The organism is Lysinibacillus sp. FJAT-14745 (genome assembly GCF_001275675.1).
In the GTDB taxonomy this organism is placed as follows: Bacteria; Bacillota; Bacilli; order Bacillales_A; family Planococcaceae; genus Lysinibacillus.
On record NZ_LITM01000011.1, the window covers coordinates 1 to 41,701 of the forward strand.

General features: G+C 35.8%; 35 protein-coding genes, 1 other RNA gene and 2 pseudogenes. 15 read left to right on the forward strand and 23 right to left on the reverse strand.

All coding sequences use genetic code 11. The features are described 5' to 3' along the window. Nucleotides 1-656 precede the first annotated feature (656 nt). Complete coding sequence (locus AMS59_RS18450; RefSeq protein ID WP_053485208.1) at nt 657-1,082, forward strand: hypothetical protein; 426 nt, start codon at nt 657-659, stop codon at nt 1,080-1,082. Nucleotides 1,083-1,128: 46 nt separating this feature from the next. On the opposite strand, the gene AMS59_RS18455 is transcribed toward AMS59_RS18450, so the two are convergent. After that, a complete protein-coding gene (locus AMS59_RS18455; protein WP_053485209.1) occupies nt 1,129-2,808 on the reverse strand; it encodes a hypothetical protein in 1,680 nt (559 codons plus the stop codon). A 154-nt stretch (nt 2,809-2,962) separates the two neighbouring features. Here AMS59_RS18455 and AMS59_RS18460 point away from each other — a divergent pair, with 154 nt between their 5' ends. The 3 genes from AMS59_RS18460 to AMS59_RS18470 all read left to right on the forward strand — a co-directional run bounded on the left by AMS59_RS18460 (nt 2,963) and on the right by AMS59_RS18470 (nt 5,934). Beyond that, nucleotides 2,963-3,622 carry a lysoplasmalogenase gene (locus AMS59_RS18460; protein ID WP_234007846.1) on the forward strand — a complete coding sequence of 220 codons (660 nt, stop codon included), beginning with the start codon at nt 2,963-2,965 and terminating at the stop codon, nt 3,620-3,622. A gap of 29 nt (nt 3,623-3,651) precedes the next feature. Then, the gene (gene pepT / locus AMS59_RS18465; RefSeq protein WP_053485211.1) at nt 3,652-4,881 is read left to right on the forward strand and encodes a peptidase T; all 1,230 of its coding nucleotides are present in this window, start codon (nt 3,652-3,654) and stop codon (nt 4,879-4,881) included. A 90-nt stretch (nt 4,882-4,971) separates the two neighbouring features. After that, a complete protein-coding gene (locus AMS59_RS18470; protein WP_053485296.1) occupies nt 4,972-5,934 on the forward strand; it encodes a multidrug resistance efflux transporter family protein in 963 nt (320 codons plus the stop codon). Nucleotides 5,935-5,997: 63 nt separating this feature from the next. Here AMS59_RS18470 and AMS59_RS18475 read toward each other — a convergent pair whose 3' ends face one another. The 3 genes and pseudogenes from AMS59_RS18475 to AMS59_RS26430 form a co-directional block, all read right to left on the reverse strand. Then, nucleotides 5,998-6,486: a GNAT family N-acetyltransferase gene (locus AMS59_RS18475; protein ID WP_053485212.1), complete on the reverse strand. Its 489-nt coding sequence runs from the start codon at nt 6,484-6,486 to the stop codon at nt 5,998-6,000. A 493-nt stretch (nt 6,487-6,979) separates the two neighbouring features. Beyond that, entirely contained in the window at nt 6,980-7,177 is a 198-nt protein-coding gene (locus AMS59_RS18480) for a DUF4395 family protein (protein WP_156304714.1), read from the reverse strand. A 186-nt stretch (nt 7,178-7,363) separates the two neighbouring features. Continuing rightward, a pseudogene (locus AMS59_RS26430) lies at nt 7,364-7,603 on the reverse strand (DUF4395 family protein); the annotation flags it as partial. 116 nt (nt 7,604-7,719) lie between these two features. Between AMS59_RS26430 and AMS59_RS18485 the strand changes: the two are divergent. Next, nucleotides 7,720-8,427 carry a Fe-S oxidoreductase gene (locus AMS59_RS18485; protein ID WP_053485213.1) on the forward strand — a complete coding sequence of 236 codons (708 nt, stop codon included), beginning with the start codon at nt 7,720-7,722 and terminating at the stop codon, nt 8,425-8,427. A gap of 65 nt (nt 8,428-8,492) precedes the next feature. Here AMS59_RS18485 and AMS59_RS18490 read toward each other — a convergent pair whose 3' ends face one another. Continuing rightward, entirely contained in the window at nt 8,493-9,173 is a 681-nt protein-coding gene (locus AMS59_RS18490) for a hypothetical protein (RefSeq protein ID WP_053485214.1), read from the reverse strand. 12 nt (nt 9,174-9,185) lie between these two features. Then, nucleotides 9,186-10,298 carry a mandelate racemase/muconate lactonizing enzyme family protein gene (locus AMS59_RS18495; RefSeq protein ID WP_053485215.1) on the reverse strand — a complete coding sequence of 371 codons (1,113 nt, stop codon included), beginning with the start codon at nt 10,296-10,298 and terminating at the stop codon, nt 9,186-9,188. An 80-nt stretch (nt 10,299-10,378) separates the two neighbouring features. On the opposite strand from AMS59_RS18495, the gene AMS59_RS18500 reads away from it, so the two are divergent. Further along, complete coding sequence (locus AMS59_RS18500) at nt 10,379-11,620, forward strand: hypothetical protein (RefSeq protein ID WP_053485216.1); 1,242 nt, start codon at nt 10,379-10,381, stop codon at nt 11,618-11,620. Nucleotides 11,621-11,996: 376 nt separating this feature from the next. Here AMS59_RS18500 and AMS59_RS18505 read toward each other — a convergent pair whose 3' ends face one another. From AMS59_RS18505 to AMS59_RS18550, 11 genes and pseudogenes are all read right to left on the reverse strand, one after another. Further along, nucleotides 11,997-13,493 carry an amino acid permease gene (locus tag AMS59_RS18505; RefSeq protein WP_053485217.1) on the reverse strand — a complete coding sequence of 499 codons (1,497 nt, stop codon included), beginning with the start codon at nt 13,491-13,493 and terminating at the stop codon, nt 11,997-11,999. 175 nt (nt 13,494-13,668) lie between these two features. Further along, a pseudogene (locus AMS59_RS24470) lies at nt 13,669-14,111 on the reverse strand (Na+/H+ antiporter NhaC); the annotation flags it as partial. Nucleotides 14,112-14,307: 196 nt separating this feature from the next. Beyond that, on the reverse strand, nt 14,308-15,423 hold the full coding sequence (locus AMS59_RS18515) for an amidohydrolase (protein ID WP_053485219.1): 1,116 nt from the start codon (nt 15,421-15,423) through the stop codon (nt 14,308-14,310). Nucleotides 15,424-15,772: 349 nt separating this feature from the next. Then, a complete protein-coding gene (locus AMS59_RS25955) occupies nt 15,773-15,916 on the reverse strand; it encodes a hypothetical protein (protein WP_199777791.1) in 144 nt (47 codons plus the stop codon). A 193-nt stretch (nt 15,917-16,109) separates the two neighbouring features. Then, nucleotides 16,110-18,962, reverse strand: coding sequence for an InlB B-repeat-containing protein (locus tag AMS59_RS18520; protein ID WP_053485220.1), 2,853 nt, complete (start codon nt 18,960-18,962; stop codon nt 16,110-16,112). A 309-nt stretch (nt 18,963-19,271) separates the two neighbouring features. Further along, on the reverse strand, nt 19,272-22,046 hold the full coding sequence (locus tag AMS59_RS18525; RefSeq protein ID WP_053485221.1) for an InlB B-repeat-containing protein: 2,775 nt from the start codon (nt 22,044-22,046) through the stop codon (nt 19,272-19,274). 347 nt (nt 22,047-22,393) lie between these two features. Beyond that, entirely contained in the window at nt 22,394-24,433 is a 2,040-nt protein-coding gene (locus AMS59_RS18530) for a TRAP transporter permease (protein WP_053485222.1), read from the reverse strand. Continuing rightward, nucleotides 24,430-24,945 carry a DUF1850 domain-containing protein gene (locus tag AMS59_RS18535; RefSeq protein WP_234007847.1) on the reverse strand — a complete coding sequence of 172 codons (516 nt, stop codon included), beginning with the start codon at nt 24,943-24,945 and terminating at the stop codon, nt 24,430-24,432. The genes AMS59_RS18530 and AMS59_RS18535 overlap by 4 nt, the downstream gene beginning before the upstream one ends. A 146-nt stretch (nt 24,946-25,091) precedes the next feature. Next, on the reverse strand, nt 25,092-26,084 hold the full coding sequence (locus tag AMS59_RS18540; RefSeq protein ID WP_053485224.1) for a TAXI family TRAP transporter solute-binding subunit: 993 nt from the start codon (nt 26,082-26,084) through the stop codon (nt 25,092-25,094). Between the two features lie 482 nt (nt 26,085-26,566). After that, nucleotides 26,567-27,118 (reverse strand): superoxide dismutase family protein, encoded by a 552-nt coding sequence (locus tag AMS59_RS18545; RefSeq protein ID WP_053485225.1) that lies wholly within the window; start codon nt 27,116-27,118, stop codon nt 26,567-26,569. Nucleotides 27,119-27,304: 186 nt separating this feature from the next. Beyond that, nucleotides 27,305-28,087: a LysM peptidoglycan-binding and 3D domain-containing protein gene (locus tag AMS59_RS18550; RefSeq protein ID WP_053485226.1), complete on the reverse strand. Its 783-nt coding sequence runs from the start codon at nt 28,085-28,087 to the stop codon at nt 27,305-27,307. Between the two features lie 280 nt (nt 28,088-28,367). Here AMS59_RS18550 and AMS59_RS18555 point away from each other — a divergent pair, with 280 nt between their 5' ends. Together AMS59_RS18555 and AMS59_RS18560 are read left to right on the forward strand one after the other, a co-directional pair. Beyond that, nucleotides 28,368-28,550, forward strand: a complete 183-nt coding sequence (locus AMS59_RS18555; RefSeq protein WP_053485227.1) for a hypothetical protein — start codon at nt 28,368-28,370, stop codon at nt 28,548-28,550. A gap of 54 nt (nt 28,551-28,604) precedes the next feature. Continuing rightward, the gene (locus AMS59_RS18560) at nt 28,605-29,720 is read left to right on the forward strand and encodes a response regulator (protein ID WP_234007851.1); all 1,116 of its coding nucleotides are present in this window, start codon (nt 28,605-28,607) and stop codon (nt 29,718-29,720) included. A 236-nt stretch (nt 29,721-29,956) separates the two neighbouring features. Here AMS59_RS18560 and AMS59_RS18565 read toward each other — a convergent pair whose 3' ends face one another. After that, nucleotides 29,957-30,289 carry a hypothetical protein gene (locus AMS59_RS18565; protein WP_234007848.1) on the reverse strand — a complete coding sequence of 111 codons (333 nt, stop codon included), beginning with the start codon at nt 30,287-30,289 and terminating at the stop codon, nt 29,957-29,959. Then, nucleotides 30,270-30,347 (reverse strand): diguanylate cyclase domain-containing protein, encoded by a 78-nt coding sequence (locus AMS59_RS26435; protein ID WP_234007852.1) that lies wholly within the window; start codon nt 30,345-30,347, stop codon nt 30,270-30,272. Before AMS59_RS26435 ends, AMS59_RS18565 begins: the two co-directional genes overlap by 20 nt. Nucleotides 30,348-30,517: 170 nt before the next feature. Here AMS59_RS26435 and AMS59_RS18570 point away from each other — a divergent pair, with 170 nt between their 5' ends. Beyond that, nucleotides 30,518-33,547, forward strand: coding sequence for an ATP-binding protein (locus AMS59_RS18570; protein ID WP_053485230.1), 3,030 nt, complete (start codon nt 30,518-30,520; stop codon nt 33,545-33,547). Nucleotides 33,548-33,733: 186 nt separating this feature from the next. Here AMS59_RS18570 and AMS59_RS18575 read toward each other — a convergent pair whose 3' ends face one another. Continuing rightward, nucleotides 33,734-34,174, reverse strand: coding sequence for a hypothetical protein (locus AMS59_RS18575; protein ID WP_053485231.1), 441 nt, complete (start codon nt 34,172-34,174; stop codon nt 33,734-33,736). Between the two features lie 171 nt (nt 34,175-34,345). Here AMS59_RS18575 and AMS59_RS18580 point away from each other — a divergent pair, with 171 nt between their 5' ends. Together AMS59_RS18580 and AMS59_RS18585 are read left to right on the forward strand one after the other, a co-directional pair. Further along, complete coding sequence (locus AMS59_RS18580) at nt 34,346-34,984, forward strand: YfbR-like 5'-deoxynucleotidase (RefSeq protein ID WP_082337577.1); 639 nt, start codon at nt 34,346-34,348, stop codon at nt 34,982-34,984. Nucleotides 34,985-35,088: 104 nt separating this feature from the next. Next, nucleotides 35,089-35,601, forward strand: coding sequence for a zf-HC2 domain-containing protein (locus AMS59_RS18585; protein WP_053485232.1), 513 nt, complete (start codon nt 35,089-35,091; stop codon nt 35,599-35,601). A 123-nt stretch (nt 35,602-35,724) separates the two neighbouring features. On the opposite strand, the gene AMS59_RS18590 is transcribed toward AMS59_RS18585, so the two are convergent. Beyond that, on the reverse strand, nt 35,725-36,063 hold the full coding sequence (locus tag AMS59_RS18590) for a zinc ribbon domain-containing protein YjdM (RefSeq protein WP_053485233.1): 339 nt from the start codon (nt 36,061-36,063) through the stop codon (nt 35,725-35,727). A 247-nt stretch (nt 36,064-36,310) separates the two neighbouring features. Here AMS59_RS18590 and ssrS point away from each other — a divergent pair. Both ssrS and AMS59_RS18595 read left to right on the forward strand, forming a co-directional pair. Next, nucleotides 36,311-36,503: non-coding RNA, 6S RNA (ssrS, locus tag AMS59_RS24475), on the forward strand. Nucleotides 36,504-37,050: 547 nt separating this feature from the next. Further along, nucleotides 37,051-37,272 carry a TM2 domain-containing protein gene (locus AMS59_RS18595; protein ID WP_053485234.1) on the forward strand — a complete coding sequence of 74 codons (222 nt, stop codon included), beginning with the start codon at nt 37,051-37,053 and terminating at the stop codon, nt 37,270-37,272. A 151-nt stretch (nt 37,273-37,423) separates the two neighbouring features. Here the strand turns inward: AMS59_RS18595 and AMS59_RS18600 are convergent, their stop codons facing one another. Together AMS59_RS18600 and AMS59_RS18605 are read right to left on the reverse strand one after the other, a co-directional pair. Beyond that, nucleotides 37,424-38,605: a NupC/NupG family nucleoside CNT transporter gene (locus AMS59_RS18600; RefSeq protein WP_053485235.1), complete on the reverse strand. Its 1,182-nt coding sequence runs from the start codon at nt 38,603-38,605 to the stop codon at nt 37,424-37,426. Nucleotides 38,606-39,005: 400 nt separating this feature from the next. Then, on the reverse strand, nt 39,006-39,578 hold the full coding sequence (locus AMS59_RS18605; protein ID WP_053485236.1) for a tetratricopeptide repeat protein: 573 nt from the start codon (nt 39,576-39,578) through the stop codon (nt 39,006-39,008). A gap of 327 nt (nt 39,579-39,905) precedes the next feature. Between AMS59_RS18605 and AMS59_RS18610 the strand changes: the two genes are divergently transcribed. After that, complete coding sequence (locus AMS59_RS18610) at nt 39,906-41,036, forward strand: CamS family sex pheromone protein (protein ID WP_053485237.1); 1,131 nt, start codon at nt 39,906-39,908, stop codon at nt 41,034-41,036. Between the two features lie 81 nt (nt 41,037-41,117). Next, a complete protein-coding gene (locus AMS59_RS18615) occupies nt 41,118-41,573 on the forward strand; it encodes a hypothetical protein (RefSeq protein WP_053485238.1) in 456 nt (151 codons plus the stop codon). The last annotated feature ends 128 nt before the right edge of the window (nt 41,574-41,701 follow it).

Here is a 41,701-nt window from a genome sequence, read left to right on the forward strand (position 1 = left end):
GAAATTTGATTAGCTCAAATTGTTTTGCTGGCATCATGTTTGATGTCCAAAATTTTGTTTCGTTCACCAACTCAAGGCTAGCTACTAAAAACTTTATTGATTACGTTTTGCTTGTTCAGTTTTCAAGGTTCATTTCGTCGCCACTTTCTCAGCAGCAACTCTTATATAATATCATGTCGAAAACCCAATGTCAACAACTAATTTATTTGATTAAGTTGTTTTTCAGCGGTTGTCTTAACGACTTGTATAATACTACACTCTTAATTTAAAAAGGTCAACACTTTTTCTAATAAAAATTTATACTTTTTCATTTCATTGAAAATCTTCCTATTAAATGAGTTAATTTCATAATTAATCCCTTTAGTGTCTAGAGTTCTAAAACAATAAAAAATGGACACCTTCCAAGATTTATTTTAATGGTAGCGTTCAAACTAAATCATATTGAATGATGGGAAGTTGCCCTATCGTTTTGATCAAACTTTGTTCAATAGGTGATTAAATGAGAAAGTACATTGTTTTCCACGATTAGAAGCGAGAGACTTTTTTAGTGGCAGAAGTTAAATCTATGCATAAATTAAACAAAAAGTCCCTTTCCTTTTTAAACAATTCCATTAATACTAATAGATGACCACTATGTGGAAAGGAGTTATGTATAAATGACCTATGTCAATAAAGATCTTGCTCGTACTTTAGAACAACAACATAAACGAAGTGTAAGAGGTTTATTTTTAAAAATTCAAGGCTTAAATAATGATTGTACATTATTAAGAAAACGACTTGAACCACAGATTAACTTAGCTGTTTATAAGAATGCTATTGATTATGTGAATCAATTCGTTTCCCACACTACCATACTCAACTTAAAATTCATTACAAATACACAAAATCTAGAGGTCGCTGTGTTACATGTACTCTTATTAGCGCATATATTAGAAAACGAAGACCGTTCTGCTTTTGAATATGAACATCATTTACTTCAAGAGTACATTCTTGAAATATTTGCGTTAAACGATCATGCAAAAGCACTTTATACTAATCACCAGGAAAAGATGCTTCACTATACGAAATCTCAACCAACATAAAAAGACGATCAAGTAGTACTATGCTACAAAGATCGTCTTTTTTCTTTTATTGTAATCCTTTAATAATCAGTGATCGAACTGGTAAGAACTGCTCTCCTGTATCACCGTAAGTGAGAATGACATCATCACCTTCTTGTAAATAAATTGCAAGCGGTTCTGTTTCTGAGCTTACCAAATAGTTTTTCCCGTCATTAAGTAAAAATGATACAACTGTATATTCACCAAGACGTTCCTTGTATACACGAAGCACCTTTCCACTGACATTTTTCTCTTCTGCATGCGAGCTTCCTTCGACTGTCGTTCCACCACGACTTAAGGCTGTTTTGTATAATTTCAGTGCCTCTTTAGGAGTTGTCGCATAAACCGAAATTTCAGGGTTTGCCGCAGAAACGATGAAATAATTTTGTAAGAAACCATTTGAGTCAAGCACCGCTGTTAACCAGCTAGCTTCACCGTAGAAGTTATATAATACCGGCATTTCGCCAGACCATTTCTTCTCTATAAATTTCTTCTCAATAATTTGCAAGTTACCTTGTGAATCCATATAAGAAGCGTCTTGATTTCCAGTATAATAGGTTGCTTGACCTGTTCGGGCATTTGTTAAGGAATAACCAAGCATTGAATCGACACCCTCTTTAGGGCTCGTAAAGTCTGTGAAATAATACATATCGCCCTTCTCGTCAAAAATCGGGCTAACATTTGCCTCTGTTCCCTCATCAGAAGGAAGTTTTACATCTTTCTTACCAAACTTACTGTTCCAAAATCCATGCACATAATTACCGAAATAACTATTTTGTAAGCTTACTGTCTCTGGAGAAACCGCTCCATCAATAAATTCTGGGACATCTTCCAACTTAATAACTTCTGATTTTCCTGTTAGCGCATCTACAAGCACGATCCCTTTTACATCGAAACCATTACGTGCTGAAATAAATTCACCATATGAACGGATGTAGTAAGGTTTACCCTCATCATCTATTTCAAGTTGTACATCTCCACAAAAAACAAGGAATGGATGTTGTAAACGTATATGACGCTCTAAATTTGAATTTAAATAAGCAGAAGGAATATACTTCATTTCCTGCTTAACAAACTTAGGATTGTCCGCTGAATCCGTTGCACTCATTATAAAGTAACCAGGAGTCGTCCCGCCATTCATCCATTTAAAGAAACCTGAAAACTCTACTGGCGCTATATAAACATATTCACCCTTCACTTTTTGAATTTGTAAGCGCCCTAGCTCATAATAACTCGTATTCGGTACTTGCCCGAACGCTTTTTTCATCTTATTACGCGCAAATTTAGGAGGAACACTAGCTGGCGTTTGTGTTTCATCGAATGGTTTTATTTCAACCTCTTCCTTCATTTCAGCTGATTTGAATTTTTCGTTTGCATTCCATAAAGGAGCTGATAATACATACACTGCAACACCTAAACTAGCTAAAAATAAAACACCCTTTATTTTTCTTTCAATACCACTTGCAAGAAGCGCGCCGCCTAATGTTAATAGAATAATAGCAGGCCAAAAAGCAAGCCAGTTTACATCCATTTTTGTCACATATACGGTTATACCAGTAGCTAAAAATCCTAGTACAAATACACTGATAAAGAAGTATCCAATTACCTTTTTAGATCCACCATCTTCTCGTTTTTTTGTTATAATCGGTGTTAATAAAACACTCGCGATCAGTCCAATGACTGCAGAAGCTATTAATAGCTTAGTCATTTTGCTCACCCTCTCTAACCTTACTGTCCACTTATTTACGGCTACATACTAAAAAAGTTTCATACATAGGATGAATGAGTACCCTCTTGTTCATTTCCTTCATAAAAGAATAAAGGAAATTCTAACATAGATAAAGAATTTCAAAGAAAAGGAGATGAGAAATTTGTCTAAAAAAATTTTAATAGCATTGATTATTTTGTTTGGTTTTTATTATATTTTTTTCCTTTCCCATATTCCAGAAAGCTTGATACTTATCTTTAAAGTCATTCCAATGCTTTTAATTATTATCTTAGCCGCTACACCAAAAAATTTAGGTATTAAAAAGTATCAACTACTGATTGTCATCGGACTTGTGTTTTGTATGGTCGGTGATTATACACTACAGTGGTTTCTAATTGGGCTAACAAGCTTCTTAATCGGTCATATTTTTTATATCCTCGCCTTTTTTTCTACTAATGAACGACAAGTACCAACTTGGGCGAAGATTGTCTTACTCGTTTACGGGGCAAGTATGGCTGTGTGGATTGCAGGTACCGTATTTTCATCAGGAGAAGTCGTGCTTGGTATCGCGGTAATTGCCTATATTTCGGTCATATTAACGATGGGTTGGACGGCGATTCGAACAGGTTCTACATTTGCAACGATTGGCGCTCTGTTATTTATTTCATCAGATTCCTATTTATCTATTAATAAATTTGTTATGCCCTTACCATTTTCACATGAGGTTATAATGTTGACCTATTACGGTGCCCAAATACTAATTGCCTTAAGCATCCTTCAATATTCCGAAATCCGAAGTAAAGTGTTACAATAATTTAGACATCACATTAGGAGGCCATACTTATGAAAGAACAAGTAATCGAGCGTTTAATTCGTTATGCAAAAATTGATACACAATCTGATTTCACAAGCGAAACAACTCCTTCAACACAAAAGCAATTTGACTTATTGCATGTACTAAAAGATGAACTTGCAGCAATAGGCTTAACTGACATTACATTAGATGAAAATGGTTATTTATTTGCGACACTCGAAGCAAATACAGATAAAAAAGTGCCTACTATTGGCTTTTTAGCACATGTGGACACTACAACAGACTTTACTGGCACAAACGTTAAGCCACAGCGCATTGACAACTATGATGGCGGAGCGATCCAGCTCAATGAAAATCTAGCGATGTCGCCAACAGATTTTCCTGAGCTTAAAAATTATGTAGGTCAAACGTTAATTACAACGGATGGTACTACATTATTAGGTGCTGACGATAAAGCTGGTATCGCAGAAATTATGACGGCTATGGAATACTTAGTGAACACTCCTTCTATTAAACATGGTAAATTGCGTGTAGCGTTTACACCCGACGAAGAAATTGGCCGCGGTCCTCATAAATTCGATGTGGCTGCCTTTGGAGCCGACTATGCTTATACGATGGATGGCGGACCACTTGGCGAGCTACAATACGAAAGCTTTAATGCAGCCGGTGTAAAGGTTGTGACAAAAGGTACGAGTGTACACCCTGGTTCTGCGAAAAATAAAATGGTCAATGCCATCACAATGGCAATCGCCTTCCAAAATGAAATGCCTACCAATGAAGTACCAGAAAAAACGGAAGGCTATGAGGGCTTTATTCACTTAATGGGCTTTGACGGCGCGATCGAGCATACTGGGCTTTCTTACATCGTCCGTGACCATGACCGTCAAAAATTCGAGGCGAAAAAACAATTAATGCTTGATGCTGCGGCAAAAATTAAAGCCCAATATGGCGAGGATGCTTTAAGCATTACTATGGAAGATCAATACTATAATATGGGTGAAAAAATTGAGCCTGTTAAAGAAATCGTTGACATTGCACGCACAGCAATGGAAAAATTAGATATTACTCCAATTACATTACCAATCCGTGGCGGTACTGATGGTTCACAGCTTTCTTACATGGGCTTACCGACACCAAATATTTTTGCAGGTGGCGAAAATATGCACGGGAAATTTGAATATGTATCTGCTGAAACAATGGAGAAAGCTACACAAGTGATTATTGAGATTGTTCAGCTATTTGAACAGCAAGGAAAATAGTTACGAAGAAGGGTTTGCCCCTTCTTCGTAATTTTTCCAAAAATAATGACTGAATTTTCAAATTACACAAGGGGTTTTGAGGTGAATTTAATGAAAGAAATTGCATTAGGCATTGTAGCCTCACTTTTTTTCGCTGTTACATTTATATTAAATCATGCAATGGAAATGCAAGGTGGTAGCTGGCTTTGGAGTGCATCTTTGCGCTATTTCTTCATGCTACCGTTTTTACTTGCGATTGTCTTCTATCGAAAAGGCTTTTCTCAACTATCAGGTGAAATGAAAGCACAGCCTATCGCTTGGCTACTTTGGAGCTTTATCGGATTCGTATTGTTCTATGCACCACTGACATTTGCAGCAGCATTCGGTCCAGGCTGGCTCGTTTCCGGAACATGGCAATTGACAATTGTCGCTGGCGTATTACTAGCCCCCCTATTTGTTTCAGTAGTAGCCGGGAAAACAGTACGTCAAAAAATACCGCTTATTTCATTACTCATATCATGTGTCATTTTAGTCGGCATTTTACTTATCCAAATACCACAGGCACAATCTGTTCCACTTAAAAGTTTAATGCTTGGCATTTTACCTGTTGTCATCGCTGCATTTGCCTACCCTCTTGGTAACCGCAAAATGATGGAAATCTGTGGCGGTCGCATCGATACATATCAACGAGTTCTTGGCATGACCATCGCCTCGATGCCTGCATGGATTATTCTAGCCATTTATGCATTGGCAACGGTCGGGCTTCCTTCAATCAACCAAGTGATGCAATCGTTACTTGTAGGTATAAGCTCTGGTGTCATCGCCACAACTTTATTTTTCATTGCAACCGACCGTGTTCACGATCATCAAGGCAAGCTTGCAGCAGTTGAAGCAACACAATCGACTGAAATACTCTTTGTCATTATTGGTGAAGTATTGTTACTCGGTATTGCATTCCCAAATCCAATTGCTCTTGCGGGCCTAGGTGTCATTATTGTTGGCATGTTATTACATAGCTACTATACGATGATACTAGGGAAAAAAAGCGCTGTTCAAAGTAGTCCTACTCAATAATATAAAAAAATGTACATGACTAAATTACCTTTTAGTCGTGTACATTTTTTATACTAGAGAACACTAAAATTTATAAATCATTGTTTTCGATGTCCCTACTACTTCATAATCTTTAAAGCCTAATTTTTGATACATATTAATAGCCGTGTCATTTTCGAGATCCACACTAAGTGAAATGGTATTGTATCCTTCATCCTTTGCTTGTTGAATTATTTTATGCATCAGTAAAGTTCCCACTCCTCTTCCCCTTACTTCTTTCGAAACAGCCATTCCTATTTCAGGTGTGTTGCCATCAATATAACCATAGCTTTTATTATTGTCGTCAAACAATCTGTACCAGACTGCACCAACAGTTTGATTTTCTGCATCAACAGCAATCAACACTTTATCTCCCTTTCTCCCCCAACCTTCATGATATTTTCTTATGTGTGGCGAGTTTAATAAAACTTCTTTTAATGGTTTATTCTCAGGGATATGAACAGATTCATATAACATTTCTAGAAAGAACTCAAACTCTTTTTCATTACCTTCGAAGTTTCTAATAGAAAACATAAAATAATCCCCCCTTCTTATTAAGATATATTATATATTAAATTGTAATTTTTGACATAATCTTTAAGGTGTACGCTATATATTAGTGTTGATTGGAGATCAGCGATAGAGGAATGGAAATCCCCCCACGTTATGCGGGGATGATTTCATTTTTAAAGGAATACTTTGAAGATTTATCGGAACATAATCTCATTTTATCGGAACAATTTTAGCTTTTATCGGAATAATATCTCGATTTATCGGAACAATCACAGTTTCAATCAAAAAAAGACGACTCAGTCACAATGGAATGAGTCGTCGAGAGATTTTACGTTCCCAAAAAATGAGGGGGGTTTTAGGAGCGCTTTATCATGAACTAGCAAACTTCTGGAGAAAAGTAGCTAAAGTTCATCCTCTCTACACTGTATTGTAGACGAGGAATAATCTTTATACGATAATGATAATCATTATCAATTATAAAGTCAACATTAATCTGAAAATTTTTTTAAGTTTTTTATGCCCTCTTCAGCGAGCGACGATATTGCCATTGCTTTAGCTGAAAATGTAGGAAACAACCTATACAAAAGCCTGCAATTGCTATTGATGAAGCTAGAGCAACCATTCCCGTAAAGACATAGCCAACTACCTGCCATTTAAGCAAATAACCTAAAATCCCACCTGCTAAACATAAGCTAGCAATACTAGAAATCAATTATGCCTCGGCATAATTGCGTCCGGAATCGGCTTTGTGCTTGCACAAAGAACTCCTTTCCGATTTCCGTGACATCCGCCGGAGGCTTTAACTTCTTTCAGCGGATGTTTGGATACTAGCAGCAATGTAACTTAAACCCGCATTCATCTCGTCACCTATAGAGGTAGGTGACTTCTGCTGAAAGAAGTTAAATTTTTGCTGTTGCGCGTCCTCTGGTATATATGTAGATGACTCCTTTTTTAGAAACAGCTTCCCTACTCGAATAATAGGATTAAAATTGCATAAAACACCAAGAATATTTGCAACTAAAGGAATTACTAAAATCCAAAAGACTCCTGTTACTCACGTTAGCATGACACTTAAAAGAATCGTCCATTGATTGAATCGAACGAGCGGCCTTGGAATTGCATGAGGCTGTGACACCATAAAACCTACCTTTCAGATATGTTTAATTTATTTTACTATATAGCATTCCATTTGTGAAGCAAAAATGATTAATTTATAATTGAAGTAACAGAAGACTGAAAGAAAAGGTGATGACAATGCCAGCATTAACGATGGATCAAGTTCGACAATTGAATTCCTATAGCATTTATACGACAGAACCAAAGCGGACATTATTTACATTAGCGGATATACATAAGGACTTTTACCATCCTGACTTTTTAAACCTGATGATGGGAATTACAGACGCAGCAACGGAAACAGCCGCTATTTCTCACTTTGCACGCCGCTACGGTATGTTTTTCGCTATGCAACTTTACATGCTTGCCGCCTATGACGAAGTGTGGGACGGTAAACCAATCGAGCTTCGCTTTGATGCAGCAAAAGAATTCGACAGTTTTACAGTCGCAATGTTTGTTAACCCAAACGATTGGCGTTATGTCGAAGAAGATGAACGGCAAGCAGTTATTGAGAAGATCCTCTATGATGGGCATGTTATCGTTCAACAGCTTCGTAAAGTAACATCTATTTCCCCTCTCACTATTTGGGAGAATTTCTTTGGATATCTACTTTGGCACTATCATATATTGCTTTCTAATCCCGGTCTAGCCGATCAGGCAATGGAGGATATTGAAGCTTTAGAGGACCCTAAAACATGGGCTCGTTTCTCCAACAAATCTTGGTGGGCACAATATACAGGCGGTCAAAGCCCCACTAATTTAGTGAACGTTCCTGTACGAAAATCATGTTGTTTTTCTAAAGACATACCTGGTTTAATGGCTTGTGGTTTTTGCCCGATTAAATAATCACACCCTTAACGAAAAAGCCTTACCTCTCACAATAAGTGAAAGGTAAGGCTTATTTCTTTTATTTATTTTTCATAAACGACGAACCAATCATTTTGATCCTCATACATAGAAGTACCTATATAGCCCTGTTTCAAAAGCTGTTGCTGACCAACTGTATCACCCATCGATAGCGTCTTCTTTTCTGTAAAGGTTGGTAGCTCTTGTCGCAAGTCTTTATAGAAAATATATCGTAGCTTATCGACATACTTAACCTTTAATCCCTTTACGACTAATCCTTGAGAAAATTTATCTTTTAAGCTAGGGATATTATATGGCTTTACTGTTGAGCATACATAATCATATTTCTCTAAATCGATATGGCCCATGACAACTTGGGCTAATGTTTTTTGTAATCCATAGCCACGATAGGTTGGTGAGACATTCGATATTTCTTGATATAAAACTTTATGAAATTCATCCTCGGCAAGCCCACAATCATAGCCAAGGTGCTCTTCGTCAACAGGTGGGTTCAATAGTGCGCGAAAGGCAATTAACTCATCCTCTACATAAGCACCTATCATCATACCATTGCCTCTTAAAATATAGTCAAATTCCTCAGTGCTTAATGGCTGTAATATACTTTGGTCTGCTAATGATTCATAAACCTCAAGCTGTAATTTTTCAATTTCTTGCAAATGCTGAAGGTTTAGTGTTGTAACAAAAAACGGCGTTTCACCAAGCATGCCTTCATAAATTTTTTCCATTTCGCCGCCTCCTTAGGCTGTTACAATTGTTGAGAACTTACATAATTCTTTAAGGATCTCTTCATCTACGTCTACACCTAATCCTGGTTTTTCATTTAAACAGATAAATGGCACATCATAGTGTAAGTTTCCGACATCTTTAGAGAATTTTAATGGGCCTGTTAATTCTACACTTGTCATTATTTTTTTAGAGAATGCTACATGGAAGCCAGCTGCTGAACCAACTGAAGATTCTACCATTGAACCGATTTGACATTCAATGCCTGCCATTTCAGCCATAACTGCTAGTTTCATAGCAGGATAAATTCCACCGCATTTCATTAATTTAATATTAACTTTATCTGCTGCACGCTTTGCAATAATTTCACGCATTTCACGTACACCGCGAAGTCCTTCATCAATCATTAATGGTACATCTGATTTTGACTTCACTTCTACCATTCCATCAATATCTTCACTATCTACTGGCTGCTCTAACCAATCGATATTTAGATCCTTTAACGCACGTAAACCTTGTAATGTAGTTGACGAATTGCCCCATCCTTGATTTACATCTACACGAATTGCAATATCTTCGCCAACACGTTCACGCACCGCTTTAATACGAGCAACATCACGAGCTACCTCTGTTCCTACCTTCATTTTAAATGATTGATAGCCCATCTCTACACGGTTAGCCGCCTCTTCTGCCATCGCCTCAGGTGTACCAATGCTCAGTACATGGGTAATCGGGAATTTCTCATGATAACGTCCACCTAATAGTTGGTACACTGGAACTTGTAACGATTTACCTGCAATATCGAAACAAGCAATGTCAAGCGCTGCTTTCGCTGCTGGGACATCCTTCACAACTTTGTTCAACTTATCGTGAAGTTTTTCAAAGGCCATTGGATTTTCTCCAATGATTGTAGGAGCAAGCTGATTCTTTAATACAGCATATGTACTTTCCCATGTCTCCCCTGTTACATGCTCATCGGGTACTGCTTCACCATAGCCTACAATACCTGTATCTGTCGTAACCTTCAAAATAATAGAAGGCATTGTATCATATGTAGCGTAACTGATGATAAATGGATCAATAAGTGGTAAATGAATGGCGAAAATTTCTACTTGTTGGATTTTCATTTGTCTCTATCTCCTATATAATATAGTTGTCGTTAATACGTCGCTAATTATCGAAAAAATATAGAAAGGGAACATTGCCTATGTCTACTAAAATAGCGGTTATTTGCTCTAAAGCATTTATGGAGCGTATAAATAGTATCGCACAAAACATTGAGAATATTCAATTAGAATTTTATCTTTACGCTCAACCTACAGAGGCACCCGTTTTGTTAAAACAAATTAAGCCATGTGATGCACTTTTGTTTGGAGGAACGTTACCCTATTTACATGCCCAATCTGCACTGTCAGAACTGCCAATACCATGGAATTATATAAAACAAGATGAGACGGCAATTTCTACAACTTTATTATCGCTTATAGCCCATTATGCAGTACCTTTAAATAGAATTTCCATCGATGTTATGAATCCAGCTATTGTCGAAAATGTTTTAACAGAAATAGAGTATTTCGGTCCAAAACCATATATTCAGGCTATTTCTATTACTGAGCCTACTCAATCTATTTTGCAGCATCATATCGCTTTATGGGAAGCTAACAGCATTGACTATGTCATAACAAGTATTCATAGTGTGTTTGATGAATTACAGGCTCTTCAAATACCTGCAATCCGCATGCTAGATGCAACTAACTCCATTGTTCAATGCTTAGAGGAAACGATATCCCAATCACTTCTTACAAAATCCGAATCTGTCAAAGCCATTGTTGGACTATTAGAAGCTCCTGAAAATAAACCTATAGACGCTAACATGTTAACGCAAATCACTGCAGCTACGCATTCAACTTATAAACAAATTACACCTTACTCTTTTGAGCTTTATACGACAGCTGGGCATTTGCAAAGGGCACTCGAAAAAGAGAATTTACAGAACTTATTGCAGCAAACTAATAAGCCCTTTAAATTAGCATTTGGTTATGGTCACTCTATTTTAGAGGCTAACCAAAATGCCAAGAACGCATTAACATTTGCTAAACCTTGTGAAGTTTATATATTAGATGAACATAAAAACTTGCTAGGTCCATTCCCAAATTCGGAAGTAAGACTAGCTTTAAAAACAGATGATCCTTTCGTTTTACAAATGGCAAAGCAAACAAGCTTAAGTCCATTAAATATTTCCAAGATCATTCATTTTAGCCGGGAGCGACAATCAGCGCAATTTACATCCCATAATCTTGCAGAATACTTACAAGTTACACGCCGCACAACAGAGCGCATTATTAAAAAATTAGTGGATAACGGTTATGCTAAAGTAGTTGGTGAAGAAATGACTCACCAACAAGGCCGCCCACGTACAATCTATGAATTGAACTTTGCTATTTATTAAAAAATTCTCGCAGATACTTTTGGCATCTGCGAGAATACGGTTAGCTAGTAGATGGGATCATTTAGATTTAGTCCACTACCGCCATATTTTTTATATTTTTTATATATTAGATCAGGCGTGTTGATTAGGAAAAAATAAGTTTATTATTGAGCGATAAAAGGATTTTTTCGTTATTTTGCCAATATATTTCCATTTTAACTGATTGTAGCGTAGGGCTACTCGACTCCCGCGGGAAAGCGAGACAGACGAGACCCTGCACGGAGCGTAGCGGAGGAAGCGGCTCGACGCTCGCCCGCAGGAAAGCGAGTAGCCCGTAGCGGAAATCAGCCTCTTTGGATGTATAGAAATGGTTAATCAACACACCTGATATTAGATATTATTTCGAATTATTTTTTTCAAATTCAAAATCAACATCCTTAAGATTAACTATTTTTGTTTTTTTAATGATTTTATAGCCAAACCATAAACAAAGGAAGAATGGGATTCCTAAATATGCTGCTACAACACTACCCCAATCTATTTCTTCAGCCATAAACGCTTGGAAATTTTGTGCGATAATTACAATTAGTCCACATGCTATTGCAAAAATAGGTCCAATCGGAAACCATTTTGCCCTATATGGCAAATCGTTCAACGAATACCCTTGTGCAATATAAGCTTTACGGAAACGATAGTGACTGATAGAGATTCCTAACCAGAAGATAAACCCTGTTATACCTATTGCATTCATTAACCAAATATAAACTACCCCATCCCCGAAAAAGGAAGCTAAAAAAGCAAGCATACCGACTGCACATGTTAATAGCATACCCGCAACAGGAACACCACGCTTATTCAATTTTGCAAAAATTTTCGGAGCCTGACCTTCTTTAGCCATAGCGTATAGCATACGTGTTGAAGCATACAAACTTGAATTCCCTGCTGATAAAACTGCTGATAAAATAACAGCATTCATTAATGAAGCAGCAAATGCAAATCCAGCTTTTTCAAATACCATGGTAAATGGACTGACCATTACATTTTCAGTTTGTAAATTTGGATTTGTATAAGGTATGATAAGCCCTATAATTAAAATCGCAAATACGTAGAAAAGAAGAATTCTCCAAAAAACACTTTTAATAGCTGTGGGTACATTTTTCGCTGGATTCTCGCTTTCTCCAGCAGCTACCCCAACAATTTCTGTACCTTGGAATGAAAACCCTGCTGCAATAAAGACAATAAAAACACCTAAAATTCCTCCTGAAAAAGGAGCATCATCTACAGTGAAATTTTTGAATCCTACTGCTTCCCCACCCATTATACCGAAAATCATTAGTAAGCCGACTATAATAAAAATTACAATTGCACTTACTTTAATTAATGAAAGCCAATATTCTCCTTCACCGTATCCTTTAACAGATAGAAAATTTAATAAGAAAATAATAGCTAAAAATGAACCGCTCCATAATATAGATGAGCTGTTTGGAAACCAAAATTTCATAATCATTGTAGAAGCAGATAACTCAGCTGCAATCGTCATTGCCCAATTAAACCAGTAGGTCCAACCAATTGCAAATCCAAAAGCTGGATCAACAAATTTTGTACCATAAGTACTAAATGCACCACTTGTAGGCATAAATGCTGCTAGTTCTCCTAAACTTGTCATCACAAAGAAAATCATAGCTCCAACAAAAATATATGCTAGTAATGCACCGCCTGGACCTGCAGTACTGATTGCTGCACCACTACTAAGGAACAATCCTGTACCAATTGCTCCACCAATTGATATCATTGTTAAGTGTCGAGATTTCAAACCCTTTTTTAATTTCTGTTCTCCTTGTTGAATATCAGGCGAAATTTCATGAGATATACTATTTTCTTTTTTTAAGACCATTTTTTTATCCTTTCTAAAAACACTTAATGTTGCCAATTTCAAGAAAACTAAATCTAGTTTTTCTTTACGTAGCTGTGTTATATATCAAAATTAAATGTCCTTGTTAAAATAATAATGACAAAATCTCTTAAGGAGAAATAACAAAGCTTTCCTCCATTACTTTTTAAGTTGTTAATATTTCTTTTGAAACGATTGAACATAACAGCATAATTGTTACTAAGAACCATGCTGGAGAGATTAATTTTAAGCCGTAATAAATCATTGTTGCTAAGACTTCACCACCGATCCATGCTCCGATAGTTAATCCTACTAAAATATTAATGACCACGGCAGATAAAGCTAGGCGATACCCTTATACATCATTCCCTCAATTTCCATCCATTTAAATCCATGCATTTTGGCAACAATTGCTGCTACAGTTGTTCCAACTATAAGTGAAGTGTGAGGACTTTGCTCTAATACTACTACCGTCATAAGCATAGTTATAATCATAATTACAAAAGTTAGAAGTACCCAACTAGCACTAATTTCCTTTTTTACAGTTCCATCCCCTTTTTTTGCACCTATCCCCTTTTCAACTTTTCTAAGACGCAAATATTTTTTTATGTTTTTTAGCATAATATTCGAAAAATTAAAAGTCAACGCAAAAATTTTATGCTTCTCGAGCGATTTCGACTGTTTTTGCGCATAAAAACGTTTTCAAATAGCTATTAAGGACAATGCAAAATATTCATACATTTCGACAAAAAAGAAAAGAAAAAGGAACTATATCAAAAGAATTTTGCACTTTTGATATAGCTCCCTCTCGCTATCGTTATTCGTATTCAGGTTTTTTTTCTAACACACAAGCAAGTACTTTTGCAGCATCCATTAATGCACTTCGTTCAAATGTCATTTTCGGATGATGTAATCCTGGAGTTAAGTTGGCTCCAATACCAACCATCGTTGCTTTTAATTCAGGTTTTTTAACTGTGTAAAAATGGAAGTCATCACTTCCAGGCGTTGTAATTTCCTCAGCTAGATGCTCTTCCCCAAGTGCTTCAATAATTGCGTCTTTAGCCATACGTGCTGCAATCGAAGAAACTTCAGCACCAGGTGTGAAATCTATCCATTTCCAGTCCATATCAATCTCAAACTGCTGCTGGATTGATTTTAAGCCAAATTCAATACGACTACGAAGTAATTCTAGTTGGTTATTACGTTGCGCCCGAATATCCATTGAGAAGCTTGCAGTACCTGGAATAATATTCGTACTACCACCATCTGCAACAATCTTCGTTAACTTTGCAGAATGAGGCTCGAAAGGTGATAAATGTATGCTATGGAGCATTTGTTGTACAGCCATAATAACATCGATTGCATTTTTCCCTTGATGAGGTCTAGCACCATGGGCATCAGTGCCTCGTATTGTTCCTTCTAAAAAATAAGCTGCACCGTGATGGATAGCAGGCGATACTTTGCCAAGTGGTAGCTCTTCAATAGGTCTTAGATGAACACCAAATAAATGCGATACGCCATCAACAGCCCCACGCTCAAAGGCTGCACAAGCACCGTTCCCAAGTTCTTCTGCAGGTTGGAAAATAAAACGAACACGATGTTGCAACGGTCGATCTTTCAGCAGTAATAAAGCGCCAAGTATCATCGTTATATTTGCATCATGCCCACATGAGTGGTTCGCTTGCCATTTCCCATCCACTTCCTGCCATAAAGCATCTATATCTGCACGTACAGCAACAATTTCATCACCTGTACCAATTTCAGCAATTAGTCCCGGAACATCCCCTAACAAACGATAGGATACGTCTAACTCATCTAAAATGGACGCAATCTTTTTAGTAGTTTCGAATTCCTTCCAACTTACCTCTGGGTATTTATGAAAATGATCAAACCATTGATAAATTGTTTCTTCTAAGATTACAACATTTGACATAACTACACCTCTATACGCATTTTTGTTTCCCATTATACAGGAAACTATTTCTTAAAAGTACATATGAATTTAGACCTATATACATGAAAAATAAGGATATTTTATTAATAAGACTCCATACAGTTGAAGAAATCAAATATTAAAAAAATGAGGCTCATCACCAAAAGTTATGGATGGCATTTATTAAAACTTATGTCATATCGTGACACTGATCCCAAAGGAGTCGCCCAGTCGAAACGGAAATCAACCACTCGCTATGGTGATGATCTATAATGATTAATATATGTAAAAAAACGAAGGACTGTGTTAAAAGTTATTTCTACCTTTAGCACAGTCCATCAAGTATTTATTATAAACTTGTAAAAAAACCTTCTGGGTATTCTTCATAATGCACCATCGTTAGTTGCTCCTCATTTTTTTCCTCTTCCATATTAAGCTCAATTTCCTGATCCATTAAATACGTTTCAAATTTTGAGTTAAACAACTTTTTCATTTAATCACCTCTCCATTTAATTTGAATGAATTTTCTGATAAAAGAATTATACAATGACCTTTGTAAAAAAAGCAATAAACGATGCTCATTATGCATAAAAAGTATAAAAACAATCTACTTTTTAGATTGAAATTTCAGGTTTATCAGAAAAAGAGATGTATCAAATTACGATACATCCCTCATATAGTTAGACTTATAAACCAAGCGCTCGATACATAAACGCTGTAAATTGTGCGCGTGTTAAGTTTTCATTTGGTCTAAAATTGCCGTTTTCATCGCCTAGTACAATGTTATGGTCTGCTAGAGTGGCAATATATCCACTCGCCCAGTGTGATGGATCGACATCCTTGAACGTACTATTGCCTTCTGGCGTTAAGCCAAATGCAAGCACCATCATTTTTGCCATTTGGGCACGTGTTATATAAGCATTCGGACGGAAAGCTCCGTTTGAACCGTCTATAATGCCCGCTTGTTGGAGTAGTGTAATTTGTTGATAGTACGGATGACTATGTGGGACATCCAAAAATGATACAGCTTCTCGGAGTTGTGTTAGAGGTAAGGCACGTTCAATCATAAGTACCACATGTTGACGTTGAATCATGTCATTTGGTCTGAAAGTGCCATCTGGATAGCCTTTAATAATGCATCTACTAGCAATTTCTTCAATCATATCTTTTGCCCAGTTATTATCAATATCCTTGAACGTCGTTTGACATTCTTTACTCTCTTTCTTCCATTTCGCGTACAATGTTAGATTTTCTGTTACTGCATCTTTCGCAAAATCCCATGTTTTTGTGAGTTCTACATCTTTAAACCAGCCAGCAAATATGTGGCCTTCCTTCGCTGGATTAGAAGGTGCTTTCAGCAATTCTCTATATGCCACTGTTTGAGATGGGGTTCTACTGCCGCCGTTAGAATCAAAAATGACGGTATACCTTGGCTCTGAAGTGTTATCCTTCGTCCATTTCGCATACAAGGTTGTATTTGATGTTACTTCATCTTTTGCAAAATCCCACTCTGTTGTCAGCTCTTTATCTTTAAACCAACCAGCAAATATATGGCCTTCCTTTGCTGGATTAGAAGATACTTTCAGCAATTCTCTATATGCTACTGTTTGGGATGAAACTTTACTTCCTCCATTTGAATCAAAAGTGACAGTATAGATTAGCGTACTTCCGCCAGACCCTCCTTCTGAAGTATTATCCTTCGTCCATTTCGCATACAACGTGATATTTTCCGATACTCTATCTTTCACGAAATCCCATGCCGTCGTATGCCCTATATCCTTATACCAACTAGCAAACGTATGCCCATCCTTTACGGGTGTGGCTGGGGATGGCAGTAATTCCCTTTCTACAACTTCTATAGCTGATACTTCACTTCCTCCATTTGAATCAAAAGAGACAGTATAGCTTAGCTCTGAAGTTTCGTCCTTCGTCCATTTTGCATACAACGTAACATTTTTTGTCACTACGTCTTTTGCAAAATCCCATCCTTCTATCAGTTCTTCATCCTTATACCAACCTGCAAACGTGTTCCCGTCCTTTACAGGTGTAGCTGGGAGTGGTAGCAATTCCTCTTCTACAACTTCTTTAGCTGATACTTCACTTCCTCCGTTTGAATTAAAAGTGACGGTATAGCTTAACTCTGAAGTTTCGTCCTTCGTCCATTTTGCATACAACGTAACATTTTCTATCACTACGTCTTTTGCAAAATCCCATGCTTCTGACAATTCATTATCCTTATACCATCCTGCAAACGTATACCCTTCCTTCGTAGGAGCAGTTGGCGTTTTCACCAGTTCTCCTTCTTTCACTTCTTCTGGTGTGACTTCACTTCCTCCATCGGAATCAAAAGTGACAGTATAGCTTGGCTCTGGAGTTTCGTACTTCATCCATTTCGCAAACAAGGTAAGGTTTTTTGTCACCACGTCTTTGGCGAAATCCCATGCTTCTGACAGTTCTTTATCCTTATACCATCCAACAAACGTATGCCCGTCCTTTAAGGGTGTAGCTGGGGATGATAGTAATTCCTTTTCTAAAACTACTTTAGCTGATACTTCACTTCCTCCGTCTGAATCAAAATTAACATTGTAGTATGATTTTTTCCATTCTGAATAAATTGTTATCGGCTGCGATACAGATTCAGTCCACTTAATAGTCAAATTCGGATCTTCAAACCACCCTTTGAAGAAATCATTATCTTTAAATTGATAACTGAATGGGCCTCCAGTATAGTCAGAATCTAATTGAGGTGTCCCATGAAATATTACGAAATTCAATTTGTTTCTACTAAATGCACCAGTGCCAATTATCTTGACACTTGATGGAATTTCAACACTTGTTAATTGGTTAAATCCAAACGCACTCTTTTCAATCGTTGTAACGCTTGATCGAATATCTACGCTTGTTAATTGATTATGTTGAAATGCACGCATACCAATCGTTTTTACACTTGATGGGATCTCCACGTTTGATAATTTATTCCTACTAAATGCTTCCTCTCCTATAGTTGTAACGCTCGACGGGATATTTACACTTGTCAATTGATTACTGTAAAATGCCGCTTTGCTAATCGTTTTAACACTTGGCGGGATTTCCACACTTGTCAATTTATTAGCACTAAATGCAGCATCTCCAATCGTTGTTACACTTGATGGGATCTCTACACTTGTTAATTTATTAACAGCAAATGCATGATCTCCAATATTTTCAACACCTAATGGAATTTCTACATTTTCTAATAGATTATTATTAAACGCCTTAAAACCAATCGTTGTTACACTTGATGGGATCTTTACACTTTTTAGAGACATATCAGAAAACGCAAATCCTCCTATTTCTACAACTGGTTTTCCTTTAATCTCACTTGGTATAACAATATCTTTAGATAAACCGTTATACCTCCAAATGGAAACACCATTGTCCACGTCCCTTGTGACATAATCCTCTTCACTATCGCTATTCGCATAAACGGGCAAATTACTTAATGATAATTGGGAGATTATCAAAAGTATGCTCATTACTAGTAAACTTGTTTTTTTCATTTTGTAGTATCCTTTCAATAGTTTGAAATAAATGGGTACCCATTAAATGGATACCCTGTATTAAGCAGTTATAAACTTTATTAAAATATTTTTTTGATAAATGAATACATCGAAGTTTTCAAACTAACCAAAATGAAAAGTATTGGAGAGCCTTTTATCGTTTCACTTATTTAGAATAGCAAAAGAGATGTATCAAATTACGATACATCTCTCTTAGTGGTAATACTTAATAATCCAAGTAGCTGGTATATGAGATTCCCCCAATAAAAATATAGAACTTCATGGGTAAATATTTTTCAAATCTTCTATTTATAAGCCAAGTGCTCTGTACATGAACGCCGTAAATTGTGCACGTGTTAAGTTTTCATTTGGTCTAAAATTACCGTTTTCATCACCTAGTGCAATGTTATGGTCTGCTAGAGCGGCAATATATCCACTCGCCCAGTGTGATGGGTCGACATCCTTGAACGTACTATTGCCTTCTGGCGTTAAGCCAAATGCAAGCACCATCATTTTTGCCATTTGGGCACGTGTTATAAAAGCGTTTGGTCGAAACGCCCCATCTGAACCATCCACGATACCCGCTCGTTGTAGTCGTGTGATTTGTTCATAATATACATGACTTTTAGGTACATCCAAAAATGATGCAGCTTCTCGAATTGGTGTTGGTTGTAATGCACGGTCAATCATAAGCACCACATGTTGACGTTGAGCCAAATCATTTGGTCGGAAAGTGCCGTCAGGATAACCTTTAATAATGCATCGACTAGCAACTTCTTTAATCATATCTTGTGCCCAGTTATGATCAATATCCTTGAAAGTAATGTCACAACCATTACTCTCCTGCATCCACCGAGCATATAACGTTAAGTCTTCTGTGACTTCATCTTTCTCAAAATCCCATGCTTTTGTGAATTCTTTAGTTTTATACCAACCGATAAATGTATAGCCTTCCTTCTTTGGATTAGAAGGGGCTTTCACCAAAGCTTTATACGCTACTGTTTGTGATGGGATTTTACTGCCTCCGTTTGAATCAAAAGTAACGATGTAGCTACCTTCTGACACATTATCCTTTGTCCATTTCGCATATAATGTTATGTCCGCTGTTACTTTATCTTTCGTAAAGTCCCATGCATTTTTAAACTCTGCATCCTTATACCAGCCATCAAATTGATAGCCTTCTTTCACTGGAATAGACGGGGCTTTCACGAGGTCGTTATAGCCAACCGTCTGTGACAGCACTTTACTTCCTCCATTAGAGTCAAAGATGACTTTATAGTTTGGCGAACCTCCGCCCGATCCTCCACCGGAACCTCCTCCAGATCCCCCACCCGACGTATGGTCTTTTGTCCATTTCGCATACAACGTAACATTTTTTGTCACTAAATCTTTTGCAAAATCCCATAGTACTGTCAATTCTTTGTCTTTATGCCAGCCATCAAATGTATAGCCTTCCTTCTTTGGAGCAGCTGGTGCTTTTACTAATTCACCATGTCCTACAGATTGGGATGGAACTTCGCTTCCTCCATTGGCATCAAAAGTAACGATATAGCTTACTTTCGACCACTTGGCGTATAGCGTGATATCTTTTGTTACTACATCTTGATTGAAATTCCATGCTTCCGTAAGCCCTTTATCTTTATACCAACCCGCAAATGTGTACCCTTCTTTTACCGGAGTAGATGGGGCTTTTACTAATTCACCAGACCCTACTGATTGGGGTGGTACTTTGCTTCCTCCATCGGCATCAAAAGTAACGATATAGCTTACTTTCAACCACTTGGCGTATAGCGTGATATCTTTTGTTACTACATCTTGATTGAAATTCCACGCTTCCATAAGCCCTTTATCTTTATACCAACCCGCAAATGTGTACCCTTCTTTTACTGGAGTAGATGGGGCTTTTACTAACTCTCCAGACCCTACTGATTGGGATGGAACTTTGCTTCCGCCATTGGCATCAAACGTGACTGTATAGCTTGTTTTCTTCCATTTAGCATATAGCGTGATATCTTTTTTCACTACATCTTGATCGAAATCCCATAATTCTTTCAGTTCTTTATCCTTATACCAACCTTCAAATGAGTAGCCTTCTTTCACTGGATTCGAAGGAGCTTCCATTGTTTCGTTATATGGTACCAGTATCGATGAAACTTCACTTCCTCCATTGGAATCAAAAGTGACAGCATAATGGCTCCACTTTGCATAAATTGTCATTGGTTGTACTACTGAGTAACTCCAATCTATTGTAAAATCCTCATCTTCAAACCAACCTAAAAACGTTCTTCCTTCCTTTTTTTGTGGATTGAATGGAGAGTTTTTTTCAGTCCATTGGAAATTATGTGAACCATTAAACGTTACAAAATCAAGACTGTTATTATAAAAAGCATTACTTTTAATCTCTGTAACGCTTTCTGGAATTTCTACACTTGTTATTGAATTTCCATTGAAAGCTGAATATCCTACCGATGTAACACCTGATGGAATCTCTACACTTGTTAACTTATTATTAGTAAATGCAAAATCCTTTATCGTTGTTACGCTCGATGGAATCTCTACGTTTGTTAATCGATTATCATAAAACGCGGCCGCCTCTATCGTCTTAACGCCATCTGGAATTTTTACACTTGTTAATTGATTATTATAAAATGCACTTTGCCCTATCGTTCGAACGTTCGGCGGAATATCCACATTCGTTAATTTATTACTAGAAAATGCAAGTTCCCCAATTGTTTTCACACTTGATGGAATCTTTACACTTGCTAGGCTCTTACCAGAAAATGCTCCATCCCCAATTTCTATAACGGGTTTGCCCCCAAGTTCATCAGGAATATTAATATAATCCTTTGCTATACCAAAATAATGCTTAACAATTGCAACGCCACCGCTAAGATCCTTCGTTATGAAGACATCTTCTGGCTTGGGTTTGTTTTCATCATCCTTTTGAATACTCTCATCCTCTAAATTTCTCGATTGTACAATATCATTTTCATTGTTACTTGTCGCGTGAGCAGATAGATTACCCAATGACAATTGAGAAAAGACTAAAAGGATAATCATTAAAAGTATGCTTGCTTTTTTCATTTAGAAATCTCCTTTCAAGCATTGATATTATAACAATGGTCTATCTTTAACCTTTGTTACAGTTATCAACACTAACAATCCCCACAAAAGCATGCAAATCAACTTTTTCTGGTTTTTGAACATATTTTGATAATCATTTTTATTGAAATTTAGCGCTAAGTTATGTATGTGCTTCTTATTCCACTTTCTTTTTCAATTGCAAAAGAAAAAGAATCTGCTCGTTCCTGTAGCTTGTAAGTTAAGCAAATTCCTTGTAGACATTACAAGGCATGCACTTACTAACTCAGAAAATGAGCAGATTCTATTTATTTAATATTTCGGCAGTCCTAAGCCTTTTTACCTCTCACTTAAGCTATAGCACTCGGTTTACTTTTTTGATTGTCATTACCGTTACCTTTATGCTGTGTTACATATTGAATAACAAACATAACAATAAAGATTGCTAATCCAGCCCAATCCGAGAATTTTTCTGGATAGATCAGAAGTAAACCAGCTGCAATCGCAATAATGCGTTCAAACCAAAGCATTTTGCGATACCAGTAACCGATTACTCCCGCTCCTATAGCTACCATTCCTGTAATGGCCGTGATTACTACCCATATAATTTCAGGTATAGTTGTATCAATCATTAGCAATGCCGGTGAAAATACAATCATATATGGAATAATAAACGCCGCAATCGCAAGCTTCGCTGAGTTTACACCTGTTTTAATCGGGTCTCCACCAGAGATTCCCGAAGCCGCAAAAGCAGCAAGTGCAACTGGCGGTGTTATATCGGCAATAATACCAAAGTAGAATACAAAGAAGTGTGCCGATAATAAAACGACAACTGGTACTAATTCCTGTGGTGTATTCGGTGATAATAATGCCACGATTGCAGGAGCAGCAATTGTTGACGTAATGACATAGTTTGCTGTTGTCGGAGCCCCCATCCCAAGAATTAAGGAAGCAATCATTACAAAAATCAGCGTTAATATAACGCTACCGCCCGCTAATTCTACTAAACTATTAGCTAAACTTAAGCCTAGACCTGTTTTTACAACTACACCTACGATAATACCCGCGCAAGCTGTTGCCGCTACTACACCAAGTGCTGTACGTGCACCTTCAACTAATGCATCAATAATATCCTTCGGTTTTAAGCGTGTTTCCTTATTAAACATAGCAACACCAATAGAAATAAGAATACCGTAAAGTGCAGCATGCATTACTGATGTACCTGTTAACATTAAAACGATGATAGAGATTATTGGCAATAAAAGGTAAATTTTCTTAAATACCTCTCGACGATTTGGCATTTGATCGTCACGCAAACCTTTTAAACCTACACGTTTTGCTTCGAAGTGAGTCATAATCCAAATACCTGTAAAATAAAGTAATGCAGGTATCGCCGCCGCCTTCGCAATATCCCAATACGTAATTCCGCGGCCGATAAACTCAACCATTAAAAACGCTGCCGCACCCATAATCGGAGGCATTAACTGCCCACCTGTAGATGCTGCTGCCTCAACGGCACCCGCGAACTCTTTACGGTACCCTAGCTTTTTCATCATTGGAATCGTATATGATCCAGATGTTACAACATTCGCTACTGAGCTTCCGGAAATCGTCCCTTGAAGTGCACTAGAAAATACTGCTACTTTTGCAGGACCACCAATTAATTTACCTGCAATAGCTACTGCTAAATCATTAAAGTATTGACCCACACCTGTTTTGACAAGGAATGCTCCAAAAAGTAAAAACACAAATATAAATGTGGCAGAAACACTAATCGGTGTTCCGAAAATCCCATCCGTCGTAAAATACATGAGATTAACAATACTCTCAAAATCTTGCCCTCTATGCGCCATAAAATCCGGGAAATACGGTCCGAAATAGGCATAAATTAAGAAACATATAGCAATGATTGTAATCGGTACACCTACTGCACGGCGAGCTGCTTCAAGCACCAACACGACAGCTATGAGACCTACAATAAAATCTGTTTGCGTAATGGTACCATTGCTATTAACAAGCTCTGTATAATTCATTGTCCAATATGAACCTACTACAATGGATAATACCGCTAAAATATAATCGAACCACGCTATTTTATTCTTTGCTGCTTTTTTTCGAGCAGGGAATAGTAAGAAAATTAGGGTCAAACCAAAACCTAAATGTATCGTACGCTGAATTTGCGCTGGGAATTGGCCGAAAATTGCTGTGTAAAGCTGAAACAATGAAAATGCTAGTAGTCCAAAGAAAATGACATGTTTCATAATGCCCGATATCGTTCGAACATTGGATTCGATATCATATTTCTCAAGTATCGCTTGTTGCTCTTCAGCTGATATTTGTTCGAATTCTTCTTTTTTTACTTCGTCGTTTGATTTATGCTGAGTTGTCATTTCATCCTTACTCCTTTCCATTGTTCATAAAGCGATAAACGCTTCACCTCAAATAAATAGGATTTTCCCCTTTTTAAGTCTTTTTTTAAATCGTATTCATAATTCTCGTAACCTAATACAAGATCTAAATCCAAATCGGCTATATAGATCGTAAAATTTTTAATGACTTCATTGTCAAACTGCAAAAAATATTTACCATTTCGTTCTGTTAATGTTTGATTTTTCTCTGCATAGCTTGGCATGCCAATTGCTAAGCTTTCATACTCCATCCCTAACATTTGAATACTTGTTCCATCTACACATTTATAATGTTCGAGTACATCTGTTTTATGGATAGAGTGAGTGTATCTAATTTCGAATGTATCCTCAGTTGTTAGTGGTATATAATGCACTACCGGATCATTTATACGTGTTTCCGTAAATGCGAATACCTTTTGAAGAGGAAGAAAAATGACCATACTAAAGCAAATACATAAAAAAGCTAAAACCATTATTAATGTTCTCTTTCGCACTACATCTGTTCCCCCACTTAAAAAGCTATTCGTACGGAAGAAAGAGACTCGAAGCTTTACGCAATCCGAGCCTCTTCGTATTTAAGAAAATAACTTTTTACTCGCTTTAAGCTATAGTTTGAGAAAATCTAAACACGAATGTTCTGTTATTTCTTTTCATCAAAGTATTTTTGAGCACCAGGGTGAACGTCAATGCTGATACCCTGTAAACCCGTCTTAGCTTTGATAAATGCCCCTTTAGCATGGGAAATTTTATCTGTGTTATCATAAATAGCTTTTGTTAATGAATAAACAACATCATCTGAGAGGTCTTTTTTCACCGCAAGCATTGCAAGCACTGAAACTGTTTCAGTATCTTTTGCAAGACCATACGTACCAGCTTTTACTGTGTCTTTTGCGTAGTAAGGATATTTAGCGATTAGCTCATCTGCTTTACCAGCATCTACACCGATAATATTTACTTTAGTTGTTGCATTTAATGCCTCAACAGCACCTGTTGGCGTACCCGCAGTAATAAACGCTGCATCGATTTGACCAGATTGAAGACCGTCAGCAGACTCACCAAAATCAAGGTTTTGTGCTTTGATATCATCCATTGTTAAACCGTGAATTTCAAGTAATTGTTCAGCATTTGCGTAAGTACCTGAACCTGGCGCACCTACAGAAACCTTTTTCCCTTTTAAATCAGCGTATGTTTTAATGCCTGATGCTTCAGTTGTTACTAATTGTACTGTTTCTGGATAAAGTGCACCTAGAGCAGCAATTGAATCGATTTTTTTGCCATCAAACATCTTTGTTCCTTCAGTGGCATAATAAGCAATATCTGATTGTACAAAGGCAATTTCACCTTTACCATCTTGCAAAGCAGTCATATTGGCAGCAGATGCTTGAGAAACTTCAGCAGTTGTTTTGATGCCTGTTTCTTTAGAAATTAAATCAGCAAACGTTCCACCCAATGCATAGTAAGTACCTTGCGTTCCACCTGTTAATAAGTTCAGATATTTAGGCTTTTCAGATGAGGCCGATTCTCCCTTATTCGAGTCCTTGGAACCTGCTCCACTATCCGAACCACATGCAGCTAAAATCAATAGCGCAAAGGCACTTAATAGCATTAATAGCCTGAATTGCTTTTTCTTCATAGTAACCTTCCCCCTTGGTTAAAAATAATAATCTATTTAAAATTATCAAACACAGTATAATAATGTCAATCTATTTATTGTAAATTCAGTCTTTTATAATTATACTATTTCTTTTAAATACCCATTGTTTCTTGATTTCATCAATAACTTCCTCGCACTAAATTTATCTACATTAAGCTATTAAATTCTTTTTCCAAGAAAACATTCTTAGTTGCTGCATGTATAAAAATTGCATATTTATTATCAAAACAACTTTTCACTTCTTCCTTTACAAGAAAAATGCTCATCATCATAGCGTGAGGTTGATTTCCGTTCCGACTGGGCGCTTCCAGCCTCCACTCCAATCAACTTATATAGCATTCTTTTTAACAAATATCCTCCACACTTTTAGTAATGAACCAAAATGATTGTCGATTTTTATCCCAAAAACAAAAATACTGTATCTAAAGTGATTTACTTCAGATACAGTCGATTCATTTTCCTTATTGAATAATGCCACAAGCCATTCTTGCACCAGAATTACCGGAAGGATCCGTTTTATAATCATCCTTAGATTCATGAATGATTAATGTAGTGCCACCATCACGTAACAACGAGTTAGCAGCATCTTTTTCTAAAGTTAGCCCTTCAGCTAAGAAATTTAGATCCACTTTACCATCTTCTCCAACTTCTAAATTCGGAAGATCCCCTAAATGATAGCCCTTAGGATTATCCTTCCCATGCTCTTTATGCGTTGGATTAAAATGCGGACCTGCTGATTCAAACGTTGGTGGTTCACACTTCCCAACTGAATGAACATGAATGCCGTGTGTTCCAGGTGGTAATCCTGAAAGTGCGAGTGTCACTTTAACCCCATTATCCTCTTCCTCAAAATATGCATTGCCATAGCTTTCATTATTTTTACCAATTACTTTCGCGGTTGCCGTTGGTCCTGAATTTGCGTTAACTGCCACTTTTTGCTCCTTCTTTTCAAAGAAACCACAACCACCGACAAATACTAATAAAGAAATAATTATTAAACTCATTTTTTTCATAAAAATACCTCCTCTATTCCTGATGTTTGCCAACATTCCTTCCACTTATGCAATTTCAATGAGAATTTTGCGAATTATTGGGCAAGGAGTAAATTTTGTAAACTTGGATTTTAATAGCCGTTGATTCTAAAAAAATGCAAAATAAAAGGATATCTCTAATTTAAAAGAGATATCCTTTTACTCGCATTAATTTAAAATTTTTACAGTTACATGTTTGACGCCCCATTGACGAGCTTGTCCCTCGGTAGGAATAAATACATCAATTTTATTACCTTTTATCGCTCCGCCAGTATCTGCTGCGATTGCTTCACCATAACCTTCAACCCAAACCCTGCTACCAAGGGGAATTACACGAGGGTCTACAGCAATTACCTTTAAGTTTGGATTAGATCTTATATCTGTTCCGTTCGCTGTAATCCCCGAACATCCTTCACAATACGCTGTATAGGCCGTTGCTCGCATTGTTAATGTTTTGCCCGTATTTGCTGGAGCACTCACTGCGTTTGCGCTTGATGTCGTTACTTTCTTTTTACTAGATGTCGTTGCTACCTTTTTAGTTTTACTTTCGGAAGTTTTAGGTTTTGCCGCCGATGCTTTGATAGCTAATGATTCACCTACATAAATCAGATCAGATGGAAGGTTATTCCATTCCTTTAATTCTTCCACTGATACACTATTTACGCTTGCAATTGAAAATAATGTATCTCCGGCCACAACAAAGTGTTGGTCTTTCATTGAATTATCCTTTTTCGATTCGCCTACATTTAAATCTTGCTCTGGATAAAACCATTTCGCGTCTGAGTCGGCAATTGGCTCATAATCTCCTAAAGATAAATTGTAAATTTTCGAGATTCCCCACAATACGTCGTATGGCTTAAAAGTGTGTTTTTCCTCAGCAGATGATGGACTGGCAAATAAACTTAATCCCAAGGTCAATGTTACAGCTAAAGCTAAAGCTTGTTTTTTCATATTTTGTAGCCTCCATATTTAATTATTTTGCAGTCTGCTGCTAGCACACTAGAGTTAGGCTCTTTTATGCAAGCAATGCTAGAGAATGCAATTAATAACTCAGGGCAACGGACCTGATAGTACGAATTATTTCTATAAAAACGGAAAAATATACAATATCAATAATATTTTTGGGAAATTGAGCAATTTTGCAGAAAGAACGTTGGTACTCTATTTGCAATTTTTATATGTTGGAAAATCAGTATTTTTATACGATAATATGGTAAAGGAGGAATATAGGATGGAAATTAATACAATAATGTCTTCTCAGATTATGGAGCTACAACAAACTGTACAAATGAGTGTTATGCAAAATGCGCTTAATTTAAATACTGCAGCCGCTATCGAATTATTAAAAGATCTGCCACAGCAGCAAGTGGCCATACATCCGAATAAAGGGGCAGTCATGGATATTTCAATTTAATTTTTAAAAATCAGGTTGATAAATATTGGAAAGTTGGTGCCCTTTTTGATTCGAGTGATAATAATGGATGATGAGCCATTAGCTCTTATAAACATGGAGAAAAAGTTAAAAGAATTTAATTCAATAGAGGTCATTAAATCTTTTACAACTGCAAAAGATTTGCTTGCAGAGGGGCCAAGCTTGGATTTTCAAGTAGCATTTTTAGACGTTGAAATGCCTGGCATGAACGGTTTAGAGATTGCACGACTATTAAAAGAATGGAACAAAAACATTTTTATCGTATTTGTCACTGCGTATCGGGACTACGCTGTCCAAGCATTTGAAATCCACTCCATTGACTATTTATTAAAACCTATTTCAAAAGCTCGTCTAGAGACAACTATTAATAGAATCCAAGAACTCCTTCACCTAGAAAATAAATCGACTCCTATACAAATAAATAAACCCACTCTTACGATACAATGCTTTGGAGGATTCGTTGTTTTACACAATGACAAAGCAATCCATTGGAGAACGCTTAAAACAAAAGAATTATTCGCCTTTCTTTTTTCCAATCTTAATCACCATGTACCTCGTGATACAATCATCGATGCTTTATGGGCAGATACAGAATTTAAAAAGGCAAGAGTTCAGTTACATACAACAGTTTCCTATTTACGCACTACACTTTCGGCACTGGGCTATTCAGAAGTCATACAGTATGCAAATGGCTGCTATATTTTGCAACTAGAGGATTTTCAATGTGATGCACATGACTTAGAACATAATTTAAATGGTAAAACGGAGACTGGAAAGATTGATGTAGAGAAAGCTGAGGCACTAATACAAAACTACCAAGGTGAATTTATGGCTTCATTAGATTATCCTTGGATTACTAGTAAAGCAAATTTTATGAATAATAAATTTACTCTTTTACTTCATGATTTAGTAGAGCATTATACAGCAATACATGATGTAAAAAAACGAGAGGAAATATTACTTTTAACGATAGAGCATTATCCATATTCCGATAAAACCATCCGTCAGCTAATAAAGCACTATACAGAAGTGGATAACCGAGCAAGTGCAGTAAAGGTTTTCAATTCCTTTAAAAGTACCTTGTTAGCGGATCTCGGTATTTTACCAGAGCAAGAAACAACTGAGCTATTTAATGCTATATCGGTTGAATAATTTTGCTCTATAAAAGGCATCGAGAAGATAACTCTCGATGCCTCTTATCTTTGTATTCATTTCACCAGTAATGAAAATCAACTGTCTTACCACCATAGCGTGAGGTTGATTTCCGTTCCGACTTATATACTAACATGCGTTTTGCAAAAATCATTTACGGTATTCATTCGAATCAACAGACCTTTATTTAAAGTTAATTGTAAAAGAAAAAATTTATTATTGAGTTTGGCTGATATTCATTTGATTAATTCTCCAGATAATTCTTCGACGACACAGATACAATTCCTCCCTGACTGCTTCACCTTATACAATGCCTGATTTGCAATTGTAATGATCTGATTTGCAATTGTAATGATCTGATTAGCTTTTTTAATATTTGTAGTAAATGTTGTAATGCCGGCAGACATTGTAACTGGCCTTCCACATGACGTATCTAACAAGGCCAGCTTAATGCGTACACTCTCCGCTAATTCTTCCCCACCATATCGAAAACATATTCTCTGTTGCTCAATGTTCTCCTGCATATGATTTGCGAAAGCTTTTAAAACTTCATCCCACTGTATGTCCATAGGTATCATTTATACTTTTAAAGTCATCTAAATCTATCAAAAGTATTGTATGTGGCACTTTATTGATGATTAACTCATTTAAAAATGTGCTTCGTAATACCAGCCATCTAATTCTTTCCGGTTAGTTCGAAAGTATCATTTTTATAATTTTCTTATTTCCATTTTCTAAATTTCATGGCATGGTAAATATAGTCCTTTTAATACAAGAAGAAAATTTCGGAGGTTCTTATGTCACTGTTGAAAAAAGCGACTATACGACATTCACTTTTTATTATTTTAATTTTTATTGTGCTTACTACATTTCGTTTACTTTGGCTAACATGCTTTCTCCCTTCAAGTGATCAGCCGATTGCCCGGGAAGGTATATTTGATATACGGGATCAGCAGCTATCTGACGAAGAAGTTCTTAATTTAGATGGTGAATGGCTTTACTATCCCGGATCATTAATAGATCCCTTAAACATGAATACCCAATCATTAGAACAAACTACCCGAACGATTCCCATGCGAGATTCAGAGGCAACGACAGAACGATATGGTACATACCATGTAAAAATCTTACTCAATCATAATGCTCCTAAAGATAATCGTTATGCCATTCGGATTCCCGCAGTGTCAACTGCTTCAACATTATATATTAATGGGAAGTTGGCTGGACAGTCAGGAAAAGTCGCTACTGATTCAACTAGTCATAAAGGGCAAGCCGCTCCTTATACTGTTTATTTTACGAATGAGCAGCCTGAAATTGACTTAATTTTACATGTATCGAATTTTAATACACCCGCAAGTCCTATCATTGATAAAAGAGTACTATTTAGCTCTGCATCAGCTATGGCACATCACGAAATAATGACCGATCTATCTCTTACTACCATTTCAGTAATGCTCGTATTGTTCGCACTTTTTAGTATTCTTGTGTTCCTATTCATCTATCGAAAGCCAATTGTATTACTTTTCACAGTAGGTTTTCTTTTACCTTTAGCAGATGAATTAATTACATATGATCGATCCATACTTGATTGGTTTCATCTTGATTATGTATGGTCGTTTAAATTATCTTCTGTCATTTATCTCTGCGCTGCTTTTTTCTTTGTTCAATTTATGCGTATTTTACTAGTCAAATATCGTAATGCAAAATGCTTTCAGTGGATCTTTGCTATCTATGGCGTTGGAGCATTATTAACTGTCGCTTTACCGATTGATTTGTTATACACAATAAATTTTCTTTTCTTTATACTTTATGGCGTTTCATTTTTATTTGTAGTAGCACTCGCTTTAAGAGAATATCTTGAAAATCAGAAACAAAGCTCTGCTTTTATTGCACTGACGGCTCTCGCTTCAACGAATGGAATTATATGGGGATTTATTAAATCCATTTATATCTTTGATATACCCGTTTATCCATTCGATTATTTATTTGTCATGCTCGGTTTTTCGGGTTATTGGTTTAAACGCTTTTTTGAAAACAAAGAGCAAATTAATCAATTGATTGCTAAATTACAAAAAGACGATGAATTAAAAGATGAATTTTTATCCAGTAGTTCACAAAAACTATGGGATCCCATGAATAAAATGATTACGTTAGGACAGACCATTTATGATAATCCAAATAATAAGCTTGCAGCTGATGATAAACAAAACTTAAAGCTTTTAATTGATATTGGGAGAAGCATGTCCTTCACATTAAATGACATACTTGATTTTACTCGTTTAAAGGAAGGTAATTTACATCTCAATAAAAAAAATGTAAGCATTCAAGGTGTAGTTTATGGTGTTTTCGACATGTTACGCTTTATAACAAGCGGAAAACAAATCCAAATGAATTCTACCATTTCTAGAACATTTCCTAATGTAATGGTCGATGAAAATCGATTGATTCAAATTCTTTTTAATTTTTTATACAATGCCATTAAATATACAAGTGCTTGTTCTATAGAAATCAGTGCCCATATGGAAAATAATCTGGCTGTAATCCATATTCGTGACACTGGATTAGGTATGGACGATGACATTCAAAGTCGGCTATTTTCCCCTTACGAACAAGGAAGTGACAACTACGACGGGATCGGTATCGGGTTATTAATTTCAAAGAAGCTCATCGAATTGCATGGAGGAACTTTGCAAATACATTCCATTCCTAACAAAGGATCAGATATCTATTTCACATTACCATTAGCAGAGGAAAGTCTAAGTAAGGAGCAATCCTATATAGAGCAAGAGGACATATTTTCCCCCGTTGAAGAAAATACGTTATCAAACATAGTGGAAAAACAATTTAAAATTTTAATGGTCGATGATGATTCTGTAAACTTAACAATTATGCGTAGCTTATTTACAACACCAGAATATGCTGTTACTACTGTTACTAGCAGTGAAAAGGCATTAGAAATATTACAGCAAGAGGAGTGGGATTTAGTTATTATCGATGCGATGCTACCTTATATTTCTGGCTATACATTAATTGAAATTATTCGAGAGCATTACTCATTACTTGAATTACCTATCTTATTGCTAACAGCACGGAATTATCCCGAGGATGTTTATACCGGCTTTGTTCGTGGAGCAAATGATTATGTTACGAAGCCCATTAATTCTCTAGAGCTAAAAGTAAGAAGTAGAGCCTTAATCGATTTAAAATATAGCATCAATCAACAACTACATTTGGAAACGGCTTGGCTTCAAGCTCAAATACAGCCACATTTTTTATTTAATACATTAAACACTATCGCATCACTTAGTACGATTGATTCCGATCGAATGATTGACTTAATGCATCACTTTGGTGAATATCTACACGCAAGCTTTGATGTGCGGAATCTACAACGAGTAGTACCACTTAAGGATGAACTAGAGCTAGTGCGCTCGTATCTCTATATTGAACAGCAACGCTTTGGAGAATTGTTAAACATCGAATGGGATATTGATGACAATATAAACATTGAAATTCCCCCTATCTCCTTACAAACTATTGTAGAAAATGCGATTCAGCATGGTGTATTAAAACAGGAAGAAGGCGGAACAGTTTGTATCTGTATTAAGGATTTTTCAGATTATGTAGCAATAAGTGTTATAGATAATGGCGTTGGGATAGGTCCAAGTAAATTAGATGAGCTACAATCAGGTAGTTATTCAACAAGCTCTGGTGTAGGTATACGTAATACTGATTTACGTCTTAAGAGGATTTATGGACAGAGATTGCACATTAAAAGTACACTAAATGAAGGAACAAATATCACCTTCCATATTCCTAAAACATGAGTTGATGGTGGCTCTTTTTCTATAATTTCAAGTTACAATTACTATATTCAATGAGGAATATTAATGGTAATGATGAGCTGTTTTATATTTTATTCGCAAAAGCTATTTCAAACGTTTGCTTAGTCTTTAATAAAAAAATTCGCACCCTTTTGTGGAGTGCGAATTTTTTTATTAGAGAAATCCTTTTTACCAAAGCACAGGCTTCGCTACCATTAGCCATAACATAATTAGCAATAATAAAATGTACATCCATGCTTTGCGATGTAACAATGAAGCAAATTTTTGCTGGTCATAAGCAGGTGTATTAAATGTCTGTAAAGTCGGTTTGAACGCTCTCGCCAAAAAAACAATGGAGGCAAGCAACACAAGAAATGTAAGAACAATCCACGAGGTACTCCAATGATAGCCCACATGCCACATTAATAAAATATCGGATGCAACAAGAACATGTCCCGAATGCTTGACGATTGTAATAGCTCCTTTAAAAGCCTCAATATATGGTGACATCTCAACATGGGATGCTGTACGCATTTTCTTAACAATTGGTAAAACTACAAACAATGGCCCAATCGAAAGGATGGCACTTAAAATATGTATATAAAGAAGAAGTGTATAAATTGAAATCATGGTGCATGCCCTCCTTTTAATCAGTTCCCCTCATTATAGCACTCAACAAAACGTGCTTTATCGGCAATTGTGAATCATTTGTAAACGCAAATTGAATCATTGTAAAGTTGTTTGAAATTTGCACAAAGAGGGTATGGATTATAGTAACATGCACATATAGACCAAAAAGGAGTGATTTTTATAGGAATTCATCAATTTTTTACAAGTCTTAATGATCTAGAACGTATTATTCGTTGCCCTGGACGCTTCAAATTTGAAGAGCACAATGTGGCTGCTCACTCTTGGAAGGTATCACAGTATGCCATGTTCTTTGCCACACTTGAAGAAATGAATGGAGCTACGGTAAATTGGAAATCGTTATATGAAAAAACCATCAACCACGACTTTGCCGAAGTGTTTATTGGCGATATTAAAACTCCGGTAAAGCATGCGAGCCCAGAACTTAAACAAATGCTTGCACATGTGGAAGAAAAAATGATGGAGAAATTTATTATTGATGAGATCCCACAAGAGTTTCAGGCCGTCTTCTTTGAGCGCATGAAAGAAGGTAAAGACAATACTGTAGAAGGTCGCCTACTTGAGTTTGCTGATAAACTTGACCAATTTTATGAAGCCTTTGCCGAGTTAAAACGTGGAAACACAGACAAAGAATTTGTGCATATGTATCAATCAGCCCTTTCCAAGATTTTAACTATTCCTCTTGAAGCGTCGGTTCACTATTTCCGTACTGAGATTCTGAAGGATGCAGTGAAGGAAAAAACACATATTGATATTCAAGCTTTGACCAATGAAGTATTAACATCAAATTAATAAGGTGCATGTATAAGTTTTCCGAATGAATTAACTCACGGAAGGCTTTTTTTATTTTCCTAAAAAAGTCGTATAATGGAAGGAGACCGATTGGAGGGAAGCTTTTGTCACAAGAATGTTCAATTGTAGAGGATTTATTACCTTTGTATAAAAAACAAGCTCTCCAAACAACTACTGTAGAGTATATCGAACAACATTTAGCTAATTGTGAGCATTGTCGGCAGCTCGCTACTTCAAAGCAATCACTAGGCTATCATTTATTAATGAAAAGAACGATAACATTTTTCCATCTTGTTTTTATCGTACTATCCTTTATGTTTGCCATTAACTCTTCCTTACTAGGCAATCAAACAAGCTTTGCTATATCTTACGCAATTTTTGGCTGTCTTACTTATTTCTTTTACAAAAATATTTGGATTGTTTTTGCTATCAGCTCTGTACCTGTTTTCGTCTGGGCAATTATTAACAATATTAACAATTCACTCTATGTCTCCCACTACTCCTTATCGGAAATCGGTACACTGTTGATTGGAGCTAGCTACATAGCCCTTTTACATACTATTTTTGCACTATTTGGGGCTGGTCTTGCTATTTTATTTCGTAGGTTTACAAAATAATGTTCCAGAAGGAAGTTGTCTCAAGTTATCTGAGCCAACTTCCAATATCCAAATAAAAAAAAGAGTCGATTTTGATAGCCTTCCAATTTGGAACGCTTCATTTTACGACTCTTTTTACAGTAATTATGCTTTTTTAACGAACTCAGACTTTAATTTCATTGCACCAAAGCCATCGATTTTACAATCAATATTGTGATCGCCTTCAACGAGACGAATGCTTTTCACCTTTGTCCCAATTTTTAATGTTGAAGAACTACCCTTAACCTTTAAATCCTTAATAACTGTAACAGAATCGCCGTCCGCAAGTAGATTGCCATGAGCATCTTTTACGATTAGCGTATCTGCCTCTTGCTCCGTTCCATCAGTGCTCCACTCATGCGCACATTCTGGACATACAAAGTTCGTTCCATCCTCATATGTGTATTCAGAATTACATTTCGGACAATTTGGATAAGCTGCCATTTCCGCTTCCTCCCTTTACTTTTTTGCTAGGCAAACCCTATATATATTCTCCTATCTTACATACTTCGCCCTATTAAGTAAAGGTTGTTCGTATTTTTCGTTCGTATTTGTGAAAAATGTATGAATCTGTTTCAAGCTTTCGGAGATATTCTATTCTGGAAATGTACGAATTGGGACACTTGCCCATTGACTTTTTTGTACAAACCATCTTACTTGCAAGTTTGTTTAACATGCCTTATTATATCCTTAAAGGCTGCATTGTTCGTACAATATTAAGTTTTAACCTTTAAGCTGTAAAAGGGAGTTTTATTATTGGAGTTGGAATGACGGGCCTCACACCATGGTGCATGAGGATAAGCAGGAAAGCTTCTGCGAACACCCACTTTGAGGAGTGGTGGTTTAAAACTTTCTATAATAACTACGGCATACGCGGCTTTTTAATTTAATCATACAGCCACAAGGCTTTGAAGCATTTCTCTCATAGTGAAAACTATGGGGGATTTTTTGTTTGGGCAATAACTTTGGGAGAAATAAGTTTTCTAACGTTTTCATTCTTTGGTTTAGATCTAATCACGATATTTATATTAATTCCATTATTTACAGAAGAAAAAGCATATCCATTACGAATACGCATTTACATTTTACATATTATTTAATTTCATCATTAAGTAATCCTTGCATTGCAATTATACGATGCTCACCTAATATTATTTGCCTCTTTTACCTCTCAACTCTAACATTTCTTTTCTAAATGCTACATCTTCTTCAGGAGAACTCAGAGTATATAATCGATTTGTTTATGATTGTTATCAGCAAACTCACCGATAAAGAAGGTTATAAGATCTACCTAATAAACAGCAATGAATAATGAGATGGTCAACTATGGTTGGCACTTTTTTCAAGTAGAGAAAAACGTAAAAGAATGATAGACTTTAGAATGGAAATGTAGTTAATTATTACTACACAAAAGGAAGGTGATTGATAAATATGCAACAAAAAACTTCAGAAAAAAGCTATATAGCAATGATTTTACTATGTTTCTTTTTAGGTAGTCTAGGAATACATCGCTTCTACGCAGGTAAAATAGGTACTGGTATTTTAATGATTATAACTTTGGGTGGACTAGGTATCTGGACATTGATCGATTTTATTATGATTATTATCGGCAAATTCAAAGATAAAGAAGGAATGGAAATAAAACCTTCTTAACTATTATGAATAAAGCGTTGGTTAACTGCGGTTAGCTGGCGCTTTTTTTAATGGAGAAATGTTGTTTAATAAATCGGAGTGCTGAAAAAAACTGCACCCCAAGAGATATATCTATCAATTAGAGTGCAGTCAACTGCTTCTTTTTTATAAATTAAATAACCATACCAACAATTGTAGCGGTTAAAATACTAACAAGTGTTGCTCCGTACAACAACTTTAAACCAAAACGAGCAACTACATCCGCTTGTCTTTCATTCAAACCTTTTACTGCACCGGCAATAATACCGATCGATGAAAAGTTTGCAAAGGATACAACAAATACAGAAATAATACCTAGTGTATGTGCACTCATAGACTTAGCTACTTCTCCAAGGCTTGCCATTGCAACAAATTCATTCGTTACTAATTTGGTTGCCATAATTCCTCCGGCAGGAACAGCATCTGCCCATGGTACACCCATTAGGAAAGCTATTGGTGCAAAGATATAACCTAAAATGTCTTGGAAGGATATACCGAAAATCATATCAAATAGTGAATTGATTAAATCCATTAATGCTACGAAACCGATAAGCATAGCTCCAACAATAACGGCTACTTTAAATCCATCCAAAATATATTCTCCAAGCATTTGAAAGAACGTTTGCTTGTGTTCATCTTCAATCGTTAAGATATCTTCACTTTCTTCTACGCTATACGGATTAATGATTGAAGCAATAATAAATCCACCAAACAAGTTCAATGCAATCGCCGTTACAACATATTTTGGTTCAATCATTGTCATATATGCTCCAACAACTGACATAGAAACGGTCGACATTGCTGATGCGCATAATGTATACATTCGCTGTGGAGTAATCTTATCTAATTGTTTTTTTACAGTAATGAATACTTCTGATTGGCCTACCAGTGCAGAGGCAACAGCATTATATGATTCCAATTTCCCCATGCCACTTACTTTACTTAAAAATAAACCTATCCATTTCATGAAGAAAGGAAGAATTTTGAAATACTGCAGGATCCCTATTAATGAAGATATAAAGATAATCGGTAATAATACACCTAGAAAGAAGGAAAATTCTCCTTTATTCAGTACACCTCCAAAAACAAATGATACGCCCGTATTTGCGTAAGACAATAAATGATCAAATACATTTGTTATTCCTTTGATTAGAATATAACCAAATTTTGTATTTAGTAGTAATATTGCCAATAGAAATTGGATAATTAACATAATAACTATGTTTTTATATTTTATTTCTTTCTTGTTTTTACTCATTAACAGAGCTAAACCAAAAACAAGTAGCAATCCACAAAAGGATATTAAGTATTTCATAAGTTCCTCCATAAATATAAATGATAAATTTTGCGCGTTCGATATCCGAAACTACAAATCCTTCTTTCACTCATTATGTTCCATTATTGAAACTTGAATAAAAGATCTTAAAACTGAAAATATGTAGATAGTCAGACGTCAGACAAATCACTTCACTATACATTGTTTTCACTAGCAATTCAATAGTTAAAAGAAAAAAACTATGCCAGAAAGTAAACGATTACAAAATCATCGTTTTAAAAAAAGACCATCATAAATGATGGCCTCAACTTACTACAAGTTTTTGTAAACTTTATTCAAATTATACTGATTGATAAGGAAAAATTGCTGTCCATAAATACCTTCAATAAGTGACCTACGAAATCTTTTTATGATAACTCAATATAAAAGGATTTAGGTATTAGCATTTCAATTTCTTTATAAAATTTAATGCTTGTTGGGTAGATTCAATAAGTGATACATCTTCTTTAAGTTCCCTTAGCTTTAATGCTTCTTTAAAGCATTTTTCTGCTTCAGCTATTTCCCCTATTTCTAATAAACACTTTCCTTTATGTTGTATGGCAAAGTCCAAATATAACAAATGATTGTTTGTCTTACATTTATCTAAAACTTCGTTGAAGACTTCTAATGCTTTCATTGGGCCATCGTTATACTTAATTGCCTCTCCTAGGCGTATTAAGGACACGATTTCTCGATTGCTATTGTTCTGATTGCTAGCAATAGTAACGCATTTAGTTAAAATTTTAACGGCTTTTTGTGGTTCTCCGTAAATTCTATATAAGTTCCCTAGCGTTCCCATTAGAAAATATTTTTCATCTTCATTCGTTAGATTTTCCAGTAAATTTTCAGCAATGTCTATAATTTCTTTTAATCTAAAAGGATTAGAAGTTTTTTCACGAAGATACTCATTGCTATCAAAAAAAATTATTTCACTTATTGTCACAAGACAATTTCTAAACTCTGAAAAATTCATTTTTCCGACGCCTCCGATTAATAAAAAATTAGAGAAATTGTGTACGTTAGATTTTGATTTTATGACGTACTGAAACAGTAACTAATATCGGTTATCTGTTTTTTATTATATACTTTTACCAAAATCAAACTTAAAATGTAAATATAAGTTACATTACCAAAAATCACAGATAATACGCCGTTTTTAGAAGTTGATTAGAGTAGAGGCTCATCGGACGCGCCTAGTCGGAACGGAAATCAACCACACGTTATGGTGATTAACAAAACTGAAGTTATCGTAACATTTTGACACGCGATTAAATATAAGAATCAGTTAGGAGTATTTTAAATGACTATAAAGAAGAGTATGTTGTTTTTTCTATCACCGCTATTTCTTTTAGCTTCTTGTAGTGATGATGCTCAAGTTATTAAAAATGATGAGAAAATGTATGCATCGTCAATTCAACAAAAGGAAATATATGAAATTAAACAACCTGCAAAATCTAATGTTTCAAGAGGGTTGATACTTAGGAATATGAACAATTCATTAAACGTCAGTGAAATTGAAAAAGGATTAATGGATTTATCAGTCAATCACTTTCCTACAAAGAAGTTTTATATGCAGGAAGGTCAATATTTAGATGGTAAAATTATAAATAAGTGGTTAGATAGGAAATCAAAAGAAGGTTTTGGTTTAAACCCACCTATAGAAAAAAGTACTGGAGATGTTTTAGAGGATGAAAAAAATAGTCCTAAAATATTATCTCATGTCTTAGAACAAAATTTTGTTAACAAAGAAAACGGAAAAGTAGAAGGAATGTCTTTAGCCATATCCTTAAATGAATTTTATGACATTAGAGTACATGACGATAAAGGTTTAACTTATACAGATCAAGTTAAAGTCGATACGAACGAAGATAATGTTAACGACGTAGAAAATTACGGTAAGGAAATAGCCGGAACTATAATAGAAAACATAAGAAATAATAATAAAATACCTAATGTCCCTATTTATTTAACTTTATATCAAGAATCCGATAAAAACGATATAATTCCAGGAATATTTTTAGCTCAAACATTTATTCCTGAAGGAGAGGGTAAAATAGATAAATGGACTGGTATAGATATAAAAAATTATACATTCCCTTCAGATTCACTTTATAGTTTAGACAAAGATACTTATAGTAAATTATTAATTTTCAAAGAAGATATTCAAGAAGGCTTTAAACATTTAAATCCTAAAATAGTTGGTAAACTTCGATATGAAAATGGGAATTTAACTGAATTAAAAATAGATGTTAATGTGCCTTTAATAAATGATACCGAATTGATTGGCCTTTTACAGTTGACTAGTACTAAATTGAATACTATTTTATTTGATTATATTCCAATTTCTATTCGTATTATAGATCAAAACCAAGATGTTGGGATTGTCCTCTGGGATCCAACTGAAAAACAGATTTATGTAACTCCATTATAATTTAACTTATATCCTTCCTTCTTTTTGTATAATTCGCCTCCATTTTGCGCATATATGGTAGTAACAAAGGAGGTTATTACATTGAAAAAATTATTTTATCTGTTTTTACTAGCTACACTACTATTATCCGCTTGCGGGAAAAATACCGCTCCAAAGGAAGTTGCCGTCGATCAAAATACTTCCGTTAAAGATATAGTAGGAGCAATTGTTAAAAATAAATTCACTGTTGAAGAAAAGAATGGTATCGTATCAATCTCCATACAAGATACAGATGTGAAAAAAGGTATGAAAAGTCAAATGCTGAAGGATTCCACTAAAATATTTGCAGAGCTATCTAAGCTAAAAAGTGTTAAAACTCCAGCTATTACTTGGTATGCCCCGTTAACGAAACCTAATGGGAATAAATCTATGACAGAGCTTTTGAATATTTACTTTAGTGAGGAAGATTTTAGAAAGGCTAATTGGGCAAACTATACCCAGCTAGATATTGAATCCATTGCTACTCATTATCATCAAAGTGCTGCTTTAGGACAATAGAACATCTCAATAACGATACCCCTCCGCGTATAACGAAGGGGCATCTTTTTTTATTTACTCAAACTTCGCACCAATATAAATCGGCTTAATCATTGAGCTTGTTTGGTTCTTTACAATTTCAATAGGAT

What these genes read in the sequence shown, in the direction of transcription:
- AMS59_RS18540 (WP_053485224.1), bottom strand. Translation starts at nt 26,084, where the DNA reads ATGAAGAAAAAGCAATTCAGGCTATTAATGCTATTAAGTGCCTTTGCG.
- AMS59_RS18545 (WP_053485225.1), bottom strand. Translation starts at nt 27,118, where the DNA reads ATGAAAAAAATGAGTTTAATAATTATTTCTTTATTAGTATTTGTCGGT.
- AMS59_RS18600 (WP_053485235.1), bottom strand. Translation starts at nt 38,605, where the DNA reads ATGAAATACTTAATATCCTTTTGTGGATTGCTACTTGTTTTTGGTTTA.
- AMS59_RS18590 (WP_053485233.1), bottom strand. Translation starts at nt 36,063, where the DNA reads ATGGCAGCTTATCCAAATTGTCCGAAATGTAATTCTGAATACACATAT.
- AMS59_RS25955 (WP_199777791.1), bottom strand. Translation starts at nt 15,916, where the DNA reads ATGAAAAAGTTGTTTAACTCAAAATTTGAAACGTATTTAATGGATCAG.
- AMS59_RS18495 (WP_053485215.1), bottom strand. Translation starts at nt 10,298, where the DNA reads ATGAAAATCCAACAAGTAGAAATTTTCGCCATTCATTTACCACTTATT.
- AMS59_RS18500 (WP_053485216.1), top strand. Translation starts at nt 10,379, where the DNA reads ATGTCTACTAAAATAGCGGTTATTTGCTCTAAAGCATTTATGGAGCGT.
- AMS59_RS18455 (WP_053485209.1), bottom strand. Translation starts at nt 2,808, where the DNA reads ATGACTAAGCTATTAATAGCTTCTGCAGTCATTGGACTGATCGCGAGT.
- AMS59_RS18520 (WP_053485220.1), bottom strand. Translation starts at nt 18,962, where the DNA reads ATGAAAAAAACAAGTTTACTAGTAATGAGCATACTTTTGATAATCTCC.
- AMS59_RS18475 (WP_053485212.1), bottom strand. Translation starts at nt 6,486, where the DNA reads ATGTTTTCTATTAGAAACTTCGAAGGTAATGAAAAAGAGTTTGAGTTC.
- AMS59_RS18470 (WP_053485296.1), top strand. Translation starts at nt 4,972, where the DNA reads ATGAAAGAAATTGCATTAGGCATTGTAGCCTCACTTTTTTTCGCTGTT.
- AMS59_RS18610 (WP_053485237.1), top strand. Translation starts at nt 39,906, where the DNA reads ATGACTATAAAGAAGAGTATGTTGTTTTTTCTATCACCGCTATTTCTT.
- AMS59_RS18550 (WP_053485226.1), bottom strand. Translation starts at nt 28,087, where the DNA reads ATGAAAAAACAAGCTTTAGCTTTAGCTGTAACATTGACCTTGGGATTA.
- AMS59_RS18460 (WP_234007846.1), top strand. Translation starts at nt 2,963, where the DNA reads ATGAGAAATTTGTCTAAAAAAATTTTAATAGCATTGATTATTTTGTTT.
- AMS59_RS18490 (WP_053485214.1), bottom strand. Translation starts at nt 9,173, where the DNA reads ATGGAAAAAATTTATGAAGGCATGCTTGGTGAAACGCCGTTTTTTGTT.
- AMS59_RS18605 (WP_053485236.1), bottom strand. Translation starts at nt 39,578, where the DNA reads ATGAATTTTTCAGAGTTTAGAAATTGTCTTGTGACAATAAGTGAAATA.
- pepT (WP_053485211.1), top strand. Translation starts at nt 3,652, where the DNA reads ATGAAAGAACAAGTAATCGAGCGTTTAATTCGTTATGCAAAAATTGAT.
- AMS59_RS18505 (WP_053485217.1), bottom strand. Translation starts at nt 13,493, where the DNA reads ATGGTCTTAAAAAAAGAAAATAGTATATCTCATGAAATTTCGCCTGAT.
- AMS59_RS18530 (WP_053485222.1), bottom strand. Translation starts at nt 24,433, where the DNA reads ATGACAACTCAGCATAAATCAAACGACGAAGTAAAAAAAGAAGAATTC.
- AMS59_RS18555 (WP_053485227.1), top strand. Translation starts at nt 28,368, where the DNA reads ATGGAAATTAATACAATAATGTCTTCTCAGATTATGGAGCTACAACAA.
- AMS59_RS18570 (WP_053485230.1), top strand. Translation starts at nt 30,518, where the DNA reads ATGTCACTGTTGAAAAAAGCGACTATACGACATTCACTTTTTATTATT.
- AMS59_RS18485 (WP_053485213.1), top strand. Translation starts at nt 7,720, where the DNA reads ATGCCAGCATTAACGATGGATCAAGTTCGACAATTGAATTCCTATAGC.
- AMS59_RS18565 (WP_234007848.1), bottom strand. Translation starts at nt 30,289, where the DNA reads ATGGACATACAGTGGGATGAAGTTTTAAAAGCTTTCGCAAATCATATG.
- AMS59_RS18450 (WP_053485208.1), top strand. Translation starts at nt 657, where the DNA reads ATGACCTATGTCAATAAAGATCTTGCTCGTACTTTAGAACAACAACAT.
- AMS59_RS18575 (WP_053485231.1), bottom strand. Translation starts at nt 34,174, where the DNA reads ATGATTTCAATTTATACACTTCTTCTTTATATACATATTTTAAGTGCC.
- AMS59_RS18595 (WP_053485234.1), top strand. Translation starts at nt 37,051, where the DNA reads ATGCAACAAAAAACTTCAGAAAAAAGCTATATAGCAATGATTTTACTA.
- AMS59_RS18525 (WP_053485221.1), bottom strand. Translation starts at nt 22,046, where the DNA reads ATGAAAAAAGCAAGCATACTTTTAATGATTATCCTTTTAGTCTTTTCT.
- AMS59_RS18515 (WP_053485219.1), bottom strand. Translation starts at nt 15,423, where the DNA reads ATGTCAAATGTTGTAATCTTAGAAGAAACAATTTATCAATGGTTTGAT.